This window comes from Demequina sp. NBRC 110055, assembly GCF_002090135.1.
GTDB lineage: Bacteria > Actinomycetota > Actinomycetes > Actinomycetales > Demequinaceae > Demequina.
Genome location: NZ_BBRL01000007.1, coordinates 57,013 through 112,892, shown reverse-complemented (window position 1 = coordinate 112,892; position 55,880 = coordinate 57,013). Strand labels below are relative to the sequence as shown.

Sequence of the window (55,880 nt, the reverse complement as noted above, 5' to 3'; positions counted from 1 at the left end):
CGCCACCGGTCAACGACTCGGCGCAGGCGACCGTCTCTGACCTGGCACGCGCCGCGGCGAGCACCAGGCCCGCGAGGTCGGCCCCGGCGGGCGCGGTGTCAGGCGTCGGCATCGGCCGTACCGTCGCGGTGCGCCCGGTTGGCCGCACGGATGGTGCGCGCGTAGTCGATCCCGGTGACGACTGCCACGACCGCGGCAGCGACCAGCACCCACCATGCGATGGCGTCCCACCACGCCGGAGCGCCCGGCAGCAGGAACATCAGCAGCGAGGTGAGTTGCAGCGTCGTCTTGATCTTGCCCCCACGGGAGGCCGGGATCACCACCTGGGAGGCCACCGCAAGCCGGCCGATGGTCACGCCCACCTCGCGCACGACCAGGATGGCAAGCGGCCACCACGGGATGCCGTCGACGACCACGAGGCACGCCAAGACGCCGAGGACCAGGGCCTTGTCGGCGATCGGGTCGGCAAGCTTGCCGAAGCCCGACACGACCTCCCAGCGCCGTGCGAGATAGCCGTCGAGCCAGTCGGTCGCGGCCGCGAACGCCACGAGCACGAGCGCCCACCAGCGTGCCGGACCGTCGGCCCCGTCGTCGACGACGAGAAGGACTACGGCGATCGGCACGACGAGCAGTCGCAACGCGGTGAGCGCGTTCGGCACGGATCCGGTCACGCGCCCCACCCTAGCCGCAGGCGGCCGACCCCGAGGCCACCGGCCGGCCTGTCATCATGTCCACCATGGCATTACGCGCGACCCACCGGACCGTCCGTGCCCCGTGGACCGTGGCGGCGGCGTTCGCGGCGGGCGTGCTGGCCGCACTCGTGGCGGGCGGCGCCGTGGGCGTCGCCACGGCCGTGCCTGGCGGGTCGTCGCCCGCGACACAGCCAGCCGCGGCATCGGCCACCGTCACCGCTACCCCCACCCCCACTCAAACCGCGACGCCGGAGCCCACCCCCGACCAGCCCGTCACCTTCACCCTCGTCGCCGGAGGCGACGTCCTGCCGCACTCCCCCGTGGTGCGCTCGGCCACCACCGACGCCGGCATCGACTTTGCGCCGCTGATGGAGGGCGTGAGCGCATGGACGTCGGGCGCGGACCTCGCGCTGTGCCACCTCGAGACCCCCGTCGCGCCCGATGGCGTGGCGTCGGGCTATCCGGTCTTTGCCGCGCCCGAGGAGATCGTGCCGAGCCTCACGACGGTGGGCTTCGACGGGTGTTCGACGGCGTCGAATCACTCGGTCGACCGCGGATTCGCGGGACTCGAGGTCACGCTCGACGACCTGGAGGCGGCGGGCCTGGGTTTCGCTGGCACCGCACGCACCGAGGACGAGGCGGCCGTCACCCAGATGTACGAGGTTCGCGGCGTCGATGCCGCCGTGACCGTGGCGAACGTCTCGTATACCTACGGGCTGAACGGCCTGCCCAAGCCCGAGGGCAAGCCATGGTCGGTCAACACCTTCGACGCGAACGCCGCCGACGCCCAGCCGATCATCGACGCCGCCGCCCGCGCACGCGAGCAGGGAGCCGACATCGTGCTCGCATCCGTGCACTGCTGCGTCGAGTACCGCACCGAGCCCACCGAGGCTCAGCGGGCACTCGCCCAGGCGATCGCCGACTCCGGCGAGGTCGACGTCTACATCGGCCACCACGCGCACGTGCCTCAGCCGCTGGAACTGCTAAACGGCGGCCCGTCCGGTGAGGGGATGTGGACGGCCTTTGGGCTGGGCAACTTCCTGTCGAACCAGGGCACGCAGTGCTGCGTGGCGGACACCAATGCTGGGGCACTGCTCAACGCGACCTTCACAGTGCCCGCCGACGGCCCCGTCGAGGTCGACGCGTCGTGGACCGCCATCACCGTCGACCGGCTCGACGGGCACCGCATGTACGTTTTGAGCGACATTGTGGACGACGGCGCGGGAACGATGGACGCCGCCGAGGCCCGCGCGCGTCACGCCCGAGTTGCGGCGGCGCTCGGCGAGTCCGCCCCCGAACTCACCGACGCGCCTGAGCCGCTCGCCGTGAGCGTTGAGCCTCTCGCCAGGACGGCCGATGCCGTGGCGGCGTCCGCGTCGCCGACGGCCTCCTAGCCGTCGGCCCTGGACACGTCCAGCGGCGATGACTCGAACGGGCGCGGGGCGATGAGGCTAGACGTGACGACGGGCACCGCCTCCGTCACGGCCTGCGCGGGCTGCGCGACGCCGAACAGCCAGCCCTGGCCGTAACGCCAGCCACACCGTGCCAGGTACTCGGCCTGCGCCTCGGTCTCGATGCCCTCGGCGATGGTGGCAAGGCCCAACTCGCGTGCGAGGGCCCCCAGCGCGCGCGACACGCGGGCGCCCGCCGGATCCTCGGGGATGCCGGCGACGAACGACATGTCGAGCTTCACGCCGGACACGGGCAGGTCGCGCAGATAGCTCAGCGGCGATACGCCGGTGCCAAAGTCGTCGAGCAGGATCGGCACACCGGCGTTGCGCAGCTCCGTCAGCTCGTGACGGATACGCGTATTGGGCGCCACCAGGGAGGCCTCGGTGAGCTCGACGACGAGCCGCTGCGGGCTCAGATGATGATGGCTGATGGCGGACAGCACCCGGTCGGCGAACTCGGAGTCGCCCAACTGGTCAGCCGACACGTTCAGAGACACCCACGTGTGCTGGCTGGGGCCCTCGGCGAGAAACTTCGCGGCTTGGTCCACGAGCGCGGTCCCCAACTGGGTGGAGACCTGGCGATCCTCGAGGTGGGGCAGGAACGCGCCGGGTGCGAGCAGTCCACGCGTGGGGTGCTGCCAGCGCACGAGCGCCTCGTAGCCGACGATGGTGCGCGTCGCGAGCTCGAGAATGGGCTGGTAGTACAGCACCAGTTCGCCGCGCTCGATCGCCTCTGACATCTCTCCCACGAGTGCCGCGGCCGTGTCGGACGCCGTGTGCATCGACGGCTCGAAGACCTCGGTGCGCGCCTTGCCGGTCTGCTTGGCGCGGTACATCGCGGCATCGGCCGCACTGAGCAGCGTGGGGGCGCCGCCGGCGATGGTGTCCGGGTCGGCCACCGCGATGCCTATCGAGGCGTGCAGTTGCACCTGGTGGCGCTTGAGCGGCAGGGGGCGCTTCAGGCCGTCGTGGATCGCCGTCGCGATGCCGTACATGGTCGTCGAGCAATCCTGGTGCTGGACCACGATGACGAACTCGTCGCCGCCGGTGCGGGCGACGGTGCCGTGCCCGGCCGTCGCGGCCCGCAGGACGCCCGCGACGTGGACCAGCGCGCTGTCTCCTGTGGCGTGACCGAACCGGTCGTTGAGCGCTTTGAAGCCGTCCAGGTCGACGGCGAGGACGCCCACATATTGCTCGGGGTTTGGCTGGTCGAGGACCTCCTGGAGCACTTCCTGCAGGAGCGTGCGGTTGGCGAGGCCCGTGAGCGGGTCATGCATCGCGCGGTGCGCCATAAGCTCGGTGTGCATACGGTCGTCGGTGCTGTCGCGCACCTGGACCACATAGTGGTCGGGTGCACCGCCGGCGTAGCGCACGAGACCGACGTCGAGCACGGCCCAGACGACGTTGCCGTCGGCGCGCACGTAGCGCTTCTCGACGCTGAAGCGGTTCTGGTGGCCCTCGTAGAGGCGCTGAAGTTGGTCGGACTCCGCGTGCAGGTCCTGGGGGTGGCTCAGCGACGTGAACGGGGTACCTCGCAGGGCGGAGACGGTCGAGCCCATCATCTCAGCGAACGCGCGGTTGACCTCCATGAGTCGCCACTCGAGGTCGACAAGCGCCATGCCGACGGGCGCGTTCTCCATCGCCTTGCGGAACTGCGCGTCGGAGCGGCTGATGGCCTCCGCCGCCTCACGCAGGCCCGAGGTGTCCATGATGGTCACCACCGTGACGGGGCCATCGTCGAGGCCCTCGGGGACCACGCGGGCGCGCACCTGCACCCAGCGGATGTCGTCGGCGCCACGGCGACCGGGCACGCCGACGATGCGTGCCTTCGCGTCATCCGTGCCGATCCCGAAGGCCTGGCGCAACATGATGGGATGCACCCGGTCGTCCACCGCGCGCAGGTTCAGTCGCGACAGTGGGCGGCCCACGGCCTCGTCCCGGGAGACGCCGAGGACCGACGCCGCAACATCGGACAAGAGCGCGATCTCGTCGGATTGGGTGACGATCAGGATGCCGTCACGGGTCGAAGACATCACCGCCTCGAAGCGGCGTTGCATGCGCTTCTCGCGGGCGAGCACCTGGTCGCGCGCCTGGCGAGCCTTCGTCGAGCGCCAGAAGAAGAAAAACGTCAGCGCGGCAAGGGTGAGGACAAGCACCGATGCCGTCGCGGCGACGGCCGGCTGTTGAAACAGCTCTACGAGTCCTCCCACGGTGCGTCCTCAGCTTCCTCATCGATCATCTGGCCCCCCACAGGCGCCGAGCTCTCTCCCCGCAGAATAGCGAGGGTACCGGCCAAGTCGTCAGGCCTCACGAGCACGTCGCGCGCCTTCGACCCCTGCGAGGGTCCCACAATCTCCCTGGTCTCCAAAAGGTCCATGAGGCGACCGGCCTTCGCAAACCCCATCTTGAGCTTGCGCTGCAGCATCGAGGTGGAGCCCAGCTGGGTGGTGATGACCAGCTCCGCGGCCGCGATCAGGTCGTCCAGATCGTCACCGATGTCCGCATCGACCACCGCGCTGGTCGCCGCCTGGGTGACGTCGTCGCGGTACTCGGGATCGGCCTGACGCTTGGTGTGCTCGACGGCCGCGTGAATCTCGGTCTCCGACACCCACGAACCCTGCACGCGCATCGGCTTCGACTCACCCATCGGCAAGAACAGCGCGTCGCCCTGGCCGATGAGCTTCTCGGCACCAGGCATGTCGAGCACCACGCGCGAGTCCGCGAGGGAAGACGTCGCGAACGCGAGGCGGCTCGGGACGTTGGCCTTGATGGTTCCCGTGATGATGTCGACCGAGGGGCGCTGGGTCGCGAGCACCAGGTGGATACCCGCGGCACGCGCGAGCTGCGTGATGCGCTGGATCGACTCGTCGACGTCGCGCGGCGCCACCATCATGAGGTCGGCGAGCTCGTCGACGATCACCAGCAGGTACGGGTACGTGGTGAGGGTGCGGTTGGATCCCGGCAGCGGCTTGACCTTGCCCGAGCGCACCGCCTTGTTGAAGTCGTCGACGTGCTTGAAGCCGAACATCGCCAGGTCGTCATAGCGCATGTCCATCTCCTTCACCACCCACTCGAGGGCCTGCGCGGCCTTCTTCGGGTCGGTGATGATCGGAGTGATGAGGTGCGGGATGCCCTCGTAGATCGTGAGCTCGACGCGCTTAGGGTCGACGAGCACCATGCGCACCTCATCGGGCGTGGCGCGCATGAGGATCGACGTGATCATCGAGTTCACGAACGACGACTTACCGGCACCGGTCGCACCCGCGACCAGCAGGTGCGGCATCTTCGCGAGGTTCGCGAGGACGTAGCCGCCCTCGACGTCCTTGCCGATGCCGATCGCCATCGGGTGGTCGTTCTTCTGCGCCGCACCCGAGCGCAGCACGTCACCGAGCGCGACCGTCTCACGATCAACGTTGGGGATCTCGATGCCGATGGCCTTCTTGCCCGGGATCGGCGACAGGATGCGCACGTCTGGGCTGGCCACCGCATACGCGATGTTTTTGGACAGGTTAGTGATGCGCTCGACCTTCACGCCCTGTCCCAGCTCGACCTCGTAGCGGGTGACGGTCGGGCCGCGGGTGAAACCGGTGACCTCGGCATTCACACCAAAGTCCTCGAGGACGGCGGTCAGCGCCTCGACCACACGGTCGTTCGCCGCGGAACGGGCCTTGTGGGGCGCGCCCTGCACTAGCGAGTCCATGCTGGGAAGCACATACGGCTTGGCGTTCTCGAGCACGCCCTGCTCCCCCGCCGGGACGAGCCGGGTGGTAGCGGGTGCGGCGTGGTCCGTGGCCTCCGGGTCTGCGACATCGGTCCCGACGCCGTCCTCGTACGCGTCACCCTCCACGTCGCCAGCGCCATCACCGTAGGGGCCGCCGCCGGGCTCGGTGGCGTAGGGCGAGACGGGTCCGGAGGTCGTGGTGAGCACCTCCGTGGCCTGGGGGTCGGCGGGCACGGCGTCGTAGACGTCGGTCTCGCCGGTCGGGGCGCTGGCCAGCGCCACCGACGTCGCGAACGCACGATCGGCCTCGTACTCGTCGAGGTCGGCCTCCACGGGTTCGTCAGCGCGCCGACCGAGCAGGCTACGCCGCTTCTTGGGCTCCTTGGGTGCCTTGGGTCGCGTGGGCGCCTTCGCGGACGTGCCGCGCTCGAGCGTCCGATGCTCGGGCAGGTCGAGCTCGTCGTCGTCCTCGGCGGGATGGCGGGTGAAGCGCGCACGGATCAGCGCGATGAGTTCGCGCAGCGGCAAACCGATGACGACGAGGATGCCTAGCAACGTCAGGAGGCTCAGCACGACGACGGCGAGCGGGGTCGACACCAGATTGGCCAGCCCGTTGCCCACGATCCACCCGAGGATTCCCCCGGCGTCGCGCAGGCCCTCCCAGCCACCGTTCGGGCTGGGACGTCCCTCCGCGATCGCGATGAGGCCGGTGACGGTCAGCAGAAGGATGAAGGCGCCGAGCGACAGCCGGTGGTTGGCCTGCTCCTCCTGGGGGGCACGAAAGAGCCTGATCGCGGCCGCGATGAGCACGAGCGGCAACAGCACCGCCACGGCGCCGACGGCCCCCGAGACGACGACATGAATGGCCGTGCCGGCCCACGAGGTCATACCGAACCATTCGCGTGCGGCGATCAGGATCGCCGCGATCACCATGAGGATGGCCTGGCCGTCGCGCCGGACCTCGGGGCTCACCTCACGCGCTCCGTGACCGAGCGAACGCACACCGGAGCCGACGGCTCCCGACACTCCCCTGCCCACGGCCGCAACGCCACGCAGCACCGCGGGCGGTTGCTGCTTGGGTGCGGCCTTCGCCGAGCCCTTCGCGGGGGCGCGCTTGGTCGCGGGCTTGCTGCCGGTGCTCGCTGGGCGTGAGGATGCCATGTTCCCGGAGGGTACTCGCGCACGGACCGCGCGGGGTGGTGCCACCCCGCGCGTGTGACGAACCGGTCTACGACTCGATGACGATTGGAATGATCATGGGCCGCCGGCGCAGCTTGGTGCCCACGTAGCGTCCCAGGACGCGGCGCATCACCTGCTGCAACTGGTGGTTGTCGGCCTTGCCGCTCGCGGCGGCCTCCTCGAGCGCACTCTTGATCTTGGGCAGGATCGCGTCGAACACGCTGTCGTCCTCGGCGAGGCCGCGAGCGTGCACCTCGGGGCCAGAGACGACCTTGCCGTTGGTGGAGTCGACCACGGCGAAGACGGACACGAAGCCCTCCTCCGACAGGATGCGGCGATCCTTCAGCTCGGTGTCAGTGATCTCGCCCACCGAGGAGCCGTCGACGTACACGTTGTGGACCTCGACCGCGCCGACGACCTTCGCGACGCCGTCCCTCAGGTCGACCGCGACGCCGTTCTCGGCGAACATGACGTTCTTTTCCGGCACGCCGGTCTTGATCGCAAGCTTGCCGTTGGCCAGCAGGTGACGCACCTCGCCGTGGATGGGCATGACGTTCTTGGGGCGCACGATGTTGTAGCAGTACAGCAGCTCGCCCGCGCTCGCGTGGCCGGAGACGTGCACGCGCGCACTTCCCTGGTGCACCACGGTCGCACCCAGGCGCATCAGCCCGTTGATCACACGGAAGACGGCGTTCTCGTTGCCGGGGATGAGCGAGGAGGCGAGCACGACGAGGTCGCCGGGGCCCACGCGCAGCTTGTGATCGAGGCTCGCGATGCGGCTGAGTGCCGCCATCGGCTCGCCCTGGGAGCCGGTGCACATGTAGACGACCTTGTCGGCCGGCATGTCGTCGGCCTTCTTGGCGTCGATGAGGATGTTGGCAGGCACCTTGAGGTAGCCCATGTCCGCGGCGATGTTCATGTTGCGCACCATCGAGCGGCCCACGAAGGCCACGCGGCGGCCGTGCGCGTGCGCGGCGTTGATGACCTGCTGGACGCGGTGCACGTGGCTCGAGAAGCTCGCGACCACGATGCGGCCGGTGGCATTCGCGAAGGTCTGGTCGAGCACTGGGGTGATCTCGACCTCGGAGGCCGTGAAGCCCGGAGACTCCGCATTGGTGGAGTCCGTCATGAAAAGGTCCACGCCGCGCTCTCCCAGCTTGGCGAAGGCGCGCAGGTCCGTAATGCGGCCGTCGAGCGGCAGCTGGTCCATCTTGAAGTCGCCCGTGCCAAGCACCGTGCCCGCCGAGGTGGTGATGAACACCGCGAGGGCGTCGGGGATGGAGTGGTTCACGGCGACGAATTCGAGGCCGAACTTGCCGAGCTGCTCGCTGCCGCCCTCCTTGACCGCCAGGGTCACGGGCTTGATGCGGTGCTCCTGGAGCTTCGCCTCGATGAACGCGAGCGTCAGCTGCGAGCCGATGATGGGGATGTCCTGACGCAGACGCAGCAGGTACGGCACGGCGCCGATGTGGTCCTCGTGGCCGTGCGTGAGCACGATCGCCTCGATGTCGTCGACGCGGTCCTCGATGTAGCTGAAGTCCGGCAGGATCAGGTCGACGCCGGGCTGGTGGTCTTCGGGGAACAGCACACCGCAGTCGACGATCAGCAGGCGGCCGTCGATCTCGAAGACCGTCATGTTCCGGCCCACCTCGCCGAGCCCGCCGAGCGGGACGATGCGCAGGGTGCCGGGTTCGAGAGCCGGCGGGGCGGATAGTTCGGGGTGGAAGGTCACGTCTCTCCTAGGGGATGGTGACGCCTCCCGCGCGTAGCGCCGAGGCGAGCGAGGCGTACTCGTCGTCGTCCAGCGGCAGCAGCGGCAGGCGCATATGGCGCCCCGGGATGACGCCGAGCAGCTCCATGGCGGCCTTGGCGTTCGCGGCCCCGGGGCCGGTGAAGATGGCGTCGTGCACGGGAAGCAGGTCCTCGTGCAGACGGTCGGCGCCGGCGGTGTCGCCGGCGTCATGAGCGGCGATCATCGCCGCGATGCGCTCACCTGCGACGTGGGCGGACACGGAGACCACTCCCACGGCGCCGGCGCGCAGAAACTCGAGGGTGAGCGGGTCGTCGCCGGAATACCAGGCAAGACCGGTGCGCGCGATGCGGTCCTTGGCGGCCGCCACATTGCCCGTCGCATCCTTGTTGGCCACGATGGTGTCGATGTCCGCGAGCGCGTCGAACGACTCGTCCGTGAGCGCCACCCCGGTGCGCCCGGGAATGTCGTAGAGCATGACAGGAAGGTCGGTCGCGCTGGCGATCGCCGACAGGTGCGCGACGATGCCCTTCTGGGAGGGCTTCGAGTAGTACGGCACCAGGGCGAGGACGCCGTCCACGCCCGCCTCGGCGGCCTGCTCGGCCATCATCACGGCGTGGGCCGTGTCGTTCGACCCGGCGCCGGCGATCAGCGTCGCGCGGTCCCCCACGGCCTCGACCAGGGCGGCGGTCAGCTCCGCCTTCTCCGGCGCGTGCGTCGTGGGCGCCTCGCCCGTCGTGCCGGAGATGACGAGACCGTCAGAGCCATGGTCCAGCAGGTGCTTCGCGAGCGTGACGGCCCCGTCGATATCCAGGGAGCCGTCGTCATGCATCGGCGTCACCATGGCGGTGAGCACCGTCCCGAAGGGGCGCGAGGAGGTCATGGGGCCAAACCTATCGTGTCAACGGCTTGCCACCGGCCGATGCGGTGGCCGGCTTTAGCGCTCGGCTCGCGTCGCCACGGTGAGCAGCAGCGCGCAGTCGGTCACCGCCTCCACGCCGTGGCGCGCCGCTGGCAGCACCATCAGTTCGCCCTCCCCGAGCGCCATCTGTCCCTCCCCGACCGTGAGCGTGATCTCGCCGCGGAGTACCTGCAGGGTCGCCTCGCCTGGGCTGTCGTGGTCGTGCAGCCTGTTGCCGCCCGCGATGGCGATGAGTGTCTGGCGGAGGTCCGAGTGTCGGTCCCCCGTCACCGTCACCGAGGACCGCCCGCTCGAGGCCTCGTAGGCCAGGGCCAAGTGCTCGTCGATGGCCTCACTCAGGTCGGTGACGGTGAACATGGGCCCTCCTTCGGACGCGGTGTGTCTTCCCAGTCAACCCCACCGGAGCCGAGCCCGCGCGGCGACGCCTGCCACCGCATCGGCCCCGGCGTAGTCTGTGGCCATGCCCGCGATCCCCACGCCGTACGAGGACCTGCTGCGCGACGTGCTCGCGACCGGCACGCGCAAGGATGACCGCACCGGGACGGGAACCTTGTCGGTCTTCGGCCGCCAGCTGCGCTACGACCTCTCCCAGGGATTTCCCCTCATCACGACCAAGCGCGTGCATGTGCGCTCCGTGGTGGGCGAACTGCTGTGGTTCCTGCGCGGCGACACCAACGTGCGCTGGCTGCAGGAGCGAGGCATCTCCATCTGGGACGAGTGGGCGGACGACCAGGGCGAACTGGGGCCGGTCTACGGCTACCAGTGGCGATCATGGCCCGCGCCGGATGGCTCGCACGTGGACCAGATCGCGCAGGTGATCGAGTCGATTCGCACCAAGCCCGACTCTCGCCGGCACATCGTGAGCGCGTGGAACCCCGCGCTCGTGGACGCGATGGCGCTGCCGCCGTGCCACGCGATGTTCCAGTTCTACGTCGCGGACGGCAAACTGTCGTGCCAGTTGTACCAGCGCTCCGCTGACCTGTTCCTGGGCGTGCCGTTCAACATCGCGTCGTACGCGCTGCTGACCCACATGATCGCGGCGCAGACGGGGCTCGAGGTGGGCGACTTCGTCTGGACCGGCGGCGACTGCCACATCTACTCCAACCACCTGGAGCAGGTCGAGTTGCAGTTGTCGCGCGAGCCCTACCCGTATCCGACGCTATCGCTGCCGGCAAAGGACTCGCTGTTCGACTACGACATCGACGACGTGGTCATCGAGAACTACCAGCACCACCCGGGCATCAAGGCGCCCGTGGCGGTCTGAGGTCCCGGTGGCGCTGAAGGCGATCTGGGCTCAGGCACGCGACGGCTCCGGGCGGCCCGTTATCGGCGCCGGCGGCGACATGCCGTGGCACCTGCCGGAGGACCTCAAGCGGTTCTCGTCGCTCACGCGCGGCGGCGCGGTCGTGATGGGCCGGCGCACCTGGGAATCCTTCCCCGCGAAGTTCCGGCCGCTGCCGGGACGGGTGAACGTCGTGGTCACGTCGGCGGACTCCCTCGACGGGGCCGATGCCGTGGTCGCCTCGCTCGCGGCGGCTCTCGAGACCGCGGCTCGTCTCACTCCCGATGGCGACGTGTGGGTCATCGGCGGCGGGCGAGTCTACGGCGCGGCGCTCGAGGCGGTCGACGGGCTCGAGGTCACCGAGATCGACCTCGAGGTGGACGGCGACACGTTCGCACCCGCGGTGGATCCCGCGGTGTGGGGCGTCGTCGAGGATTCCGGCTGGCGAGACTCCGCGACGGGGCCGCGCCACCGGTTCGTCACCTACGCGCGCCGAGGGTGACACGCACCTCCTCCAGGAGGCCGCGCGTCAGGTGAAGAGCGTCGTGAGCAGCACGCCTCCGGTGGTGCCGAGGATGAGGGCGACGATCGTCACGCCGGCCACGATGCGGGTGCGGCGCTGCCGCTTGTCGTCTGCCATGGCCGCCATGGTAGCGGCGGGCCACCTGACATGATCGGGACATGAGCCCCGCCTGGACCGTGCCGAATCGGATCGAGACGGAGCGGCTGGTGCTACGGCGCTGGGAGCCGGAGACGGATGTCGACTCCTATCACGCGCTCATGACCGCGAGCGCGGATCACCTGAGCCCATGGATGCCGTGGGCACGCGACGAGCCGCTGAGCCTCAACGAGCACCTGGACTGGCTGCGCCAGTGCGCGCGGTGGGCGGCGGACGGAACCAAGGGTTACCTCGCCCTGCTCTCGCGCGACGACGGCCGGCTCATCGGCTCCGTCGGTCTCCACCCGGCGCGCGAGGAGGAGATCCGCGAGATCGGCTACTGGCTCGCTCCCGCGCACCAAGGCCACGGCTACGTGACGGAGGCGGTCAAGGCACTCACCCGCGTCGCGTTCGAGGACTCGCGGGTCACGCGCGTCGAAATCCTGACCTTGCCCGAGAACGCGGCCGCGATCGCCGTCGCCGGGCGCGCTGGCTTTCGCCGCGAGGGCATCACGCATGACACGCACGCCGGGGTGCCGATGGACCTGTGGGCGCGGACGGCGCCGTGAGCGACTCACGTCCCGCAGGGCCGCCAACCTGGCCGCTAGCTCACCGCATCACCACGGAGCGGCTCGCGATCCGCGCATACGTAGCGTCCGACGTCACAGCACTGCACCGGCTCGTCCTCGCAAACATGGAGCACCTGCGGCCGTTCATTCCGTGGGCCGCGCACGAGCCTCGGAACCTGGACGAGCGAGACCAACTCATCAGCGACTACCGGCGTAGCTTCGCCGTCGGAGAGAACTTTCGTTACGCCATCATTGACGCCGCCACGGGAGAAATGGCTGGCGGGGTCAGCCTTCACACACGGGTGGGGCCGGACGCCCTCGAGGTCGGCTATTGGCTCGGCGCCGACTTTGAGGGGCGAGGGATCGCCAGCGAGGCCGTGACCGCGGTCTCGCGCGCGGCGCTCGACGCCGGTGCCACCAGGGTCGAGATCTGGTGCACGCCGGACAACACTCGTTCCGCCGCCGTGGCCCACAGATGCGGATTCACTTACATGGGCGAGCGCCTCCGCGACGGCCTCGCCTTGTCCGTATGGATACTGGAGCCATGACCGCCAGCTACCGCGTCCCCACCCGGATCGAGACCGAGCGGCTGGTGTTACGCACCTATGTCGAGGCCGATGCCGAGCAGCTCGTCGAGGTCGTCACCCGCAACCTCGAGCATCTGCGCCCGTACATGGAGTGGATCCAGTTCGAGCCTCAGACCGTGGCGGACCGGCGCGAGTGGATCGCCGGCGAGGCCGAGAAGTTCGCCGCGGGTACCGGCTTCACCATGGGGATGTTCGATGCCGACGGTGTCCTGGTGGGCGGCTCGGGATTCCACGTGCGGAGCGACCCGGACGGCCTGGAGATCGGCTATTGGATCGACGCCGCACACGAGGGTAAGGGCCTCGTCACCGAGGCGGCCGCCGCCCTCACACTCGTCGCGCTCGACACCGCGGGCGCCGCGGTCGTGACCATCGGCCACGCGCCCACGAACGCCCGCAGCTCCGCTGTTCCTCGCAGGCTGGGCTACCGTCAGCGCGACCTGGGCGGCAAACAGTGCTTCGACGCGGGCGAGATGGCGCCTGCCGTCGAGTGGGTGGCCGACGCCTCGACACTCACCAGCGAGCCGCTCGCCTCGTGGCCGCGGCCGGTGGTTCCGGCAAGCCCGCGCCCCACGAGTCGCTGAGTGTACGGATCCGCGCGGATCCGTACACGGAATGACTCACAGGAGACGAACGCTGGTGCCAGTCGGGCGCACGGTGGCAGCCCTCACGCCTGCCACAATGCTCGTCATGCCCCGCCTCGACGCCGCTCGCCAACAGGCGCTGTCGGTATCGCTCGCGACGGGCGCGTACGGTCTGAGTTTCGGCGCCCTCTCCGTGGCGGCCGGCCTGGACGTGTGGCAGACCATGGCGCTCAGCCTGCTGCTGTTCTCCGGTGGCTCGCAGTTCGCCTTCATCGGCGTGATTGCGGCGGGCGGCTCCGGCGCCGCGGCCGTCGCGACCTCGACGTTCCTGGGAGTGCGCAACGGCTTCTATGGCATCGCACTCGCGCCCTTCATGCGGCCCATGCGAGCTTTCACGCGGGCAGCCGCGGCCCAGCTCACCATCGATGAATCCACCGCGGTCGCGCTGGCGCAGCCGCCGCATGATGTGCCCGCCCGACGCGCCGCCTTCTGGTGGACCGGCATCGGCGTGTTCGTCGCGTGGAACGCCATCACGCTCCTGGGCGCCGTGCTCGGCTCCGCGATCGGCGACCCGAGCGACTGGGGCCTCGACGCGGCGGCAGCCGCGGCCTTCCTCGGGCTGGTGTGGCCACGCCTGGCGAGCCGACGAGCGCAAGGCGTGGCCGCGGCATCGGCCGTCCTGGCTCTGGTCCTCACTCCCCTTCTGCCCGCGGGCTTGCCGATCCTTGCCGCTGCCCTCGTCGCGATCGCCGCGGGCTGGAATGCGCCGGCGCGGGAGGTGCCCGAGTGAACCCCTACGCCTGGACCTGGGTCGCCATCGCCGCGGCCGCCGCGCTCGCCTTCCTCACCAAGTACGCGGGGCACGTGGTGCCCGAGGCGTGGCTGGAGCACCCCCGCGTGCACCGGGTCGCGGGCTTCGTCACGGTCGGTCTGCTGGCCGCACTCTTTGCGACACAGGCCTTCACGTCCGGCAGTGCGCTCGTGATCGACGCACGCGTGGTCGCCGTCGCAGTCGCGGCGCTGCTGCTGTGGAAGCGCGCGCCTTTCATCGTGGTCGTCGCGGCGGCGGCCTGCGTGGCCGCAGGGCTACGGCTGCTCGGGTGGGGCTGACGCGCCCGTAGGCTTGACCCATGCCCACCGCCGATGTCTCCGCCCGCCCCGCCGTCCCCGGAGACGAGGAGGCCATCGCGGACATCCAGTTGGCCGCGTGGCAAGCCACGTTGGGGGCCGATGCCGTGGCGGGGCTTCCGCGCGACGAGATCCTCGCGCAGTGGGGTGCCGCGATCGAGGCGCCGCCGTCGCGCCAGCATCGCGTATTCGTCGCGACCGACGGCCCGCACGTGGTGGGCTTCGCTGCCCTCGCCCAGGGCGAGATCATCGCGCTCGAGGTCGCCCCGGAGCACCGTCGCTTGGGCCACGGCTCGCGCCTGCTGGCCGCGTGCGTCGACACCCTGCGTATCCACGGCACGTCCCCGGTGCGCGCGTGGGCGATCGAGGGCGACAAGGCGCGCGAGGCATTCCTGACATCCGCGGGGTTTGCCGAGGGCGGCATCCGCCGCGGCATGGATGGACCAGCCGGCGAGATGGCCGAACTGATGTGGCGCGCCGACCTGAGCTAGCGCGTCACACGCTTGCGCGGCGCTCGGCGCGGAACAGGTCGGCGGCGTGGCGGAGCGACTTGCGGGCCATGGAACGGTCCCGGTTGGCGTCGTAGGCCCACGCCACCCTGAACCACGCGCGCCAGTCATCGGGGCTGTGCTCGGCCTCGAGCCGAGCGACCGCGAAGATGGCCTCGGCGGCGTCCTCGGTGAGCCGACCGTTGGGAAGGCGCTCGCCGTCGTGCATCGGGAGGCCACCCTCGGCCTCGAGCACGGTGGCCATGCGCTGCACGGTTGTTCCCAGGCGCCACTCCACGACGACGTACCACAGGCCGATGGCCGGCAACACGAGCAGGGCGAGCCCGAGCACCTTGGCGGCCCAGGCATCGGCCATCACGAAGGCGACCGCATACTGAGCGACGAATGCGAAATACATGGCCAGCAGTACCGTCATCGCGACGGCGGCAAGGAACGCGGGCTGGCGGAACAGACGCATCTACAGGCTCAGGTAGCCGTCGAGTCCGAGCGTGAGGCCCGGGTGACGGTCGATCTCGCGGATGCCGAGCAGCACGCCGGGCATGAACGACGAGCGGTCAAAGCTGTCGTGACGCAGCGTGAACTGCTCGCCGGGGTTGCCCAGCAGAACCTCCTCGTGCGCGGTGAGGCCGCGCAGGCGGACGGCGTGGACGCGAACGCCATCGACGAGGGCGCCGCGCGCACCCGCAGGGTCGTGCTGCGTGGCGTCGGGCGAGGGGCCGATGCCGGCGGCGGCCCGGGAAGCCGCGATACCCGCCGCCGTGTGGTGGGCGGTGCCGGAGGGCGCGTCGAGCTTGTCGGGGTGGTGCATCTCGATCACTTCGACGGACTCAAAGTATGGTGCGGCGGCCGCGGCGAAGCGCATGGCGAGCACCGCACCGAGCGCGAAGTTGGGGGCGATCAGCACGCCGATCTCGGGGCGCTCGCGCAGGTGTTCCTCGACGCGAGCGACCGCGTCCTGCGTCCAGCCCGAGGTACCGACGACGGCGTGCACGCCGGCGTCGATGAGCGCGTGGACGTTGGCCTCGGACGCCTCAGGCACGGTGAAGTCGACTGCCACGCTGGCCTGGGCTCGCGCCGCGTCCGCGACGCTGTCGCTCGCGTCGAGCCGGGCCACGACCTGCATGTCCTCGGCGGCGGTCACCGCCTCGACGACGGTCGATCCCATGCGCCCCGAGGCGCCCAGCACGGCGACGTTGATCATGTCGACGAGCCTACCGGGCGCCTCGGAAGCGATGGTGCGTCGTCAGCCGTTCATGGCCGGCGGTTGGAAGCCGCCACCCGCTCCCCCGCCCGGCGGGGTGAAGCCGTCGGGACGCTCGAACTCACCGGAGTCGTCGGAGCCGGAGTCGAGACCGCCCAGCAGACCGCTGGATTCCTCGGCCTCCTCGTCGTCGGTGAGCGCCGCGGTGAGATCCGCGAGGACCACCTGGGAACCAGACTCGAGCCCGGAGAGGACCTCCGTGTACTCGGTACCGATCGCGCCGGTCTCGATCGTGACCTCGGTGGCCGTGCCGTCCTCCGTCAGAACCTGCACGGTGGCTGCCCCAGCGGCATCCTTCACCGCCGACGTGGGCACCACGAGGACGTCGGTCGAGGCGGCGACCGTGATGACCATGCGGGTCGCTGCGCCGATGCGGATGTCGAAGCCAGGGTCGGGCACAGCGACGCTCACTGCGTAGGACTGCTGGTAGGCATTGCCCGTATTGACGTGGGACACGCTCGCGACGGTGCCCGCGACCACGTCACCGGTGCTCGTGAGGATGAGTTGGGCATCCTGGCCCGCCTCCAGAAGTTGCGCCTCGGTGAGGCTGACGGCGAGGTTGACGACGTAGGAGTTGTCCGCGACCAGCGTGATGACCGCGGCCGAGTCTCCGCCCGTCACGTCGTCACCCGCGGTAAACCCGACCGCGACGACGGTACCGGCCACGGGTGCCGTCAGCGAGGCGTATTCCAGCTGCTGCTGGGCGACCGCCAGATCGGCCTCGGCCGCGGTGATGTCAGCCTTGTCGGCGAGGATATCGGCCGCGGTGGGCACGGCCTGGTCCCCACCGGTGGCGTTCCCCATCGCGGAGCCACCGCTACCGAGGCTCTCTTGGCTGGAAGCGTCGCCACCTTGGCTGGGGCCGCCGCTGCCTTGGCTGGCGCTGCTGCCCTCCTGTCCGGAGGGAACAGCCGCCCCGTCACCGGTGGACGCGTCGCTCGACTCGCCGTTGTCCGGCGCCTGGGGTGAGGCCGAGGATTCGGGCGTCGGAGGTTCCGTGCTGGACGGTTCCGGCGTCGGCAGCGCCGGCGTGGTCGGCTCAGCAGATGCAGACGCCTCGGGTTCCGTCTCGTCGGCGTCGCCGTCGCCACTCGTGGCGGCGCCGGCCAGCGCCTCCTGATAGGCGGCGACCGCCTCGTCGACGGCCGTCGCGACAGCCATCAGCTCGTGTTGTGCGGAGATCGAGTGCTGGGAGGCGGTGAGGGCCGCGTCGGTGGCCTCTTGGCAGGCGGCGAGGGTATCGGCGAGTGCCGTGTCGTCGTCCCCGGCCGCCCCAGTGGCGCCGCTCGCGGAGCCTCCCTCAGAACCGTCGCGTGACTCGTCCGTCGTCGCACCGTCGTCGCCCGCTGAGGTGAAAGCCGCACATACCGCCTGTGCGGTCGAGGAGGCCTGGTCGGCGGCGTCGAGCGCCACCTGCGCGACGTCGTATTGGTCCAGCAGTGCCTGCTGCGCGGTCCGGAGCTCCGCGAGCGCCGTGGCGACCTCGTCGCTCGATCCGGCTGTCGCCTCGGTTGTCGCCACCGTTGACGCGACCGTGTAGGCGACCGTCGTGACGGTGGCGGCGGCCTCGCCCTCGGTGCGGTACGCGACCGACGATGCCGTGCTCGACGAGCCGGCGCTCTGCGCCTCGAGGTCATCCGCGAGTGCCTCCTCGGCATCCGCGAGCGCCTCCTCGGCCGCGGCCACCGCGTCCTCGAGGTCGTCCACCTTAAGCGTCGCGAGCGTGTCGCCCGCCGCGACGGTGTCGCCCTCGGCCACGTCGAGCTCCTCCACGGTGCCGTCAACCTGGAACGTGAGGTCTGAGCGGCTGGCGGACTCGATCGCACCGGTCGTGGTGAGCGTCTGTGTGACGTCACCTGTGGTGGCGGTGGCGGTGCGATAGGTCGCGGACGTCGAGGTAGCGCCGGTCAGCGTGACGCCCGCGACCACCGCACCCACGGCCACGGGCACGACGGCGACGCGCCAGCCCCAGCGGCGCGTCATGGCGGCGACGGCCATCACTCGGTGTCCGTGTCGAGCTGGTCCAGATCGCCGCCCATACCGCCACCGGCGGCACCGCCGCCGAAGCCGCCGCGCCCGCCCAAGCCGGTCGTGCAGCCCTCGGCGGTTGCGGCACTGAGCGCGATCGAGGTCGCGTCGTAGCCTCCCGAGGAGTCCGCTTCACCCATCGCGGTCATGCACAGGCCCACCTCGATGGCCTCGGTGTCGGCCACCTCGGTGCCCGTCACCGTCGCGTCGTCGGCGACACTGACCTCGGTGGGCTCACCGTCCTCGTCGTCGACCGTCAGCGCGCCATCGCTCACGGCGCTCACGGTGCCGGTGACGAGGCCCGCGAACCCCCCGGGCATCTGGCCCTGCGGGGCGGTCCCCTCCTCCGGCGCCTCCATGCCCTCCGGCATCGCGGTCGGCATGTCTGAGGGGATGTCGCCATCCGTGGGGCGCTCCATACCTTCCGGCATGTCACCGGTCGGGCGCTCGCCGCCCATGCCGCCAAATCCGGTCGCGCAGGTGCCGTCCTCGTCGGGCTCGGAGACGGACACGGAGGTCGCCGCGTCATCGTCGCCGAGGAGCACGACCACGCACTGTCCCTCGGCGAAATCGGTCAGCGCGATCTCCACCTCCGTCGTCACGGTCGTGTCATCGGTAAACCGCACCGCGGTCTGGGAGCTGTCGTCCTGCACCTGGGCGGTGCCATCGGCCACGTAGGCGATCTCGCCGCTAACGCCGCCGCGCTGGAAGCCGTTCGCCTGGTCGCTCGCGGGCGGCTCGGGTGCCGCGGAGGTGGCGATGTCAGTCTCGGCCGAGGCGGTGGCTTCGCTCTCGTCCGACGTCGAGCAGCCGGCGAGGAGCACGGCGGTGAGGCCGACGAGGGCGACGGCACGGTGGGCACGGGTGATAGTCATGAGGAGGTCCTCTCGTAGGGCGCGGTTACTGGTCGCGAAGAGCGTCGATGGGAGCAAGGCGGGCGGCGCGGGCGGCCGGGTAGACGCCAAACACGGCGCCGATGCCGACGGCGACGACCACGGACACCACGAGCGCGAGTCCCGAGATGACGATCGTTGAGCCGAGCACGCTGGGCAGCGCGAGCGCGAGGCCGACGCCGATCACCACTCCGATCGCGCCGCCGCTGAGGCCCAAGATCATGGCCTCGATCAGGAATTGGTTGCGAATGGTCGCCGGCGCCGCGCCGAGCGCCTTGCGCAGGCCGATCTCGCGCGTGCGTTCGGTCACCGACACGAGCATGATGTTCATCACGCCGATGCCGCCCACAAGCAGCGCGAGCGCCGCGATACCCGTCAGCAGGATGGTCAGTTGCTCGTAGACGGAGGTTGCCGCGTCGATCAGCGAGTCCTGCACGTCGATCGTGAAGTCGGCGTCCTCGACGGAGGCGATGCCGTGGAGGTTGAGCAGCAGATTCTGGGCTTCTTGGGAGGCAGCGCTCAGCACGTCGGAGGACGCGGCCTTGAGGTAGATGGTTTGCACCGCCTCGCTCGCCCCGGAATCGTCAAGGGTCTCGACCATCGTGGTCATCGGCACCACGGCCAGGTCGTCGAGCGACGTATCGCCGGATGATCCGGCGTCGGCGAGCACGCCGATCACCTCGAAGGCGTCGCCATCAATCACGACGTCCTGGCCGACCACCGCCGTCGATCCGAACAGTTCGTCCGCGGTCTCGGAGCCGAGCACGATGACGTCGGCCGCCGAGGTGACGTCGTCCTCGGTGAAGAAGTCGCCGTACAGGAGTTCGCGCGAGCGCACCTGAGTCCAACTCGTCGAGGTGCCCGTGACCGTGGTGGTCCAGTTGCTCTCGCCATACTCGAGCGAAAGATCGGAGGTCTTCTCCGCGGCAACTCCCACGGCATCGGGCACCGCCACGGTCGAGGCGAGGGCCTCCGCGTCCGTCAGGGTGAGCGTCTGTGCGCTGCCGAAGCCGCCGCGCATGCCCGAGTCGTCGGTGGACGATCCGGGCGACACGATCAGGAGGTCGGAGCCCAGTGACGCGATCTGGTCCGAGACGTCCTTCTGGGTACCCAGACCGAGCCCGACGGTGAGCACCACCGAGGCGATACCGACCACGATGCCGAGCATGGTGAGGAGGGACCGCATCGTGTGGCTGCGGATAGCGCTCCACGAACTGTTGAGGAGATCGGCGGTTCTCATTTGGCGATCCCCACGGAGTCGCCGACGAACTGTCCGTCGGTCACGTTGTAGACCGTCTGCGCCCGCGCGGCCACGTCCGATTCGTGCGTGATGAGCACGATTGTGGAGCCCTCGCTGTGGAGCTCGTCGAGCATCCCCAGGACGTCGGCGGTCGAGCGCGAATCGAGGTTGCCGGTGGGCTCGTCGGCAAGCACGATCGCGGGCTCGGTGACGAGAGCGCGTGCGATGGCGACGCGCTGCTGCTGGCCGCCCGAGAGCTGGCCAGGATGATTTCTCGCCTTGTCGGCGAGGCCCACACGGCCGAGCGCGGCGAGGGCGCGCTCACGGCGCTGCGCGGGGGCGACACCTGCGTAGACGAGCGGAAGCTCCACGTTGCCCACGGCCGTGAGGCTGGGAAGCAGGTGGAACTGCTGGAACACGAAGCCGATGCGCCGGTTGCGTGCGGAGGCGAGCGACTCTTCGTTCATGTGCGACACGTCCTCACCCGCGAGGACGTAGCTGCCCTCGGTCAGCACGTCGAGACAGCCCAGGATGTTCATGAGCGTGGACTTGCCGGACCCCGAGGGTCCCACGATGGCCACGTATTCGCCCGGGTAGATGCGGCAGTCGATGCCGCGCAGGGCCTCGAACTCGATGTCCCCGGTGAGGTAGGTCTTGCGGGCCCCGGTGAGCTCGATCACCGGGGCATCCGGGTCAAGGGTGGCGGCAGAAGGGGAGGTCATGTGACGGTCCTTGTCGTGAGGCGTGGCGGGGCGGGCGGTCACTGGCCGGGCGCCTGACCGGTGGGCATCTCGCCGCCAGGGAACGTCGTCCCCTCGGGAAGCTCGCCGCCACGGAACTGCCCGCCGAAGCCGGCCGCCGCTCCGTCGCCATCCGTCGTGCCTGTCGAGGCCATGACGGTCACCTCGAGTTGCTCGCCCTCGGTCAGGCCGTCGGTGATCTCGGTATAGGCGCCGATGGTCTCGCCCGTGGTCACCTCACGTGTCTCGGTGACGTCGTCCTCGCCCACAACGGTCACGGTGGACACGCCGTCGGTGGTGGTGATCGCGTTGGCGGGGACCGCGAGCACGTCCGTCTCGCGCAGGGTCACGATGCTCGCATCCACCGAGGTGCCCTCGTACAGGCCCTCAACGGTGCCGGTCACGGTGAGCTCGACGGCATAGGTCGCGCTGCCGCCGGTGGTGGTCGGGAGGTTCGCGATGTCCGTGACCACGCCGAAGAACGGGTCCGCGAGGTCGTCCGCCGTGAAGGTCACCTGATCGCCCTCGGCGATGTCGGCGACATCGGCCTCCGAAAGGCTCACGGAGACCGTCCACTGGTCCTGGCCCACGATGGTCACCCCGGAGGCCGCCGTAGCGGTCGTGCTCGCGGCCGTGGCCGTGCCCCCCATGCTGACGTCCGCTCCCCCTGAGCTCGAGCCGGAGGAGACGACGTCCCCGACCTCGTAGGGCTGGCTGGTGATGAGGCCGGAGATGTCGGCGACGAGCTGCGCGTCACTCATCGCGTCCTCGGCGTCGTCGACGCTTGCCTTCAGTACGTCCACCTGGGCTTCGGCAGCCTCGATCTGGGCGTCGGAGGAATCGGAGCCGTCGGCCTCGTCCTCGAGATTCGACAGCGAGGCCTCGGCCTGGGCGAGATCCGCCTCGGCTGCGCGCAGCGATGCGGTGAGCGCCAGGGTGTCGATCTCGGCGATGACGTCACCCACGGCGACCGTGTCGCCCTCGTCGACGTTGACCGCCGTGACCTCGCCCGAGGCCTGGAACGCGAGCGCCGAACTCGTCACCGCGGCGAGGGTACCCTGGGCGTCGACGGTGTCCTCGAGGGTCTGCAGCGCGACCGTGAGGGTCTCGGTTCCGTCGCCTGCCATCGCGCCGCGCCCGATCGCCTCGGTGGTGTCGCTTCCTGCGGGACCCCACAGGGCCATCGCGCCGACGCCGATCCCTGCGCCGGCGACGAGCGTCGCGGCGGGGATCCCCCACGTGCGCAGGCGTGCGCGGGAAAAAGTGAACTGCGGCATGTTCCGTCCTGTCCCTCGTGACGTGCTGTCGCGATGAGGCTATGGACGGTTCCTGGGGAAACGCTGGGAATGGGCTGAGACTTGCGTCTCCCAGGAAAGAAGCGCTTAGCGGGCGGGGCCTACCCTCACCGAGGCGCGCTCACGGGAAGCGAGATCGGCCGCCATGGCGACCACGGCATCGGCCGTCACCGCACGCACCTGGGCCAGGGATTCCTCGATGCTCCACAGCTCTCCGAAGACCAACTCGGCCTTGCCCAGGCGGGACATCCGCGAGTAGGAATCCTCGAGACGCAGCACGGTGGTGCCCGCAATCTGACCCTTCGCGCGCTCGAGCTCCTCGTCGGTGACGCCGGCGGCGAGTTCTTCTAGGCCGGCTGCCAGGAGGCGCTCGACCTCATCGGCCTTGGACGGGTTGCACGCGCCGTACATGCCCCAGATGCCGGCCTCGGCCGAAGGCGCACCAAAGGAGTACACCGAGTAGGCGAGGCCGCGCTTCTCCCGAATCTCCTGGAACAGGCGTGAGGACATGCCGCCGCCCAGGATCGCGTTCATGACGCCCAGCGTGGCGCGGCGTTCATCGGTGGCGCGGAAACCTCGCGAGCCCAGCACGACGTGTGCCTGTTCGAGGTCGCGGGTGATGCGCACCTCGGGGGTCAGGGTCGCGTCCACGGCAGCGCCGGTGTCGCGCCGAGCCACGGGGGCCACCTGGCCGGTCAGATCCCACCCTCCGAGCGCCAGGGCCTCCTGGACCATGCCGCAGACGGTGTCGTGATCGACGTTGCCGGCGGCCGAGACGATGAGGCCTGCGGGCGTGTAGTGCTCGCGGTAGTGCTCGATGACGGCGTCGCGGGTGACCGAGCGGATGATGGCGGGCGTGCCGCCAATGGGCCGGCCCAGCGGGTGACCCGTGAGGACCGCCTCGGTAAACCGCTCGTGCGCCACATCGCCGGGGTCGTCGTCGTTCATCGCGAGCTCTTCGAGGATGACGCCGCGCTCCATCTCGAAGTCCTCCTCGGTAATCGAGGCCGACGTCACCATGTCGAGAATCACGTCGATCGCGGTGGGCAGGTCGCGGTCGATCACCCGCGCGTAGTAGCAGGTGAACTCCTTGCCCGTCATCGCGTTGGACTCCCCGCCCACCCGGTCGAACTCGACGGCGATGTCCTGGGCGGTGCGGCGCGGCGTGCCCTTGAACAGCAGGTGCTCGAGAAAGTGGGTGGAGCCCGCGTGCTCCGGGGTCTCGTCGCGGCTGCCGACCCCGACCCAGGCGCCGACGGTCGCGGAGCGCATCCCGGGGATGTGCTCGGTGAGCACCCTCACCCCTCCTGGCAAGACGGAGCGGCGGATGATCGCCCCCGCATCCTGTTCGACGGTGAGGTGGCTTCCGGTCGTGGCGGCGGCGACGAGGGGCAAGGCGTGAGGCATGGAGCGAGCCTAACGCGGGCGGAGGCGCGGGCGGTGCGGGGGGCCGGGGCCGGGGTGCGCGGCGCGGGCGCGGCAGCACTCCAGCCCGTCACATGTGGATTCGCCGTGCCACAGTGCCGATGTGTGCAGCCCAGCCCGTCATCTGGCCGATTGAAGGGCTGGGCTGCCTACTCGCGGCGCACAGCGCGCGACCCACCACCGACGTGCGGCCACCCGCGGGACGCGGACATGCCATGAGGGCGGCCCCGGCAACCCGGGACCGCCCTCGCGTCAGATCAGGAACGGGCGATTACTCGCCGGCCTCCTCGGTGGAAGCGTCCTCGGACGAGGCCTCCTCGACGACGCCGAGCGACAGCTTGCCGCGCGGGTCGACCTCGGTGATCTCGACCTGGATCTTCTGACCGATGGACAGCACGTCCTCGACGTTCTCGACGCGCTTGCCGCCCACGAGCTTGCGGATCTGCGAGATGTGCAGCAGACCGTCCTTGCCCGGCGACAGCGACACGAACGCGCCGAAGGCGACGGTCTTGACGACCGTGCCCAGGTAGCGCTCGCCGACCTCGGGCACGTGCGGGTTGGCGATCGCGTTGATCGCCGAGCGCGCGGCCTCGGCCGAGGGGCCGTCGACGGCGCCGATGAAGACCGTGCCGTCGTCCTCGATCGAGATGTCGGCGCCCGTGTCGTCCTGGATCTGGTTGATCATCTTGCCCTTGGGGCCAATGACCTCACCGATCTTGTCGACGGGGACCTTCACCGTGATGATGCGGGGAGCGTGGGGGCTCATCTCGTCGGGCTCGGTGATCGCACCGGCCATGACGTCCAGGATGTGGAGGCGGGCCTCCTTGGCCTGGTCGAGCGCGCCGGCGAGCACCGAGGCGGGGATGCCGTCGAGCTTGGTGTCGAGCTGGATGGCGGTCACGAACTCCGAGGTACCGGCGACCTTGAAGTCCATGTCGCCGAAGGCGTCCTCGGCACCCAGGATGTCGGTCAGCGCCGCGTAGCGGGTCTCACCGTCAACCGTGTCGGACACGAGGCCCATGGCGATACCGGCGACGGGGGCCTTCAGCGGCACACCGGCGTTCAGCAGCGCGAGGGTCGAGGCACACACGGAGCCCATCGAGGTCGAGCCGTTGGAGCCCAGCGCCTCGGAGACCTGACGGATCGCGTAGGGGAAGTCCTCACGCGACGGCAGGACGGGCACGAGGGCGCGCTCGGCGAGGGCTCCGTGGCCGATCTCGCGACGCTTCGGGGAGCCCACACGACCGGTCTCGCCCGTGGAGAAGGGCGGGAAGTTGTAGTGGTGCATGTAGCGCTTCTTCGTCTCCGGGTTAAAGGAGTCGATCTGCTGCTCCATCTTGAGCATGTTGAGGGTGGTGATGCCCATGATCTGGGTCTCGCCACGTTCGAAGATCGCGGAGCCGTGCACGCGCGGGATGGGGCCCACCTCGGCCGACAGCGGACGGATGTCGCGCAGGCCACGGCCGTCGATGCGCACGCCGTCCTTGAGGATGCGCTGGCGCACCGTCTTCTTGGTGACGGAACGCACCGCGGCGGAGATCTCCTTCTCGCGCCCCTCGAACTGGGCCCCGAGAGACTCGAGCGCGGAGGCCTTGATCTCGTCGAGGCGGTTCTCGCGGGTCTGCTTGTCGGCGATCTGGAGGGCCTCGGTGAGGTCCGCCTCGGTCGCGGCGGTCACGGCCTCGAGGACATCGTCCTCGTAGTCGAGGAAGCGCGGGAACTCCTGCGTCTCCTTGGCGGCCTCGTTTGCGAGCTGGATCTGCGCCTCGCACAGCGCGCGCAGGAAGGGCTTGGCGGCCTCGAGGCCCTCGGCCACGACGGCCTCCGTGGGGGCGGTCGCACCCTCGGAGATGAGGTTGTAGGCGTCGTCGGTGGCCTCGGCCTCGACCATCATGATGGCGACGTCGTCACCGGCGATGCGGCCGGCCACGACCATGTCGAACACCGCGCGCTGCTTCTCGGAGTAGCGCGGGAACGCGACCCACTGGCCGTCGATGAGCGCGATGCGCACACCGGCGACGGGGCCGGTGAACGGCAGGCCCGACAGCTGGGTCGACGCCGAGGCGGCGTTGATCGCGAGCGTGTCGTAGGCGTCGTCGGGGTTGATCGCGAGGACCGTCACGACGACCTGGACCTCGTTGCGCAGACCCGACACGAAGGTGGGGCGCAGCGGGCGGTCGATGAGACGGCACGTGAGGATGGCGTCGGTCGAGGGGCGGCCCTCGCGACGGAAGAACGAGCCGGGGATCTTGCCGGCGGCGTACGAGCGCTCCTCGACGTCCACCGTCAGGGGGAAGAAGTCGAAGCCGTCGCGGGGGTGCTTGCCGGCGGTGGTCGCCGACAGCAGCATGGTGTCGTTGTCGAGGTAGGCGGCGACGGTACCGGCGGCCTGCTGCGCGAGACGACCCGTCTCGAAGCGCACGGTGCGGGTACCGAACGTGCCGTTGTCGATGACCGCTTCTGCGGCCTTGATCTCAGGACCCTCCATAGGGATGAGTACTCCTTGCCTTGTGGCAGGCATGCGGATATGGCGTGAGCCATCACACTGATCGTCAGTCGAAATGCTCAGAACGGCCCCGCGTCGGGAAGGTTCTGCCCATCACCACCGAGGATCAGCATCCGGCTGGCCTGCCAGGTTGTGTTGGTGGCCCGAGGATCGGGCCGGGTTCATCGTATCAGGGACGGCGTCCGTGACACTGGGTCGGGCCGATGCCGTGGCGGGCTTCGTACGCAGGCCCGCCACCGCATCGGCCCCCGACAAGCGAAAAGCCCGGTCACTCGACCTCCGTGTGGAGGGAGCGACCGGGCCGAGCGCGACCGGGCGAGCCTTAGCGGCGCAGGCCCAGGCGCTCAATCAGCGAGCGGTAACGCTCGATGTCGACGCGCTGAAGGTAGTTCAGCAGGTTGCGACGCTTACCGACGAGCAGCAGCAGGCCACGACGCGAGTGGTGGTCGTGCTTGTGCTCCTTGAGGTGCTCGGTGAGGTCGGTGATGCGCTGGGTCAGCATCGCGACCTGGACCTCGGGCGAACCGGTGTCACCCTCGGTGGTGGCGTACTCGGTCATGATGGACTTCTTGGTGGCGGCGTCCAAAGGCATGGCGCATCTCCTCTTTCGTCTTGTTGCGCGGAGCTCCCGGGCATGTTCTCCGGGGGCACTGGGTTCCGCGGCCGTTTCACGGCGACGATCAAGCATACACGCGCGGACGCCCTCGGCGCGACTTCGATGCGGACGTTTACCCTCGCGGCGCGATGGCCACGCGGGCGATGGTGCCACCCGAGTGTGCAATCGCCTCCACGACGCCGTCGAGGCCTCGCGGCGCGGACACGATGTCCGCCCACGGGCGCAGGGCGTGCGTGGACGCGATGAACGCGACGGCCTGCGCGAGGTGGCGCCCGTGCGGCCGGCCAAGTCCCAGCAAGGATATCCCGTCGCGGCTGAGGCGCTCGAGGTCCACGGTCGCGTCCGGCACCTGCGAGCGCGTGCCGGCCACCACCGCCGTGCCGCCCGCCGCGAGCGAGTCGAGCACGCGCGCGAACGTGTCCGCTCCCCCGGCGGCGTCGATGATGACGTCGCAGGCGGGCACACGGGCGTCGCAGTCGAGTGCCGCGTCGGCGCCAAACCGCAGGGCCCGCCGACGGCGCTTGCCGCGCGGCTCGACGACGGTCGTGGACGCCGCTCCTGCCTCAATGGCCATGGCGAGCGCCGCGAGACCGATCAACCCCGCCCCGAGCACGACCACGCGCCTGCCGGCCAGCGGCCCCGCGCGGTCGATGGCAGCGGCGGCGACGGTCAGCGCGCAGCCGCTGGGGGAGGCAACGGCATCGGGCACCCCCGCGGGCACGACCGCGACGCCCGCCCCGCGTGGCAGCACGAGGTGGCTCGCGAGACTTCCCGACAGGACCCACGCGTCAGTCATGGGTTGATGGCCTAGCTCGCGCGAGTCCGGGCACGCGGCACCCTGCCCCGCCGTGCATGCGCCGCACGTCCCACAGCCGACGTCGCGGCCCCACACCACCCGCATGCCGGGGGCGAGTGAAACGCCGTCGGTGCCGAGGGCCTCCGCGCCGCGCCCGACGCCCACCACGGTCCCCACACCCTCGTGTCCCAGCACGCTGGGCAGCGATCCGAGGCGACGTTCGCGGACCGCGTCTCGCACGCACCCGCATACCGTGGCGAGCCGCACCTCGACGAGCACCTCGCCGGGCTTCAGGCGTGGCACGGGGACCGAGGACACCCCCACGCCGGTGCCGCCCTCCCACAGGGCGATGCGCGCGGTGGCGACGGGGGCGGTCATGGAGGGCACGGGCGCGACCCTCTCGCGCAGCGACCCGCAGCGGCAAGGCGCCGCGGCCCATGGCCGTCGAACGTTCAGCGAAGGTTCACCGAAACGCCACCACGGCGGCCTTGGAGGTAGCGAACGGGTGAACGCCTACTCGCCTGTCGCGACCCGCGCGTAGCGATCGAGGTGCGGTACCTGAGGCTCGGGAAGGACCTCACCCGCCGTCTCGTTCCACGCCTCAAGCCACCTTCCGTCCTCCATCGCGGCCTCTAGCACGTCGTCGATCCACAGTCGGAACGCGTCGTCCTCGAGCGCCACGCCGATGCCGTAGGGCTCCGCAGTGAAGGCGCCGCCGACGATGCGGAACTGCCCGTCGGCATCGGCCGCGTATCCGGCCAAGATCACGTCGTCGGTCGTCACGACGTCCACCTGCCCGGTGCGCAGCGGGTCGATGCAGTCGGAGTAGTCGTCGAACAGGACCAGGCCGGCGTCGGGCGCGACGCGGGCGATCGTGCTGGCCGCGGTCGACCCCTCGACCGAGCAGACCTTCTTGTCGCCGAGGTCGAGCGCGGAGGCGATCTCGGCATCGGAGGTGCGGGTCATGAGCGACTGGCCCGCGACGTAGTACGGCCCCGCGAAGCCCACACGTTCCTTGCGCTCATCCGAGATCGTGTACGTCGCGACGACCATGTCGACCCGCCCGCTGGACAGCAGGTCCTCGCGGTCGCCCGAGGGCGCCTCGACCCAGGTGATGCCGTCCTCGCCGATGCCCAACTCATCCGCGATGATGCGAGCGACCTCGACGTCGAATCCCGTCGGGACGCCGTCCGCACCCATCTCGCCAAACAGCGGCTGGTCGTACTTGATACCGATGGTGATCTCGCCGGAGCTTTCCAGCGCGGCCATGGTGGAGCCCTCGGGAATGCTGCCCGGGGCGGCACAACCCGCAGCAGTCACGACGCCCAGCAGCGTCGCGACGGCCGCGACAGTGCGGCGGTTAGAAGTCCTCAGTGCCATCGTCAGTCCCCTCTGGCCCCTGAGGGTACACGGCGGTCCCAAAATCGCGAAAGGTTTCGCGCAGCGGTGCCGGCCAAGGGTCCGTGATGACGCTACGGGCCTGGTGTTCCGCCCGTGCCATAGCCGGTGTTGGCGGTGAAGCGCGCGGCCTCGGCACCGCCCTCATGCATCGCGTCCTCGCCATCGGGGCGCTTCGGCACGTGGTTCGAGCGGCGCATGCGGCCCTCGATCCAGATGGCCAGACGCGACACGGTGATGTTGATGGCGATGTACATCGCGGCGCCCACGAAGAACAGCGGAATGGTGTAGTCGACGCCGAAGTAGTCGCGCAGCAGCTTCACCTGGCGGAGCAGTTCCTGATAGCCCACGATGTAGCCCAGCGACGAGTCCTTCAGCAGCACCACAATCTGGCTGATGAGGGCCGGGAGCATGATGCGGACGGCCTGGGGCAGTTCGATCATGAGGGTGGTGCGCATGGGCGAGAGGCCGATGCTGAGGCCGGCCTCCCGCTGCCCCTTCGGCAGGGCCGCGAGCCCGGCGCGGAGAATCTCCGCCACCACGGCCATGTTGTAGACGGCGAGACCGAACACCACCGACCACAGCGGCGACCAGCCAAAACCGAGCTTCGCGAGGAACATCAGGAGTAGCACGGGCAGGCCGCGGAAGATCTCGGTCACGATGACGGACGACCAGATGCCCGCGCGCTTGGTCATGCCGCGGCGGGCGACGGCCAACAGCCCGCCCGAGATGAGCGCGATGGGCGCCGCGATGACGGTGGCCAGCAGCGTCGCGCCGAGGCCTCGCACGACCAGCGCCGTCCACACGTCGGCCGCCTCTTGACCCTTGGGCGGGTCCCACAGCACAGCCCAGCGGTCGTCAAACACCCCGTTGTCGTAAAACTGCCATGCCAGGAAGATAAACAGCGCCACGAAGGCGGCCGTAAAGACGATGTTGTAGACGCGGTCCCTGGCCTTCGCCTTAGGGCCGGGGGCGTCGTAGAGGACCGATGCTTCTGCACTCATCGCGCGAACGCCACCTTCTTCTCAACGCGCGAGGCGAGCACCCCGAGCGGGATCGTGATGAGCAGGTACATGAGGCCTACCCCGACGAACAACTCGATGACATCGGCCGGGTGGCGGTTCGCCAGCCGCTGCGAGATCGCGACGAGCTCCGTGAACGCGAAGCCGGCGGCCACCGAGGTGTTCTTGGTCAACGCGATGAGCACCGAGATCAGCGGCGGAATGGCCGAGCGCCACGCCTGCGGGAGAACCACGTGCGTCAGGGACTGCCCGAACGTCATGCCGATCGAGCGTGCCGCCTCGGCTTGGCCCAGCCCCACCGAGTTGATGCCGGACCGCATCGCCTCACACACGAACGCCGAGGTGTACAGCGACAGTGCCACGATCGCAGGCCAGAAGCCGAGTTCGGGGAACACGAGGCCGAACGAGGGCGCGACGAACACCCAGAAGAAGAACATCAGCGTCAGCGGGGTGTTGCGGACGATCTCCACGTACACCGTGCCGAACGTGCGCAGCGGCCCGATGGGGCTCACCCGGAACGTCGCGACCACGACGCCGCCGATGAGCGCGAGGACGCCCGACACGGCCGTGAGCGACACCGTCGCGAGGAACGCTCCCCAGATGGTGCCGAACTCGTCGATGAAGGTGATCATGTCTCCCCTGCGTGTGGTGGGCGTGGCCGATGCCTGCGCCGGCTCAGGGCCGTGGCCCCTCCTCGCGGAGGGGCCACGGCGGCTGGGTCAGTTCTCGTAACGGTCGACGGTGGGAGCGGTCGGCTCCGGCAGCACGGTGCCGGCCGTCTCGTTCCAGGCCTCGAGCCAGCGGCCGTCCTCGAAGATCTCCTCGAGCACGTCGTTGATCCAGGAACGGAACTCGTCGTCGTCGTGCGCCAGGCCGATGCCGTAGGGCTCCTCGGTGAACTGGTCGCCGGCGATCTTGAACTCGCCTTCGGACTCATCGACATATCCCGCGAGGATCACGTTGTCCGTGGTGACCGCGTCCACCTGGCCGTTGCGCAGCGGCTCGAGGCAGTCGGTGTAGGCCGCGAAGAGGCTCAGCTCCGCGTCGGGGTAGTTCTCGGCGATGTTCGCCGCGGGCGTCGAGCCCTCGACCGAACACACGGCCTTGCCCGCGAGGTCGTCGGGGCCCGTGATGTCCTCGTTGTCGGCCATCACCATCAGCGCCTGACCGGCGTTGTAGTACGGACCGGCGAAGGACACCACTTCCTTGCGCTCATCGTTGATCGTGTAAGTCGCCACCACGATGTCGACCGAGCCGTCCTCGATGAACGGCTCGCGGTTGGCAGACACCGTCTCGGTCCACGTGATGTTGTCCTCGGAGATGCCGAGTTCGCCCGCGATGATCTTGCCGATCTCGACGTCGAAGCCCTCGGGGTCGCCGCTGGGGGCGAGCAGTCCGAACAGGGGCTGGTCAAACTTGGTGCCGATGGTGATCTCCCCGGCCTCCGCAAGCGCGGCCATGGTCGAGCCCTCGGGGAAGTCCCCCGCCTCGACCTCGGCGGCCTCGCCGTCGTCCGACGCGCACGCGGTCAGCGCAATCGCCGCGGCGGCACCCAGCGCCGCCACCTTCGTCTTCGTGAACATGCGTTCCTCCCTTGCTACCCGGCCCCGAGGGTCTCCCGGAGCCCCAACGCCACTAGTGCGTCAAGATCTTGGACAGGAAGTCCTTGGCGCGCTCGGAGCGAGGGTTCGTGAAGAACTCCTCGGGCGTCGCCTCTTCCTGGATCAGCCCGTCTGCCATGAACACCACCCGGTTCGCGGCCTTGCGCGCGAAGCCCATCTCGTGAGTCACGACGATCATCGTCATGCCCTCCTTGGCCAGGCTCGTCATGACGTCGAGGACCTCGTTGATCATCTCCGGGTCCAGCGCGGACGTGGGCTCGTCGAAGAGCATGACCTTGGGCTTCATCGCGAGCGAGCGCGCGATGGCGACACGCTGCTGCTGGCCACCCGACAGCTGTGCGGGGAGCTTGTCGGCCTGGTTCGCGACCCCCACGCGCTCCAGGAGTTGCATCGCCTCGGCGCGAGCCTGAGCCTTCGGCACTCCCCGTACCTTGATGGGCCCGAGCGTGACGTTCTCGAGGATCGTCTTGTGCGCAAACAGGTTGAACGACTGAAACACCATGCCCACATCGGCACGCAGCTGCGCGAGCGGCTTGCCCTCATCGGGCAATTCCACGCCATCGATCGCGATGGTGCCCTCGTCGATCGTCTCGAGGCGGTTGATCGCGCGGCACAGCGTCGACTTGCCCGAGCCCGAGGGGCCGATGACGATGACAACCTCGCCGCGATCCACCGTGAGATTGATGTCGTTGAGGACGTGCAGGTCCCCGAAGTGCTTGTTGACGTGGTCGAGGACCACGAGGGGCGTGCCCGTGGCGGCGCCGGGTTGTGCATCCATCTCATGACCATAGCCGTAAGAGGTCATGAATTCCCTGGTTTTAATCGAGTTGTAACACGCCTCGACACCAGGCGACGTCCTCGTCGAGCGCCTCGATGAGCGCCTCGAGCGAGCCGAAGTCAAGCATGGGCCGGCGCCACTGCACCAGGTCGAAGGCGACTTCGGCCCCATACAGGTCGAGCCCGGCGGCATCGATCACGAAGCCCTCGACGCGCAACTCCTCGACGCCGACGGTGTAGTTGTAGCCGATGCTGATAGCGGTGGGCAGGCGCGCGGCCGTCTGGGTGGCGCCCGCACCGCTCCCGGGCGTCAGCACCGTGAGCCATCCTGCGTACACGCCGTGACGAGGGATCATGCCGCCGCTGACCTCGAGGTTTGCGGTGGGAAAACCGATGGTGCGGCCCAGCTTGTCGCCGTCCACCACGGTGCCGCGCAGGCGGTGGGGGCGGCCGAGGACGGCGGCGGCCTCGACGAGTTTGCCGTCGTCGAGCAGCTCGCGCACCCACGTGGACGACCAGCGCCGGCCCGTCTCGGAGATCGCGCACGCGTCGTCGATGACGTGGACCTCGAAGCCATGAGCCTGCCCGAGGTCACGCAGGGTCGTCACGTCGCCCGCGTTGCCACGACCGAACTTGGTGTCCTGGCCCACCACCACCGTCGCGGCGTGCAGGCCCTCCACCAGCCACGTGAGCACGAACTCCTCAGGAGTCTGCTGCGCGAAGTCGAGCGTGTAGGGCACCACGATGGTGGCGTCGAGCCCTGTTGCCGCCATGAAGTCGAGTTTGTCGTCCAGTCCGGTGATGAGCACAGGGGGGTGCTCGGGGTCGTGGACCGCCTTGGGGTGGGGCTCAAACGTCATCGCGATCGCGCGCTCACCCCGCCCGCGGGCGTCGGCCACCATCTGCTCGAGGACCGCCTGATGGCCACGGTGGACACCGTCGAAATTTCCGATGGTGACGGCCGCGGGGCCGAGCTCGGCCGGCACGTCGTCGAGCGAACGCCAGATCTGCATGGCGCCATTGTGCCGGAATTGGGTGGCTCGACCTACCGTGCGTCCAGCATCGTCAGCGCCATGATCGTCGGCTCGAGTGCCTCGACGGCGTGGGGCAGCCGCGTGTCCAGGTGAATGACTCCGCCAGGAATGAGCCGCTCGGTACTACCGTCCGCGGTGATGTCGAGAGCCCCGGAGACCACGCTGATCAGCACCGGCATCGCTGCCGTGTGCTCGGTCAACACCTGCCCCGTGTCGAAGGCAAACATGACGATGCGGACGCCCTCGGCCTTGAGGACCGTGCGTGACACGGTGGCCTCGGGCTGCACGCTGACCAGGCCTGACAGGGACGCGAGCGCGCTCATGTGTCCGGCCGTGGCCGCCGACCCCAGCATGGACGGGCGCGTCGAGGGGGTGTCGATCATGACGTCAGGCTACGAAGTCGTCCGCGCTTCCGGGCGGGACCTTCGTCGCGACGGCGCCGGCCGCTCAGCCGTGTGCCGTGCGGAACACGATCTGCGGCTTGAGCTTGTCGCCCTTGCGCTCGACGATGGCGACCAGGTCGCCGTTGGAGTCGAGCGCGGCAAGGGGGCCGTCATAGGCGAGCTCCGTGTCGGCGTCGAGCCACTGTCCGAAGCCGAGCGTGGCGACCTCGCGGTCGGTGAGCGCCCGCACAGGAAGGATGTCCGCAGCGGCCGCTCCCAGCGGCAGGCGGGGCACCTCTGCCCCGGCGTCCACCATGGCGCCCAACTGGTCGAGCGTCATGGCGTCCTGAACCTCGAGGTCACCCACGCTCGTACGCCTCAGCGCCGTGAGGTGACCGCCCACGCCCAGGGCCGCGCCGAGGTCGCGCGCAAGGGCGCGCACATAGGTGCCCGAGGACACGTCGACGCGCACGTCGAGGTCGATCAGGTCGCCCTCTCGGCGCACCGCGAGGATCTCGAAGTCGTGCACCGTGACGGGACGGGCGGGAAGCGCCACGTCCTCGCCGTCGCGCACCCGCTTGTAGGCGCGCTGGCCGTCGATCTTGATGGCGCTGACGGAACTGGGCACCTGCTGAATGTCGCCGGTCAAGCCGGCCACGGCATCGGCCATCTGGGCGTCGGTGACGCCGCTGGCGTCAGCGGACGCGGTCACGTCGCCCTCGGCGTCGTCGGTCACCGTGGACTGGCCCAGCCGGATGGTGGCCTCGTAGACCTTGTCGTGGCCCACCACGTAGGTGAGCAGCTTGGTGGCCTTGCCGATGCCGATCACGAGCAGGCCCGTGGCCATCGGATCGAGCGTGCCGGCGTGGCCCACCTTGCGGGTGCCCGCGAGCCGGCGCATGCGCCCGACGACGTCGTGCGATGTCCAGCCCGCGGGCTTATCGACCAGCACCAGCCCGGGGGCCGGCTCGGCTTTAGGCGTCGTCGCCATCCTCGTCCTTGCGGCGGTACGGGTCCTCGTCACCCGCGTACGAGGCGTTCTCGCGCAAACGGCGGAGCTCCTCGTCGCGCTGCTGCGCCTCGTGGAGCGCCTTGTCGAGCGTCGCGGCCGTCTCCGGCACGGCGTCGAGGTGGAACTCCAGCGAGGGCGTGAGGCGAATGCCGAGGTCGCGCCCCACGAGGGTGCGCAAGCGGCCCTTCGCCGAGGCGAGGGCGGCGGCCGTGGCCGCGCGCTCCTCGTCCCCGCCGTACACGGTGTAGAACACGGACGCCTGCTGGAGGTCACCGGTGACACGCACATCGGTCACGGTGACGAACCCCAGGCGGGGGTCCTTGATCTCGGTCTCGAGGGCGCGGGCGACCACCTTCTTGATGGTGCCCGCGACCCTCATCGCTCGTGCATTGTCGACCATTAGTCCCTCGGGATCTCGACCATCTCGAACGTCTCGATGATGTCACCGACCTGGATGTCGTTGAACTTGCCCAGGCCGATACCGCACTCGAAGCCCTCACGGACCTCGGTGGCGTCATCCTTGAAGCGACGCAGGGTGTCGATGGTGGGCTCGCCGATGACGACGCCCTCGCGCACCACACGTGCCTTGGCGTTGCGGACAATCTTGCCGCTGCGCACCAGACATCCGGCGATGTTGCCGAACTTCGAGGAACGGAAGATCTCCTGGATCTCCGCCGAGCCGACCTGCTTCTCCTCGAACTCGGGCTTCAGCATGCCCTTGAGCGACGCCTCGACGTCCTCGATGGCACGGTAGATGACCGAGTAGAAGCGCATGTCGACGCCCTCGCGGTCGGCGAGGTCCTGGACCCGCTCGGCCGGACGGACGTTGAAGCCCAGGATGATCGCGTTGTCGACCGTGGCCAGGTTGACATCGTTCTGCGTGACGGCACCCACACCGCGGTGGATGATGCGCAGGTCGACCTCGTCGCCCACATCGATCTGGAGCAGCGCGTCCTCGAGTGCCTCGACGGCACCGGAGACGTCACCCTTGATGATGAGGTTGAGGGTGTCGATCTTGCCCTCTTCGAGCGCCTTGTTGAGGTCCTCGAGCGAGATGCGCTTGCGGCGCTTGGCGAGCTGAGCGGCACGCTCGGCGGCCTCGCGCTTCTCCGCGATCTGACGGGCGGTGCGGTCGTCCTCCGCGACCAGGAACGTGTCGCCTGCGCCGGGCACCGACGTCAGACCGATCACGAGCACCGGGCGTGCCGGCGTGGCCTCGTCGACGGGGTTGTCGTGCTCGTCGAACATCGCACGCACACGGCCGTGGGCCGTGCCGGCGACGATCGAGTCACCCACACGCAGCGTTCCCGAGTTGACCAGCACCGTCGCGACCGCACCGCGGCCCTTGTCCAGGTGCGCCTCGACAGCGACACCACGGGCGTCCTTGTCGGGGTTGGCACGCAGGTCAAGGCCGGCGTCGGCGGTCAGCAGCACCGCCTGGAGCAGGCCGTCGATGTTGAGACCGTCACGGGCCGAGACCTCGACGAACATCGTGTCGCCGCCCCACTCCTCCGAGACCAGGTTGTACTCGGTGAGCTGCTGACGGATCTTGTCGGGGTTCGCGCCTTCCTTGTCGATCTTGTTGATCGCGACCACGATCGGCACGTTGGCGGCCTGAGCGTGGTTGAGCGCCTCGATCGTCTGGGGCATGACGCCGTCATCGGCCGCGACCACGAGGATCGCGATGTCGGTCACCTGGGCGCCACGGGCACGCATGGCGGTGAACGCCTCGTGACCCGGGGTGTCGATGAACGTGATGGCGCGGGTGACGCCCTCGTGCTCGTGGTGAACCTGGTAGGCACCGATGTGCTGGGTGATGCCGCCGGCCTCGCCGGAAATGACGTCTGCCTTGCGGATCGAGTCCAGCAGGCGCGTCTTTCCGTGGTCGACGTGACCCATGACGGTGACGACAGGGGGCCGGGGCTGGAGATCCTCATCGGTCTCCGCCTCGAGCTCGGCCTCAAGGTCGAGCCCGAAGTCCTCGAGCAGCTCCTTGTCCTCCTCCTCGGGCGACACGATCTGGATCTTGTAACCCAGCTCGGCACCGAGGGTCTCGAACGTGTCCTCGTCGAGCGACTGCGTCGCCGTGGCCATCTCGCCCAGGTGGAACAGGACGGTCACGAGCGACGCGGGGTTGACGTCAATGCGCTCGGCAAAGTCCGTCAGGGTCGCACCGCGACGCAGACGGATCAGGGTCGAACCGTCACCGCGAGGAATGTTGACGCCGCCAATGGCGGGAGCCTGCTGCTGCTCGTACTCGGCCCGCTTGGCGCGCTTGCTCTTGCGCGAACGCGCGGGCTTGCCGCCCTGACGACCGAAGGCACCTGCCGTGCCGCCACGACCGCGACCGCCGGGGCCGGGACGGCCTCCGGGACCGCCACCGAAGCCGGGACGCTGAGGACCACCGGCGCCGGGGGCGCCGGGACGTCCACCACGGCCACCCGCGGGGGCGCCGGGACGGGCGAGACCGGGCGTGGCGCGCTGCGGCATCTGGCCGGGCGTGGGGCGAGGGCCACCGCGACCGGGAGCGCCGCCGGGGCCACCCTGGCCGCCGGGAGCACCCGGGCGACCGCCGCCGGGACGGGGCCCAGGACGGTTGGTCTGGAACGGGTTGTTACCGCCGGGACGCGGGCGCGGACGGGGTCCGGCCGAGCGCTCCGAGAACGGGTTGTTGCCGCCCGGTCGGGGGCGGGGCTTGGGCATGTCGGCCGGGGTCGGCGCGCCGGGCTTGGGAGCCGATGCGGCGGGCGCCTCAGCGGCCGGCTTCGCGGCGGGCTTGGGCGCGGGAGCAGCGGCGGGCTTCGCCTCGGGCTGCTCCGGCTCGGCCGGCGCGGCGTCCGCGGGACCGGGCTTGGGACCCGGCTTCGGGCCGGGCTTCGGCGCGGACTTCTTGGCCGGCGCCGATGCTGCGGGGGCCGCCGAATCCTTGGCGCCGCCACCGGGGAAGGCCTCGCGGGCCTTGCGGATGACGGGCGCCTCAAGGGTCGACGACGGTCCCTTGACGTATTCGCCGAGCTCGTTGAGCTTGGCAATCAATTCCTTGCTCGGAACACCGAGCTCCTTCGCGATCTCGTGAACGCGGGGCTTAGCCACAATTCTCCTGTCTCGGTCCGACCGAGGCAGGGTCGAACCATTGTTACGTGCGGGTGCTCATCTCGAGGTACTCATCGGACAGCCATGGGGTTTCATCCCTTGTCTTCAATGGTGGGCTAGAGCGCGGTCCCGTTGCGGTCCGGCACCGTGACGCCGCTCGGGTCTGCTCCGGGTGAGCGCAGGGCTCGTCCGAAGGCCTTCCGACGCATCGCGAGTGCCAGGCAGTCCGAGTGGGGGTGCAGCCACGCTCCCCTGCCCGGCCTGGTGGCGGCCTCGTCGACGATCACGTGATCGCCGTCAAGGACCAGCCGCATGAGGGCCGACCGAGCGTCCTTGCCGCGGCATCCAATGCACGTACGAACCGGCTCGGATGAGCCTGGCACGGGCACCGCGACGTCGGCGGACATATCTTCTCGGCCTTGACAGTCTAGCGCGCCTGGCGAGCGCGCGGTCACTCCCCTGCCGCGTGGCGCGCAGCAGGAGTGTCGGGAGCCTCGTCGGAGCGGATGTCGATACGCCATCCCGTCAGGCGGGCGGCGAGGCGGGCGTTCTGGCCCTCCTTGCCGATCGCGAGCGACAGGTGGAAGTCCGGCACGACCACACGCGCGGCGCGCGCCTCCTCGTCGATCACCTCGACCGACACCACCCGCGAGGGGCTGAGGGCGTTGCCGACAAAGGTGGCGGGGTCCTCGTCCCAGTCGACGATGTCGATCTTCTCGCCGCGCAGCTCGCTCATGACGGCGCGCACGCGCGAGCCCATGGGGCCGATGCACGCGCCCTTCGGGTTGACACCCGGGACGGTGGCACGCACCGCCATCTTGGTGCGGTGGCCCGCCTCGCGTGCGAGCGACATGATCTCGACGGTGCCGTCGGCAATCTCGGGCACCTCCATCTCGAACAGGCGACGCACGAGGTTGGGGTGCGTGCGCGACAGCGTGATGGACGGGCCCTTGTTGCCGCGCGAGACGTCGAGGACGTAGCCGCGGATGCGCTCGCCATGGGGGTACGACTCGGTCGGCACCTGCTCGTGCTGGGGCAGCACGGCCTCGACGTCGCCGATGTCGACGTGCACGGCGCGCGGGTCGGCCGCCTGCTGGATGATGCCCGACACGAGGTGGCCAGCCTTGTCGGCGTAGGTGCCGAGCACCGCGTCATCGCCCACCTGGCGCATGCGCTGCATGATGATCTGGCGGGCCGTCGCGGTCGCGATGCGGCCGAAGTCGTCGGGGGTGTCGTCGAACTCGGGCTGACGCACCACCACGCCGTCCTCGTCCGGCTCCGCGTCTTCACGCGCGAAGATGGCGACGCGGCCGCTGACGCGGTCCACGTGGGCGCGGGCGTCACGGTAGGCACCGGGGGTCTTGTGATACGCGGACAGCAGCGCCTGCTCGATCGCGTCGACGAGGACGTCGAGGGAGATCTCCTTCTCCCGTTCGAGGCCCTTGAGGGCCAGCATGTCGATATCCATGTGTTTCTCCTACTGCTGTCTAGTCGAGACGCTTCAGCTCAACGACGACCTGCCCGCGCTGCACGTCCGCCAGCGCGACCTCGCGGCGCTCACCGTCGACGTCGAGCACCAAGGTGTCCCCGTCGACATCGGTCAGGCGTCCGGTGACGGCGCCCTCGGTGAGCGCGAGCTCGACCAGGCGGGTGCGCGCGCGCAGGAAGTGGCGGCGTTCAGTCAGGGGACGGTCGGTGCCCGGGGTGGAGACCTCGAGGACGTAGGGCGTGGACGGCACATTGGCCTCGTCCAGTGCCGCGCCGATCGCGCGCGAGGCGTCGGCCACGCGGTCCAGGTCGGCCGAGCCGACCTCGGTCTCGGGCAGATCGACCGTCACGACGACACGCGTGCGCTTGCCTGCGGGTGACACCGTCACCGCATCGAGCACGAGACCCGCGGTCTCGGCAGCCGGCCCTGCGAGGTCGGCAATCCTGTCAGAGATGTCCATGGCATCGCCTCCCCACGCGTGCGACACGCGTTCCGTTGCTGAAGTTCGGTCGGAGACATCTTACCCGGGCCGCGTGGGATGATGACGGCCATGACAGCGACCCGCGCCGCCGCCACGGTCGGCCTCGCCGCGGCCATCGCGGTCGCCCTCACCGGCTGCTCCTGGAGACTCGAGACTCCCGAGCCCACCTGGCCCTCACCCGACGCCGTCACCGTGACCCGCGACGCTGCGGCCGAACGCGAGCAGGCCGTGATCGACGCACTATCTCGATCCGACGGCACCGCATCGGACGAGGTGCTTGCCGCCTACGAGGGCGAGGCCGCGCCGGAGCGTTTAGCCGCGTTGGGCGGCGTCTATGTCGCCTACCCCGACGCGACACCGTCGCCGTCGGCGTCGCCCACCACGTCGGCGGCCGATGCCGTGGAGACCGCCCGCGACGGCGCGATCGCCGCGGCGCTGGAGACCTCCGACGACGACCTCGCGTTCATGTTGACCTCCACGGCGCTGTCGCATGGCCTCATGGGCTGGTACGCGTGGTGGGCGGAGACGACCTTCACCGACCCCGAGACCGACGTGGTGGAGCTGCGCCTGTTCTCCTCGGCACCCACCGACACCACCGACGCCGTGCCGGTAGCCACGGCGCTCGACGTCGACACCCTCGCCACCCTGGTCGAGGAACACGACCGCACGCGCTACCTCTACGAGGTACTCGCGGCCAAGGCGAGCGACGAGGAACGCGAGCAGTGGCTCGCGCGGCGCGACCTGCAGGACGCCCGCGCCGAGGCCCTCGCCGCTCTACCCGGCGTCGAGGACCGGCGCGCGCCAATCTACGTCGTCAGCAACGAGGGTCTTGAGGATGCCGACGGGCGCGTCAGCGCCGCCCAGGCAGCCGAGACGGCCCTGGGAGATCGATACGCCGCCCTACTCGACGGCCTCGACGATGCCGAGAAGCCGTGGGTTCTCTCGGCGGCGTTCGACGCCTACGCGCAGGCCGCCGCCTACGCCGAGCCTGGCACCCACGACGCGGTGATCCCGGCACTGCCGGGGATCACCGCGGAGTCCTAGGCCGCGAGCGCCTCGGCGACACGGCGCGAGAGCTCAGCCACGGCATCGGCCACCGGCACATTCTCGCTCGCACCGCTCGCACGAGTCTTGAGCTCGACCTCGCCGTCCGCGAGACCGCGGCCGACGACGAGGATGTAGGGCGCACCGAGCAGTTCGGCGTCCTTGAACTTCACGCCGGGCGAGACCTTGGGGCGGTCGTCGTAGAGCACCTCGACGCCTGCGGCCTCGAGGCCGGCGGCGAGCTCCTGGGCGGCGTCGAACACCGCCTGGTCCTTGCCCGTCGCCACCACCTGCACGTGGAAGGGCGCGACCTGGATGGGCCACACGAGGCCGAGGTCGTCGTGGTTGTTCTCGGCCAGCAGCGCGACGGCACGCGTGACGCCAATGCCATACGAGCCCATCGTGACGACCTGCTGCTTGCCGTTGACGTCGAGCACCTTGAGGTCGAGCGCCGCGGCGTACTTGCGGCCCAGTTGGAAGATGTGACCGATCTCGACGCCGCGTGCGAGCTCGAGCGGACCCGAGCCGTCGGGGGCGGGATCGCCGGCGCGCACGTCGGCGGCCTCGATCACGCCGTCGCCCACGAAGTCGCGACCGGCGACGAGGTCGAAGACGTGCTTGCCGTGGACGTTGGCGCCCGTGATCCAGCGCGTGCCGGGCACCACGCGCGGGTCGAGCAGATACGGAATGGCGGTGTCGTCCTCGGAGTCGAGCTCGACGCCCTCGGGCCGGGCCTGCGGTCCCAGGGCCTCGGGGCCGATGTAGCCCTTGACGAGCTCGGGGTGGGCCTTGAGGTCGTCCTCGTTCGCGGCCTCGACCGTCGCGGGCGACAGGGCCGCCTCGACACGCGTGAGGTCGACGTCACGGTCTCCCGGGACACCGATCACGAGCAGGCCGCGCTCGCCCGCGGGGTTGGTCGCGGCGAGGACCACGTTCTTGAGGGTGTCCGCTGCGGTCCAGGGACGGTCCTCGCGCGGGTGAGCGGCGTTGGCCGCGGCGACGAGAGTCTCGATCGTCGGGGTGTCGGGGGTGTCCTCAACGTGCGCGGCGGGGGCATCGGACCAGTCGATCGCGTCCGGCACGGGCGTCGTGACGGCCTCGACGTTAGCCGAGTAGCCGCCGGGCGAGCGCACGAACGTGTCCTCGCCCACCTCGGTGGGAGACAGGAACTCCTCGGACTTCGAGCCACCCATCGCGCCCGACTGCGCCTGCACGATGACGTACTCGAGGCCCAGGCGCTCGAAGATGCGGATGTAGGCGGCGCGCTGCGCGGCGTACGAGACGTCGAGGCCCTCGTCGTCAATGTCGAACGAGTACGAGTCCTTCATGATGAACTCGCGCCCGCGCAGCAGTCCCGCGCGGGGGCGCGCCTCGTCGCGGTACTTGGTCTGGATTTGGTAGATCGTCAGCGGCAGGTCTTTGTAGCTGCTGTACAGGTCCTTCACCAGGAGCGTGAACATCTCCTCGTGCGTGGGTGCGAGGAGGTAGTCGCCCTGCTTGCGGTCCTTCAGGCGGAACAGGTTGGGACCGTACTCGTCCCACCGTCCGGTTGCCTCGTAGGGCTCGCGCGGCAGCAGCGCGGGGAAGTGCACCTCCTGGCCGCCGGCGGCGTCCATCTCCTCGCGCACGATCTGCTCGACCTTGGCGAGCACCTTGAGGCCCAGCGGCAGCCAGGTATAGATGCCGGGCGCGGCGCGGCGAATGTAGCCGGCGCGGACCAGCAGCTGGTGCGACGCGACCTCGGCGTCGGCGGGGTTCTCGCGCAGCGTGCGCAGGAAGATCGTGGACATGCGAAGCATGGGGTCAAGCCTAGTGGCGGGCGGCCGATGCCGTGGTCGCGCTTCGACCGTCGGCTCGCCTCAGCGGAGGCGTCAGAACATCACGGTCGCGAAGACCCCGACCTCGCGGAACCCGACCGCCCGGTAGGCCGCGAGCGCGGCATCGTTGAAGTCGTTGACGTACAGCGAGACTGTGGGCGCGGTGTGTGCGCGCACCTGGTCGACTACCTCGACGAGGCCCGCGCGCGCCAGCCCGCGTCCGCGCAGGGCCGGATGCACCCAGACGCCCTGCAGTTGGGCGACCTCTCCCCCGAGCGCACCCACCTCCGCCTTGAACACCACCTGGCGCACGCCGTCGACGATGCCCATCTGCAGATACGCCCGGCCGGCACGGATGAGGAAGCGCAGCCGGTCCTCGTAGGCGGCGCGCCCGTGTCGCATGGGGTCGTAGCCCACCTCGCCGATGAACATGTGCACGCATGCGGGCAGCAGCGCGTCGTAGTCCTCGGGGGTCGCGAGTCGGACGGGGTCCAGGTCCACGTCGGCGGCGTCGAGAGGTGCAACCGGCTGCGCAGGGCCGTCGATCCTCATCGACACCTGATGCTCGCGCACCTCGCGAGCGGGCCCCCACCACGGTTCGACCCGCCCCCACAGGTCGAGCATGAGCGCGGCCTCACCGACGAGCGCCGCAGGGCGACTCAGCCGCCCCACCATTGCGGCGGCGAGGTCGGCGTGCAGGTCATCCACGGCATCGGCCTCCCCCACGGACGCCAACGCGACCGACAGGTTCGCGCCGGCCCACACGAGGCCCGCGATCTCGCGGCCGAGTCCCACGCGCCTGCGCACCACCCACAGCCCGCCGGGCACGACGCCGGAGCGCAGCGCCGCATCGAGATGCATGCGTGGCACCACATGGGTCACGGGATCGGCCGCACACAGTTGCGCGAGGGCCGGAAGGTCGCGTCGCTGCGCCGGCGCCAGCGTGTGCTGAGCGCGCCGGAGCAGCGAATCGGTCATGAGGTGGCGACCACCTGGGGCGAGGCGCCCTCGACGGGCTCCATCGACTCGGCGATACGCATGGCCTCCTCGATGAGGGTCTCGACGATCTGCGACTCGGGGACGGTCTTGATGACCTCGCCCTTGACGAAGATCTGACCCTTGCCGTTGCCCGACGCGACGCCCAGGTCGGCCTCGCGGGCCTCGCCGGGGCCGTTCACGACGCAGCCCATGACGGCGACGCGCAGCGGCACCTCCATGCCCTCGAGTCCGGCGGTGACCTTCTCGGCGAGCTCGTACACGTCCACCTGGGCGCGGCCGCACGAGGGGCACGACACAATCTCGAGCTTGCGCTCACGCAGGTTGAGCGACTGCAAAATCTGCAGGCCGACCTTGACCTCCTCGACGGGGGGCGCGGACAGGGACACGCGGATGGTGTCGCCGATGCCCTGGCTGAGCAGCGCACCGAAGGCGGTGGCGGACTTGATGGTGCCCTGGAAGGCGGGGCCCGCCTCGGTCACGCCGAGGTGCAGCGGCCAGTCGCCGCGCTCGCTCAACTGCTTGTACGCCTCGACCATCACGACCGGGTCGTTGTGCTTGACCGAGATCTTGAAGTCGTGGAAGTCGTGCTCCTCGAACAGGCTCGCCTCCCACACGGCCGACTCGACGAGTGCCTCGGGAGTCGCCTTGCCGTACTTCTGCAGTAGGCGCGGGTCGAGCGAACCCGCATTGACGCCGATGCGCAGGCTCGTGCCGTGGTCCTTCGCCGCCTGCGCGATCTCCTTGACCTGGTCGTCGAACTTGCGGATGTTGCCCGGGTTCACACGCACCGCGGCGCAGCCGGCCTCGATCGCGGCGAAGACGTACTTGGGCTGGAAGTGGATGTCCGCGATCACGGGGATCTGCGACTTCTTGGCGATCGCGGGCAGCGCGTCCGCGTCGTCCTGCGTGGGACAGGCCACGCGAACGATGTCACAGCCGGCTGCGGTGAGCTCGGCGATCTGCTGCAAGGTCGCGTTGATGTCGTGCGTCTTGGTGGTCGTCATCGACTGCACCGAGACGGGCGCGTCGCCGCCCACGTAGGTGGTCCCGACCTTGATCTTGCGGGTCTTGCGCCGCGGCGCGAGGACGGGGGCGGGCATGGCGGGCATTCCGAGTCCGATGGTGGTCACAGTCTCATTATCTCCTTGTCGCTTGACGCCCGGCTCACGCCACGGTGACGGGCGCCACGATGTCCGCGTAGATCAGCACCGCTCCCATCACCAGCAGGAACGCGAACATCCCGTACGCGAGCGGCATCATGCGCGCCACGTCGACGGGGGCCGGCGCCGCCAGCCCCCGCACCCGTGCGGCTCCGTTCTTGACGCCTTGCCACAACGCCGAGGCGACGTGGCCGCCGTCGAGCGGAACCAGCGGGATCATGTTGAACACAAACAGGGCCAGATTCAGTCCCCCGAGCAGCATCAACATGTCGCCGATGCGCTGGGCAAACGTGTAGCCGTCGACGTCGGCCGACGCGATCTCGCCCGCCACCTGACCCACGCCGACGACCCCGATCACGGAGTTCGCGTCGCGGTCCTCGTAGCCGAAGGCGGCGCGCGCGGTGTGCCAGAGCTGCTCGGGAAGGGTCGCCACCACGTGAACCGTCTGGCCCAGGTAATCCCACGTGAGGACGGCGCCGGCGGTCACCGGCTGGCGCTGCACCTCGACCTCGGAGTACATGCCCATGTAGCCGACGGTTTCGGTCACGGGCGTGCCGTCCTCGGCGAGCACCGGCTCTCCTGCGTCGTCGACGACGGCGCGCTCACGCACGGCGGGGGTGACGTCGAGCGTCATCGCCTCGCCGTTGCGCACGATATCGACGGGGATGGTCTGTCCGGCCGATGCCGCGATCAGCCCCGTGGCCTGGTCCCAGCTATCGACGGGCTGGCCATCGACGGCGGTGAGGGTGTCGCCGGCCATGAGGCCGGCCTCGGCGGCCGGCGAGGCAGGGTCATCCGCGGCGCACTCCACCGTGCCCTCGGCGGGCACGCACGGCACGACCGAGTCCACCGTGAGCGTCGCGGTGGGGCTGCCGATGAAGAACAGCACACCGGTGAACAGCAGCACGGCGAGCACGAGGTTGACGAGCGGGCCGCCCATCATGACGATCACCTTGCGCCACCACGTGAGGTGGTAGAACGCCCGGTGGTCCTCGCCCGGCTGGATCTCCTCCACCGCGGCCTCGCGGGAGTCCTCGATGAGGCGAGAGGCCCAGCCGGTGCCCCGGACGGGCTTGACGACATCGGCCGGAGGAATCATGCCGACCAGGCGCACGTAGCCGCCTAGCGGGATCGCCTTCACCCCGTACTCGGTCTCCTTGCCACGCCGGGACCAGAGCCGGGGGCCAAAACCGACGAAATACTCGCTGACCCGCACACCGAAGCGCTTGGCGGGGATCATGTGCCCCAGCTCGTGCAGCGCGATCGAGATCAGCAGGCCGACGATGAGCACGACGACGCCGATGACGGTTGCCATATCCCTACCCTAGGCTCAGCGGGCGCCAGCGATGGCGGCGCGCGCTGTCTCGCGCGCCCATCGCTCGGCACCGTCTACGGCCTCCAACGTCAGCTCGCCGGGGGCCTCGTACGCCTCCACAACGCGCCGGACCGTCTCGACGATCCCGAGGAACGGCAGGCGGCCGTCGATGAACGCGGCGACGCACTCCTCGTTGGCGGCGTTGAAGACGGCGGGGTGCAGGGCCGATGCGGCAACGGCCTCGCGAGCGACGCTCACCGCGGGGAAGGCCTGCTCGTCGAGCGGCTCGAAGGTCCACGTGCCGGCCTGGGTCCAGTCCATGGCGGGCGCGGCATCCGGGATGCGCGCGGGCCACGACAGGCCCAGCGCAATGGGCAGGCGCATGTCGGGAGGCGACACCTGGGCCAGCGTGCTGCCGTCGACGAACTCAACCATCGAATGCACGATCGACTGGGCATGCACCACCACGTCGATACGGTCCATGGGGATGTCGAACAATAGGTGCGCCTCGATGACCTCGAGTGCCTTGTTCACCATCGAGGCGGAATTGATGGTGACGACGGCGCCCATGTCCCACGTGGGGTGACGGAGGGCATCGGCCGCGGTGACGTCCGCGAGCGACTCGCGCGAGCGGCCGCGGAACGCGCCACCCGAGGCCGTGACCACGAGTCGTCGCACCTCGTCGGCGCTGCCGCCGCGCAGGCATTGGGCGAGCGCCGAGTGCTCCGAATCGACCGGCACGATCTGATCGGGGCGCTGCCGCGCGGCCTTGACCAGTGCACCGCCGGCGACGAGCGACTCCTTGTTGGCCAGCGCGAGCGTGCTGCCGGCCTCGAGCGCGGCGAGGGTGGGGCGCAGCCCGACCGAACCGGTGATGCCGTTGAGGACGACGTCGGCACCGCGACGCGCGGCTTCCACCACCGCGTCCGCTCCCCCGGCCACCTCGATGCCGGGCAGAGCCTGCGCAACCTCAGCCGCGGCATCGGCCGAGGCCACCGCCACGAACGCGGGACGGACCGCGCGCGCCTGATCGATGACGAGGCCAGGGTCAGACCCGCCCGCCGCGAGGGCGACGACGTCGTAGTCGTCGGCATTGCGGCCGATGACGTCGATCGCCTGCGTGCCGATCGACCCCGTCGAACCCAGGAGGGCGACGGACCGGGTCACTGCGCGCCGAGCAGGATGTCGACAGCGCGGGCGAGGTAGACGTCGACGACGCGCTCCGAGTACGCCTTCTTGCCGCGGCGGCTACCAAACGTGGCGCCGCGCACCTCATCCGGCGTCAACGGCTTGCCCGCATCGAAGAACGCCACCAGGCGGTCGAGAATCATGTCCACGTCGCGGGCGTCGTAACCCTTGTGCATCCCCGACGGGTGAGCGAACCGCTCCCCCTCAGGGCGGCGCAGGCGCGGGTACAGCGCCTGGGCGCGGTCCGCGAGGTCACGCATCCACGCGTCGGGGCCGTGCTCCTTGGCGTAGCGCTCACGAATCCGTGTCGCGAAGGCACTCTCGAGGCGGTCGAGCGCGGAGTCCACGGCGACGGTCGAGTAGCCCCCGTGCTTGAGGTCAAAGCTGGCGCGACGCACGTCGAACGGCGCGAAGGCCTCGGGAATGCCGGGCTGCTCGTAGGCGGCGCGGGCCTTGTCGAAGAACTCGTCGACGTCCTCGCGGTCGTATCCCAGGCGCATCGGCCCCACCTTCGGGAACAGCAGTTCCGCCACTTACGCCTCCTTGATCGCCAGCTGTCCGCAGGCTCCGTCGATGTCGCTGCCTCGAGTATCCCTGATAGTCGTCGGAATTCCGTGCGCACGCAGCCGGCGGACGAACTCTTGCTCGACGGCAGGGTCGGACGCGGTCCACTTGGATCCGGGCGTGGGGTTCAGCGGGATGGGGTTGACGTGCACCCACCCGTCTCCCCTGGCACGCAGCTTCTCACCCAGCAGGTCGGCGCGATGGGCGTGGTCGTTCATGTCGCGGATCAGCGCGTACTCGATGGAGACGCGCCGGCCGGTGGCGTCGAAGTAGCGCCGCGCCGCGTCGAGCGCCTCGTCGACACTCCAGCGGGTGTTGATCGGGACTAGTTCGTTGCGCAGCTCGTCGTCGGGGGCGTGCAGGCTCAGCGCGAGGGTCACGGGGATGCCCTCCTTCGCAAGCTTGTCGATCGCGGGCACCAGGCCCACCGTCGAGACGGTCACGTGACGCGTCGACAGCCCGAAGCCCTCGGGGGCGGGCGCGACAAGGGCGCGCACTGTCGCCATCACGGCCTTGTAGTTGGCAAGCGGCTCGCCCATGCCCATGAAGACCACGTTGGACAGGCGCACGGGGTCGCCGCCCAGGTCGCCGTCGCGCGCGGCCTTGGCGGCGAGGCGCACCTGCTCGATGATTTCCGCGGCCGACAGGTTGCGGGTCAGCCCCATCTGGCCGGTCGCGCAGAACGGGCAGGCCATACCGCAGCCGGCCTGGCTCGTCACGCACAGCGTGGCGCGCTCGGGGTACTTCATCAGCACCGACTCGACCTTGACGTTGTCGTGCAGCGCCCACAGGGTCTTCAGGGTCGCGCCGCCGTCGGCGGCCAGCGACGTGACCTTCTTCATCAGCGGCGGGAAGACCGCCTCCGTGAGGGCACCCTTGGCATCGGCCGGGAGGTCAGTCATGTCGTCGGGGTCGACGGTGAGGTGCGCGTAATAGTGATTCGCGAGCTGCTTGGCGCGGAACGACGGCAGGCCGTGCTCGCGCATCAGCGCCGCACGCTCGTCGTGATTGAGGTCGGCGAAGTGCTGCGGCGGCTTACCCCTGCGGGGTGCGGCCATTTGCAGGACGGGACGGTCGGTCATGTGGCCCCCAGGAAGAAAGCGAGAACCACGTAGCCGGCGGGAGCGGCCACGAGGATGGAATCGAGTCTGTCAAGGATGCCGCCGTGGCCCGGGATGAGGCTCGACATGTCCTTGACTTGCAGGTCGCGCTTGAGCGCGGACTCGGCGAGATCGCCGAGGACGGCCGCGAGGCAGCAGGCGAGCCCCGCGACGGCACCGATCCACCAGCGTCCGTCGTACAGGACAAACGCGGCAACCGTGGCGGCCACGGTACCAAGCAGGAGGCCCCCCGCGAAGCCTTCCCAGGTCTTCTTGGGGCTCACCCGTGGCGACATCTTGTGCTTGCCGAACAGCATCCCCGCGAACAGTCCGCCGGTGTCGTTACCGACGACGGCGAGCACGAGGATGAGGACGCGGGTCCAGCCATTTCCTGCGGTCTCCATAAGGATCAGGAAGCTCGCCAGGAAGGGGATCCACAGCACGGTGAGAATCGATGCCATGGCATCGGCCATCGTGTTCTCGATGCGTTCGTCGGCCACTCGCCAGGCGACGACTCCCGCGCACGCCACCATGAGCGCGACCACGAGGCCCTCGGGACCGCCGAAATACGTGGCCACTCCGAGACCCAACGTCGCGAGCACGGTGGGGACTACTGCGATGCGACGGTCGTGCTGACGCAGCGCGGTGCGCCACTCGAGCACGGCTGCGACGCACACGAGCATCAGCAGCACTGAAAACGCGCGCGCGTCCCACCAGGCGATGCCGAGCGCGAACACGAGGATCGAGACACCGACGATGGTCGCCACGGGCATGTTGCGACCGGCACGGGACACCGGTGCCACCTGCGGGACAGGTGACTCCACGCCCACCGCGGTGGGTGGGTCGACGGGTGCCGGATCCACGGGCGTGCCGGGAGTGTCCTCCCCGGGATCCTCAGCGTCGCCGTGGTCCGGGCGTCGGAAAATACTCATGACAGGGGCCCGCGTGGCCGCCCGAGGTCAGACCTCGAGCAGCTCGCTCTCCTTCGCCGACAGCAGAGCGTCGATCGCGTCCACGTGCTTCTTGGTCATCGCGTCGAGGTCCTTCTCGGCGCGATTGCCCTCGTCCTCGCCGACCTCGCCGTCCTTGACGGCCGCATCGATCTGATCCTTGGCCTTGCGACGCATGTTGCGCACGGTCACACGGGCGTCCTCGGCCTTGGACTTGGCGAGTTTCACGTAGTCGCGGCGCCGCTCCTCGGTCAGCTGCGGCATCACGATGCGCAACACGTTGCCGTCGTCGCTGGGGTTCACTCCCAGGTCCGAGTTGCGCAGCGCCGTCTCGATGTCCTTCTTCGCGGAGGCGTCGTAGGGCGAGATGAGCACCATACGGGCCTCGGGCACCGAGATCGCGGCAATCTGCTGCAGCGGGGTGGGTGCGCCGTAGTAGTCCACGGTGATGTTCGCGAACATCGCGGCGGACGCCTGGCCCGAACGGATGGAGGCGAAGTTGTCCTTGGCCACGGCAATGGCGCGGTCCATGTTCTCCTCGGCCTCGAGGAGGATCTCGTCGATCACGTCTGTCTCCTTGACTGTCGCAGTCGCCGCTCAGGCGGTGACCAGGGTCCCGATTCTCTCACCCAGGAGGGCGCGGGTCACATTTCCAGGGGCGTCGAGCCCGAACACCTGCATGGGCATGCGGTTGTCCATGGCGAGCGAGAAGGCGGCGGCATCCATGACGGCGAGGCGCTTTTGCAGGGCGTCGGCGTAGGTCACGTGCTCGAGCCGCTCGGCATCAGGGTCCTTGCGGGGGTCGGCGGAGTACACCGCGTCCACACCGTTCTTGCCCATCAGCACCTCCGAGCAGCGCGTCTCGAGCGCGCGCTGGAGGGAGACGGTGTCCGTCGAGAAGTACGGCATACCGGCGCCGGCAGCAAAGACCACCACGCGACCCTTTTCCATGTGACGGATGGCTCGCAGCGGCAGGTAAGACTCGGCGACCTGGCCCATGGTGATGGCGGTCTGCACGCGGGTCGTGACGCCGGCCTGCTCGAGGAAGTCCTGGAGGGCGAGGGCGTTCATGACGGTGCCCAGCATGCCCATATAGTCGGCGCGTGAGCGTTCCATGCCTCGCTCCGACAGTTCCGCGCCGCGGAAGAAGTTGCCGCCGCCGACCACGACGGCGACCTGCACGCCCTGACGGACGGCGTCGGCGATCTCCCTGGCGACACGGCTGACGACGTCGGGGTCGAGCCCCAGCTTGCCGCCGCCGAACATCTCGCCGGAGAGCTTCAGCAGAACGCGCCGCTCGCCCGAGGACTTCCCCTTACCCGTCGTCATGTCACTGTCGTCGGGCATGGGGTACCTCCTAGGCGTAGCGGCGCGTTGCTGTGCTGGTGAATCGGTGGGGATTAGGCTCCCACACGGAAGCGAGCGAAGGCCGAAACCTCGCCGCCGGTGTTCTCGATGACCTTAGCGACCGTGGTCTTGGGGTCCTTCGCGAACGCCTGGTCCACCAGGGTGTTCTCCTTGAAGAAGCCGTTCAGGCGGCCCTCCACGATCTTGGGAAGGGCAGCCTCGGGCTTGCCCTCACCCTTCGCGGTCTCCTCGGCCACGCGGCGCTCGTTCTCGACCGTCTCGGCGGGAACGTCGTCGCGCACCAAGTAGATGGGCGAGTACGCGGCGATGTGCATGGCGATGTCGCGGGCGACCTCGCCTGCCTTGGCGTCCGAGCCGACAAGCACGCCGACCTGCGCGGGCAGGTCCTTGTTGGTGCGGTGGAGGTACTCGGTGACAACCGGGGCCTCGATGCGGGCCACGCGGCGCAGCACGATCTTCTCGCCGAGCGTGCCGGCGGCGGCGTCGATGTACGCGCCGACGGTGGTGTCCTCGATCGGGGCCGCAAGAGCGGCCTCGGCGTCGGCGGCACCGGCCGCGGCCACGGCCGCGATCACGTCGTTGGCGAGGGTGATGAACTTGTCGTTCTTCGCCACGAAGTCCGTCTCGGAGTTGAGCTCGAGCAGCGTGCCGACCTGGCCGCCGTCGACGTCGGCGATCGACGCGACGACGAGACCCTCGGAGGCCGAGCGGCCCTCGCGCTTGGCGACGCCCTTGAGTCCCTTGACGCGGAGAATGTCGACGGCCTTGTCCAGGTCGCCGTCCGCCTCGTCGAGGGCCTTCTTGACGTCGAGCATGCCGGCACCGGTGCGCTCACGGAGCGCCTGGATGTCAGCGACGGTGTAGTTCGCCATGTGGGTGGTTCCCTTACTTCTCGTCGGTGGCGACGGCCGCGTCGGCCGTCTCGTCGGCCTTGTCGGCCTTCTCGTCAGCCTTCTCGGCCTTCTCGGCGGGCTCGGCGTCGGTCTTCGCCTCGGCCTTGCCGTCGAGCAGCTCCTGCTCCCACTCGGCCAGCGGCTCGGCGGCGTCGCCCTCGGCGGCAGCCTCGTCGGCCTTCGGGGTGTGGCGGATGCGCAGACCCTCGGCGCAGGCGTCGGCGATCACGCGGGTGAGCAGGCCCACCGCGCGGATGGCGTCGTCGTTACCCGGGATACCGTACGACACCTGGTCGGGGTCGCAGTTCGAGTCGAGGATGCCGACGACGGGGACGCCCAGCTTGCGGGCCTCGTCCACGGCAAGGTGCTCCTTGTTGGTGTCGACAACCCACACGACCGAGGGCACCTTGGCCATGTCGCGGATGCCGCCGAGGACCTTGTCCAGCTTCTCCTTCTCGCGGCGCAGGCCGAGGAGCTCCTTCTTGGTGCGACCGGAACCGGCCACGTCGTCGAAGTCGATCTCTTCAAGCTCCTTGAGGCGCGAGATGCGCTTGCTCACGGTCTGGAAGTTGGTGAGCATGCCGCCCAGCCAGCGCTCGTTCACGTAGGGCATGCCCACGCGAGCGGCCTGCTCGGCGATGGTCTCCTGCGCCTGACGCTTGGTGCCGACGAAGAGCACCGAGCCGCCGTGGGCGACGGTGTCGCGCACGAACTCGTAGGCGGCGTCGATCTTGGCGAGCGACTGCTGCAGGTCGATGATGTAGATGCCGTTGCGCTCGGTGAAGATGAAGCGCTTCATCTTGGGGTTCCAGCGGCTGGTCTGGTGTCCGAAGTGGACGCCCGAGTCCAGCATCTCGCGCATGGTCACGACTGCCATGGCTGTCCTTATCCGCACGCGCGCGGGCGCGTGCCTTGCGTTGTGGCGGGGTCTTCACCCCGCGATTGCGGTTGTCGATGTGTTCCCCGGTGGGGATCCATCCCTGGTGTCAACGCGGTCGGGCACCGGATCGTGAGATCCGGACCTTGCCGTCCCGGCGCGAGCGTCTCGGCGTCAGCCGTGGCGCGCGCGAATGACACGCGACGTCATCCGGGCATGCCGGATGCGAGTCACGATCATACCGGACGGGGCCGGGGTGCGGCGACCCGGCGTGCTCCGCATGCCGCCGTCGTCCCCAGCCCCCGCGGCCCGCAGTCGTATCCACGGATGCTCCGGAGGGGCTGGCGTTCGAAGGGCCGATGCCGTGGCCTGGTTGCTATGAGACCACATCTACCGCTGTGGGCGGCCTGGCTGCTCGCCTCGGGCACACTCGTCGTCACCGCGTTGAGCGCACCCGCCGAAGCCGACTCCCCCGCCAAACCATCCTGGCCGCCGCTGGCCGCACCCGTGCAACCCGTGGCGATGGCCCGCTCGGCCGAACTTCCCGCCAGCCCCTGGCTACCCGGGCACCGCGGCATTGACCTCAGGGCCGCCGTGGGACAGGTGGTGTTCTCTCCCGGCGCCGGCGTGGTCACCTTTGCCGGGGTGGTCGTGGACCGCCCGGTCGTGACCGTCACCCTCGCCGACGGGCGCCGGTCGAGCGTGGAGCCCGTCGAGCCGTCCGTGGAGCCCGGAAGCGCGGTGAGTCGCGGGCAGGCCGTCGGGGTCCTCGCGGACGCCCCGGGGCATTGCCGTCCCGCCGCGTGCGTGCACTGGGGCGTGCGCCACGGCGACACCTACCTCGATCCCCTCGATCTCCTCGTCGGATTTGGACCCGTCCGTCTCCTGAAGGTGTCGTGAGGCACCCCGCCGAGACGCTACGAGAAGGCCCCTGTCTTCATGAGCTTCTCACGCAACTTCTTCACCGCGCCCGAGTGGATCTGGGAGACCCGGGATTCGGTGACGCCGAGGATCTGGCCGATCTGCGCCAGGGTGAGGTTCTCGAAGTAGTACAGGCGCAACACCTGCTGCTCACGGTCGCGCACCGACTGGATGGCCGTCGCCAAGAGCGAGCGGGTCTCGCGCGCCTCGACGGGCGACGACGCCTCCGGCATTGCCAGCGCCACCGCGGTGTCGAGGGCATTCGCCTCTCCCGTCGCGGGAAGCCCGTCGAGCGCGCTGATGTGAGACATCGCCACCTGGGCGCGCACGGTGCGCACCTCGGCGAGCGTCCATCCCAAGTGCGCCGCCACGTCATCGTCTGTCACGGGGCGCTGCAGCCGCTGCTCGAGCGCACGCGACGCCTGTTCGACGGTGCGCGCCTTGGAGCGCACCGAGCGCGGCACCCAGTCCGCGGCCCGCAGCTCATCGATGATGGCGCCGCGCACACGCTGACCGGCATAGGTTTCGAACTTGAACCCGCGCTCAGGCTGGAACTTCTCCACCGCGTCGATGAGGCCGAACATGCCGTAAGAAACGAGGTCGGCGAGCTCGACCTGGTCGGGTAGGCGGCCGATGAGCCGCGTGGCCACCTGAGTCACCAAGGGTGCGTAGTGGGTAATGAGCGCCTCGCGGGCGCCACGCCGGATCTCGCCGTCAGCCGTGGCGAGCGCGCGCCACCACGACGCGACGACGTCGTCGCTCGGTGGACGCATGGCGGTCGTGACGACCGGTTCGGACTGACTCAGCGTCTCAGTCGAATCGGGCATGGTGTGTGTCCCCTCATGCTCGCGGATGCGCAAGCTGATATGTGGCCCGCAGACGCTCTGCGGACACATGTGTGTAGCGCTGCGTGGTGGTGAGGCTCGCATGTCCGAGTACCTCCTGCACCGATCGCAGGTCCGACCCCCCAGTCAGAAGATGTGTGGCGGCGGTATGCCGCAAGGCGTGAGGTGCCACGTCGGAGACCCCGGCACAGCGGCACAGCTCATGAATGGCGTCACGGATCTGGCGTTGGTCGACGCGGTTACCGCGACGACCAAGGAAAAGGGCGGCGTCCGTGTGCTCGCGCACCAGCGCGGGCCTCCCCTGTGTCATCCACGTGGCGAGGGCCTCGGCGGCCGGCACCCCGAAGGGCACCACCCGTTCCTTATTGCCCTTGCCAATCACGCGCACCAGACGCTCGCCCAGGTCGACGTCGGCGAGATTCGCGCCGGCAAGTTCGCCCACGCGCATGCCCGTCGCGTACAGCAGTTCGGCGGCCGCCCAGTCCCGCAGGTGGATGGGGTCGCCGTCGTCGCACCGGGCCTGGGCAATCTCGAGCATGGCCGCGACATCGCTCGGCCCGAGCACCTCGGGCAGTGTCGACGCCGGCCGTGCCGACGCGAGTCGCGCGGCGGGGTCGTCGACCAACGCGCCGGCGATGCGCGCCCAGGCGTAAAACGACCTCACGGCCGCGCCGCGGCGCGCCAGCGTGGTGCGGCTGA

The 55,880-nt window shown here is 69.6% G+C and carries 56 protein-coding genes (2 of these 56 only partly in view); 11 read left to right on the top strand and 45 right to left on the bottom strand.

The annotated features are described in order from the left end of the window. On the bottom strand, window positions 1-112 hold the start of the coding sequence (locus B7K24_RS08680; RefSeq protein ID WP_084129942.1) for a CinA family protein. 392 nt of this gene lie to the left of the window's left edge; the window shows 112 of its 504 coding nt (coding positions 1-112); it begins with the start codon at window positions 110-112; its stop codon lies off the left edge, out of view. Beyond that, window positions 99-671, bottom strand: coding sequence for a CDP-diacylglycerol--glycerol-3-phosphate 3-phosphatidyltransferase (pgsA, locus tag B7K24_RS08675; RefSeq protein WP_200808315.1), 573 nt, complete (start codon window positions 669-671; stop codon window positions 99-101). The genes B7K24_RS08680 and pgsA overlap by 14 nt, the downstream gene beginning before the upstream one ends. Window positions 672-736: 65 nt before the next feature. Between pgsA and B7K24_RS08670 the strand changes: the two genes are divergently transcribed. Next, the gene (locus tag B7K24_RS08670; RefSeq protein ID WP_084130035.1) at window positions 737-2,086 is read left to right on the top strand and encodes a CapA family protein; all 1,350 of its coding nucleotides are present in this window, start codon (window positions 737-739) and stop codon (window positions 2,084-2,086) included. Here B7K24_RS08670 and B7K24_RS08665 read toward each other — a convergent pair. From B7K24_RS08665 to B7K24_RS08645, 5 genes are all read right to left on the bottom strand, one after another. Next, window positions 2,083-4,353, bottom strand: a complete 2,271-nt coding sequence (locus B7K24_RS08665) for a bifunctional diguanylate cyclase/phosphodiesterase (RefSeq protein WP_084129940.1) — start codon at window positions 4,351-4,353, stop codon at window positions 2,083-2,085. The genes B7K24_RS08670 and B7K24_RS08665 overlap by 4 nt on opposite strands. After that, entirely contained in the window at window positions 4,338-7,025 is a 2,688-nt protein-coding gene (locus B7K24_RS08660; RefSeq protein WP_084129939.1) for a DNA translocase FtsK, read from the bottom strand. The genes B7K24_RS08665 and B7K24_RS08660 overlap by 16 nt, the downstream gene beginning before the upstream one ends. 67 nt (window positions 7,026-7,092) lie before the next feature. Beyond that, window positions 7,093-8,775 carry a ribonuclease J gene (locus B7K24_RS08655; protein WP_084129938.1) on the bottom strand — a complete coding sequence of 561 codons (1,683 nt, stop codon included), beginning with the start codon at window positions 8,773-8,775 and terminating at the stop codon, window positions 7,093-7,095. A 7-nt stretch (window positions 8,776-8,782) separates the two neighbouring features. Then, the gene (gene dapA / locus B7K24_RS08650) at window positions 8,783-9,676 is read right to left on the bottom strand and encodes a 4-hydroxy-tetrahydrodipicolinate synthase (RefSeq protein WP_084129937.1); all 894 of its coding nucleotides are present in this window, start codon (window positions 9,674-9,676) and stop codon (window positions 8,783-8,785) included. Window positions 9,677-9,730: 54 nt separating this feature from the next. Further along, a complete protein-coding gene (locus B7K24_RS08645) occupies window positions 9,731-10,072 on the bottom strand; it encodes a cupin domain-containing protein (RefSeq protein WP_084129936.1) in 342 nt (113 codons plus the stop codon). A gap of 103 nt (window positions 10,073-10,175) precedes the next feature. On the opposite strand from B7K24_RS08645, the gene B7K24_RS08640 reads away from it, so the two are divergent. The 8 genes from B7K24_RS08640 to B7K24_RS08605 all read left to right on the top strand — a co-directional run bounded on the left by B7K24_RS08640 (window position 10,176) and on the right by B7K24_RS08605 (window position 15,011). Then, complete coding sequence (locus tag B7K24_RS08640) at window positions 10,176-10,979, top strand: thymidylate synthase (RefSeq protein ID WP_084130034.1); 804 nt, start codon at window positions 10,176-10,178, stop codon at window positions 10,977-10,979. A gap of 7 nt (window positions 10,980-10,986) precedes the next feature. Beyond that, a complete protein-coding gene (locus B7K24_RS08635) occupies window positions 10,987-11,499 on the top strand; it encodes a dihydrofolate reductase (protein WP_084129935.1) in 513 nt (170 codons plus the stop codon). Between the two features lie 179 nt (window positions 11,500-11,678). Beyond that, complete coding sequence (locus tag B7K24_RS08630) at window positions 11,679-12,224, top strand: GNAT family N-acetyltransferase (RefSeq protein ID WP_084129934.1); 546 nt, start codon at window positions 11,679-11,681, stop codon at window positions 12,222-12,224. Continuing rightward, window positions 12,221-12,772: a GNAT family N-acetyltransferase gene (locus B7K24_RS08625; protein ID WP_159449199.1), complete on the top strand. Its 552-nt coding sequence runs from the start codon at window positions 12,221-12,223 to the stop codon at window positions 12,770-12,772. The genes B7K24_RS08630 and B7K24_RS08625 overlap by 4 nt, the downstream gene beginning before the upstream one ends. Beyond that, window positions 12,769-13,392: a GNAT family N-acetyltransferase gene (locus B7K24_RS08620; protein ID WP_159449198.1), complete on the top strand. Its 624-nt coding sequence runs from the start codon at window positions 12,769-12,771 to the stop codon at window positions 13,390-13,392. The genes B7K24_RS08625 and B7K24_RS08620 overlap by 4 nt, the downstream gene beginning before the upstream one ends. Before the next feature lie 106 nt (window positions 13,393-13,498). Continuing rightward, a complete protein-coding gene (locus B7K24_RS08615; RefSeq protein ID WP_159449197.1) occupies window positions 13,499-14,182 on the top strand; it encodes an AzlC family ABC transporter permease in 684 nt (227 codons plus the stop codon). After that, window positions 14,179-14,502, top strand: a complete 324-nt coding sequence (locus tag B7K24_RS08610; protein ID WP_084129930.1) for an AzlD domain-containing protein — start codon at window positions 14,179-14,181, stop codon at window positions 14,500-14,502. Before B7K24_RS08615 ends, B7K24_RS08610 begins: the two co-directional genes overlap by 4 nt. A 20-nt stretch (window positions 14,503-14,522) precedes the next feature. Next, on the top strand, window positions 14,523-15,011 hold the full coding sequence (locus B7K24_RS08605; RefSeq protein ID WP_084129929.1) for a GNAT family N-acetyltransferase: 489 nt from the start codon (window positions 14,523-14,525) through the stop codon (window positions 15,009-15,011). A 4-nt stretch (window positions 15,012-15,015) separates the two neighbouring features. Here the strand turns inward: B7K24_RS08605 and B7K24_RS08600 are convergent, their stop codons facing one another. The 24 genes from B7K24_RS08600 to rimP all read right to left on the bottom strand — a co-directional run bounded on the left by B7K24_RS08600 (window position 15,016) and on the right by rimP (window position 40,119). Next, on the bottom strand, window positions 15,016-15,486 hold the full coding sequence (locus tag B7K24_RS08600; protein ID WP_084129928.1) for a hypothetical protein: 471 nt from the start codon (window positions 15,484-15,486) through the stop codon (window positions 15,016-15,018). Beyond that, window positions 15,487-16,230, bottom strand: a complete 744-nt coding sequence (gene dapB / locus B7K24_RS08595) for a 4-hydroxy-tetrahydrodipicolinate reductase (RefSeq protein WP_084129927.1) — start codon at window positions 16,228-16,230, stop codon at window positions 15,487-15,489. Between the two features lie 42 nt (window positions 16,231-16,272). Beyond that, window positions 16,273-18,288: an efflux RND transporter periplasmic adaptor subunit gene (locus B7K24_RS08590; protein WP_084129926.1), complete on the bottom strand. Its 2,016-nt coding sequence runs from the start codon at window positions 18,286-18,288 to the stop codon at window positions 16,273-16,275. Continuing rightward, the gene (locus B7K24_RS08585; RefSeq protein ID WP_084129925.1) at window positions 18,288-19,193 is read right to left on the bottom strand and encodes a hypothetical protein; all 906 of its coding nucleotides are present in this window, start codon (window positions 19,191-19,193) and stop codon (window positions 18,288-18,290) included. Before B7K24_RS08585 ends, B7K24_RS08590 begins: the two co-directional genes overlap by 1 nt. Window positions 19,194-19,218: 25 nt before the next feature. Further along, window positions 19,219-20,451, bottom strand: coding sequence for an ABC transporter permease (locus B7K24_RS08580; RefSeq protein ID WP_084129924.1), 1,233 nt, complete (start codon window positions 20,449-20,451; stop codon window positions 19,219-19,221). Continuing rightward, the gene (locus B7K24_RS08575; protein ID WP_084130033.1) at window positions 20,448-21,173 is read right to left on the bottom strand and encodes an ABC transporter ATP-binding protein; all 726 of its coding nucleotides are present in this window, start codon (window positions 21,171-21,173) and stop codon (window positions 20,448-20,450) included. Before B7K24_RS08575 ends, B7K24_RS08580 begins: the two co-directional genes overlap by 4 nt. A gap of 38 nt (window positions 21,174-21,211) precedes the next feature. Next, window positions 21,212-22,468: an efflux RND transporter periplasmic adaptor subunit gene (locus tag B7K24_RS08570; RefSeq protein ID WP_084129923.1), complete on the bottom strand. Its 1,257-nt coding sequence runs from the start codon at window positions 22,466-22,468 to the stop codon at window positions 21,212-21,214. Between the two features lie 105 nt (window positions 22,469-22,573). Further along, a complete protein-coding gene (locus B7K24_RS08565; protein ID WP_084129922.1) occupies window positions 22,574-23,893 on the bottom strand; it encodes a pitrilysin family protein in 1,320 nt (439 codons plus the stop codon). Window positions 23,894-24,182: 289 nt separating this feature from the next. Further along, window positions 24,183-26,399 (bottom strand): polyribonucleotide nucleotidyltransferase, encoded by a 2,217-nt coding sequence (locus B7K24_RS08560; RefSeq protein WP_084129921.1) that lies wholly within the window; start codon window positions 26,397-26,399, stop codon window positions 24,183-24,185. Between the two features lie 340 nt (window positions 26,400-26,739). Continuing rightward, complete coding sequence (gene rpsO / locus B7K24_RS08555) at window positions 26,740-27,009, bottom strand: 30S ribosomal protein S15 (protein WP_084129920.1); 270 nt, start codon at window positions 27,007-27,009, stop codon at window positions 26,740-26,742. A 136-nt stretch (window positions 27,010-27,145) separates the two neighbouring features. Then, entirely contained in the window at window positions 27,146-28,207 is a 1,062-nt protein-coding gene (locus B7K24_RS08550) for an alcohol dehydrogenase catalytic domain-containing protein (RefSeq protein ID WP_234986648.1), read from the bottom strand. Between the two features lie 135 nt (window positions 28,208-28,342). Further along, a complete protein-coding gene (locus B7K24_RS08545; RefSeq protein ID WP_084129918.1) occupies window positions 28,343-29,209 on the bottom strand; it encodes a glutamate ABC transporter substrate-binding protein in 867 nt (288 codons plus the stop codon). Between the two features lie 92 nt (window positions 29,210-29,301). Continuing rightward, on the bottom strand, window positions 29,302-30,231 hold the full coding sequence (locus B7K24_RS08540) for an amino acid ABC transporter permease (protein WP_084129917.1): 930 nt from the start codon (window positions 30,229-30,231) through the stop codon (window positions 29,302-29,304). Continuing rightward, window positions 30,228-30,881, bottom strand: a complete 654-nt coding sequence (locus tag B7K24_RS08535) for an amino acid ABC transporter permease (protein WP_084129916.1) — start codon at window positions 30,879-30,881, stop codon at window positions 30,228-30,230. Before B7K24_RS08535 ends, B7K24_RS08540 begins: the two co-directional genes overlap by 4 nt. Window positions 30,882-30,968: 87 nt before the next feature. Beyond that, a complete protein-coding gene (locus tag B7K24_RS08530; RefSeq protein WP_084129915.1) occupies window positions 30,969-31,832 on the bottom strand; it encodes a glutamate ABC transporter substrate-binding protein in 864 nt (287 codons plus the stop codon). A gap of 52 nt (window positions 31,833-31,884) precedes the next feature. Further along, window positions 31,885-32,649, bottom strand: a complete 765-nt coding sequence (locus B7K24_RS08525; RefSeq protein WP_084129914.1) for an amino acid ABC transporter ATP-binding protein — start codon at window positions 32,647-32,649, stop codon at window positions 31,885-31,887. 40 nt (window positions 32,650-32,689) lie between these two features. Further along, window positions 32,690-33,661 carry a bifunctional riboflavin kinase/FAD synthetase gene (locus tag B7K24_RS08520; RefSeq protein ID WP_084129913.1) on the bottom strand — a complete coding sequence of 324 codons (972 nt, stop codon included), beginning with the start codon at window positions 33,659-33,661 and terminating at the stop codon, window positions 32,690-32,692. A gap of 32 nt (window positions 33,662-33,693) precedes the next feature. After that, on the bottom strand, window positions 33,694-34,065 hold the full coding sequence (locus tag B7K24_RS08515) for a cupin domain-containing protein (RefSeq protein WP_234986638.1): 372 nt from the start codon (window positions 34,063-34,065) through the stop codon (window positions 33,694-33,696). A 64-nt stretch (window positions 34,066-34,129) separates the two neighbouring features. After that, window positions 34,130-35,056 carry a tRNA pseudouridine(55) synthase TruB gene (truB, locus tag B7K24_RS08510; RefSeq protein ID WP_084129912.1) on the bottom strand — a complete coding sequence of 309 codons (927 nt, stop codon included), beginning with the start codon at window positions 35,054-35,056 and terminating at the stop codon, window positions 34,130-34,132. Beyond that, a complete protein-coding gene (gene rbfA / locus B7K24_RS08505; RefSeq protein ID WP_084129911.1) occupies window positions 35,040-35,477 on the bottom strand; it encodes a 30S ribosome-binding factor RbfA in 438 nt (145 codons plus the stop codon). The genes truB and rbfA overlap by 17 nt, the downstream gene beginning before the upstream one ends. Continuing rightward, window positions 35,477-38,170 (bottom strand): translation initiation factor IF-2, encoded by a 2,694-nt coding sequence (gene infB, locus B7K24_RS08500; protein WP_084129910.1) that lies wholly within the window; start codon window positions 38,168-38,170, stop codon window positions 35,477-35,479. Before infB ends, rbfA begins: the two co-directional genes overlap by 1 nt. 116 nt (window positions 38,171-38,286) lie before the next feature. Continuing rightward, the gene (locus B7K24_RS08495) at window positions 38,287-38,577 is read right to left on the bottom strand and encodes a YlxR family protein (protein ID WP_084129909.1); all 291 of its coding nucleotides are present in this window, start codon (window positions 38,575-38,577) and stop codon (window positions 38,287-38,289) included. A 44-nt stretch (window positions 38,578-38,621) separates the two neighbouring features. Continuing rightward, window positions 38,622-39,638 (bottom strand): transcription termination factor NusA, encoded by a 1,017-nt coding sequence (gene nusA / locus B7K24_RS08490; RefSeq protein ID WP_084129908.1) that lies wholly within the window; start codon window positions 39,636-39,638, stop codon window positions 38,622-38,624. A 19-nt stretch (window positions 39,639-39,657) separates the two neighbouring features. Next, the gene (rimP, locus tag B7K24_RS08485; protein ID WP_084129907.1) at window positions 39,658-40,119 is read right to left on the bottom strand and encodes a ribosome maturation factor RimP; all 462 of its coding nucleotides are present in this window, start codon (window positions 40,117-40,119) and stop codon (window positions 39,658-39,660) included. A 90-nt stretch (window positions 40,120-40,209) separates the two neighbouring features. Here rimP and B7K24_RS08480 point away from each other — a divergent pair, with 90 nt between their 5' ends. Beyond that, window positions 40,210-41,184: a hypothetical protein gene (locus tag B7K24_RS08480; protein ID WP_084129906.1), complete on the top strand. Its 975-nt coding sequence runs from the start codon at window positions 40,210-40,212 to the stop codon at window positions 41,182-41,184. On the opposite strand, the gene B7K24_RS08475 is transcribed toward B7K24_RS08480, so the two are convergent. From B7K24_RS08475 to rpsB, 12 genes are all read right to left on the bottom strand, one after another. Further along, window positions 41,181-42,974: a proline--tRNA ligase gene (locus B7K24_RS08475; RefSeq protein WP_084130031.1), complete on the bottom strand. Its 1,794-nt coding sequence runs from the start codon at window positions 42,972-42,974 to the stop codon at window positions 41,181-41,183. The two genes, B7K24_RS08480 and B7K24_RS08475, sit on opposite strands and share 4 nt — an antisense overlap. Window positions 42,975-43,055: 81 nt before the next feature. Further along, window positions 43,056-43,979 carry a GNAT family N-acetyltransferase gene (locus B7K24_RS08470; protein ID WP_084129905.1) on the bottom strand — a complete coding sequence of 308 codons (924 nt, stop codon included), beginning with the start codon at window positions 43,977-43,979 and terminating at the stop codon, window positions 43,056-43,058. Further along, window positions 43,976-45,109: a flavodoxin-dependent (E)-4-hydroxy-3-methylbut-2-enyl-diphosphate synthase gene (gene ispG, locus B7K24_RS08465; RefSeq protein WP_084130030.1), complete on the bottom strand. Its 1,134-nt coding sequence runs from the start codon at window positions 45,107-45,109 to the stop codon at window positions 43,976-43,978. The genes B7K24_RS08470 and ispG overlap by 4 nt, the downstream gene beginning before the upstream one ends. A gap of 55 nt (window positions 45,110-45,164) precedes the next feature. Next, complete coding sequence (locus B7K24_RS08460) at window positions 45,165-46,475, bottom strand: RIP metalloprotease (protein WP_084129904.1); 1,311 nt, start codon at window positions 46,473-46,475, stop codon at window positions 45,165-45,167. Between the two features lie 15 nt (window positions 46,476-46,490). Further along, window positions 46,491-47,642 (bottom strand): 1-deoxy-D-xylulose-5-phosphate reductoisomerase, encoded by a 1,152-nt coding sequence (dxr, locus tag B7K24_RS08455; RefSeq protein ID WP_084129903.1) that lies wholly within the window; start codon window positions 47,640-47,642, stop codon window positions 46,491-46,493. Beyond that, window positions 47,639-48,196: a cell division protein DivIVA gene (locus B7K24_RS08450; protein WP_084129902.1), complete on the bottom strand. Its 558-nt coding sequence runs from the start codon at window positions 48,194-48,196 to the stop codon at window positions 47,639-47,641. The genes dxr and B7K24_RS08450 overlap by 4 nt, the downstream gene beginning before the upstream one ends. Further along, window positions 48,197-49,309: a 23S rRNA (adenine(2503)-C(2))-methyltransferase RlmN gene (gene rlmN / locus B7K24_RS08445; RefSeq protein WP_084129901.1), complete on the bottom strand. Its 1,113-nt coding sequence runs from the start codon at window positions 49,307-49,309 to the stop codon at window positions 48,197-48,199. It abuts the gene before it with no gap. Next, complete coding sequence (locus tag B7K24_RS08440; protein WP_084129900.1) at window positions 49,306-50,259, bottom strand: phosphatidate cytidylyltransferase; 954 nt, start codon at window positions 50,257-50,259, stop codon at window positions 49,306-49,308. Before B7K24_RS08440 ends, rlmN begins: the two co-directional genes overlap by 4 nt. A gap of 27 nt (window positions 50,260-50,286) precedes the next feature. Then, window positions 50,287-50,844: a ribosome recycling factor gene (frr, locus tag B7K24_RS08435; protein WP_084129899.1), complete on the bottom strand. Its 558-nt coding sequence runs from the start codon at window positions 50,842-50,844 to the stop codon at window positions 50,287-50,289. Window positions 50,845-50,874: 30 nt separating this feature from the next. Beyond that, the gene (pyrH, locus tag B7K24_RS08430) at window positions 50,875-51,624 is read right to left on the bottom strand and encodes a UMP kinase (RefSeq protein WP_084100216.1); all 750 of its coding nucleotides are present in this window, start codon (window positions 51,622-51,624) and stop codon (window positions 50,875-50,877) included. A gap of 53 nt (window positions 51,625-51,677) precedes the next feature. Beyond that, the gene (gene tsf, locus B7K24_RS08425; RefSeq protein WP_084129898.1) at window positions 51,678-52,517 is read right to left on the bottom strand and encodes a translation elongation factor Ts; all 840 of its coding nucleotides are present in this window, start codon (window positions 52,515-52,517) and stop codon (window positions 51,678-51,680) included. Window positions 52,518-52,530: 13 nt separating this feature from the next. Next, entirely contained in the window at window positions 52,531-53,415 is an 885-nt protein-coding gene (gene rpsB, locus B7K24_RS08420; RefSeq protein ID WP_084129897.1) for a 30S ribosomal protein S2, read from the bottom strand. Between the two features lie 378 nt (window positions 53,416-53,793). Here rpsB and B7K24_RS08415 point away from each other — a divergent pair, with 378 nt between their 5' ends. Then, window positions 53,794-54,315 carry a M23 family metallopeptidase gene (locus B7K24_RS08415; RefSeq protein WP_084129896.1) on the top strand — a complete coding sequence of 174 codons (522 nt, stop codon included), beginning with the start codon at window positions 53,794-53,796 and terminating at the stop codon, window positions 54,313-54,315. 17 nt (window positions 54,316-54,332) lie between these two features. Here the strand turns inward: B7K24_RS08415 and B7K24_RS08410 are convergent, their stop codons facing one another. Together B7K24_RS08410 and B7K24_RS08405 are read right to left on the bottom strand one after the other, a co-directional pair. Continuing rightward, complete coding sequence (locus B7K24_RS08410) at window positions 54,333-55,163, bottom strand: FliA/WhiG family RNA polymerase sigma factor (RefSeq protein ID WP_159449196.1); 831 nt, start codon at window positions 55,161-55,163, stop codon at window positions 54,333-54,335. 13 nt (window positions 55,164-55,176) lie between these two features. Further along, window positions 55,177-55,880: the 3' portion of a tyrosine recombinase XerC gene (locus tag B7K24_RS08405; protein ID WP_084129895.1), read on the bottom strand. Its footprint extends 247 nt past the window's final position; only the last 704 of its 951 coding nucleotides appear in the window; its start codon lies beyond the right edge, outside the window; it ends in the stop codon at window positions 55,177-55,179.

What these genes read in the sequence shown, in the direction of transcription:
- B7K24_RS08540 (WP_084129917.1), bottom strand. Translation starts at nt 30,231, where the DNA reads ATGAGTGCAGAAGCATCGGTCCTCTACGACGCCCCCGGCCCTAAGGCG.
- B7K24_RS08580 (WP_084129924.1), bottom strand. Translation starts at nt 20,451, where the DNA reads ATGAGAACCGCCGATCTCCTCAACAGTTCGTGGAGCGCTATCCGCAGC.
- pyrH (WP_084100216.1), bottom strand. Translation starts at nt 51,624, where the DNA reads ATGCCCGACGACAGTGACATGACGACGGGTAAGGGGAAGTCCTCGGGC.
- B7K24_RS08640 (WP_084130034.1), top strand. Translation starts at nt 10,176, where the DNA reads ATGCCCGCGATCCCCACGCCGTACGAGGACCTGCTGCGCGACGTGCTC.
- B7K24_RS08590 (WP_084129926.1), bottom strand. Translation starts at nt 18,288, where the DNA reads ATGGCCGTCGCCGCCATGACGCGCCGCTGGGGCTGGCGCGTCGCCGTC.
- B7K24_RS08545 (WP_084129918.1), bottom strand. Translation starts at nt 29,209, where the DNA reads ATGGCACTGAGGACTTCTAACCGCCGCACTGTCGCGGCCGTCGCGACG.
- B7K24_RS08475 (WP_084130031.1), bottom strand. Translation starts at nt 42,974, where the DNA reads ATGTCCACGATCTTCCTGCGCACGCTGCGCGAGAACCCCGCCGACGCC.
- truB (WP_084129912.1), bottom strand. Translation starts at nt 35,056, where the DNA reads ATGGCGACGACGCCTAAAGCCGAGCCGGCCCCCGGGCTGGTGCTGGTC.
- B7K24_RS08620 (WP_159449198.1), top strand. Translation starts at nt 12,769, where the DNA reads ATGACCGCCAGCTACCGCGTCCCCACCCGGATCGAGACCGAGCGGCTG.
- rpsO (WP_084129920.1), bottom strand. Translation starts at nt 27,009, where the DNA reads ATGCCTTTGGACGCCGCCACCAAGAAGTCCATCATGACCGAGTACGCC.
- B7K24_RS08460 (WP_084129904.1), bottom strand. Translation starts at nt 46,475, where the DNA reads ATGGCAACCGTCATCGGCGTCGTCGTGCTCATCGTCGGCCTGCTGATC.
- B7K24_RS08615 (WP_159449197.1), top strand. Translation starts at nt 13,499, where the DNA reads ATGCCCCGCCTCGACGCCGCTCGCCAACAGGCGCTGTCGGTATCGCTC.
- nusA (WP_084129908.1), bottom strand. Translation starts at nt 39,638, where the DNA reads ATGGATATCGACATGCTGGCCCTCAAGGGCCTCGAACGGGAGAAGGAG.
- B7K24_RS08535 (WP_084129916.1), bottom strand. Translation starts at nt 30,881, where the DNA reads ATGATCACCTTCATCGACGAGTTCGGCACCATCTGGGGAGCGTTCCTC.
- B7K24_RS08645 (WP_084129936.1), bottom strand. Translation starts at nt 10,072, where the DNA reads ATGTTCACCGTCACCGACCTGAGTGAGGCCATCGACGAGCACTTGGCC.
- B7K24_RS08520 (WP_084129913.1), bottom strand. Translation starts at nt 33,661, where the DNA reads ATGCAGATCTGGCGTTCGCTCGACGACGTGCCGGCCGAGCTCGGCCCC.
- B7K24_RS08515 (WP_234986638.1), bottom strand. Translation starts at nt 34,065, where the DNA reads ATGATCGACACCCCCTCGACGCGCCCGTCCATGCTGGGGTCGGCGGCC.
- B7K24_RS08415 (WP_084129896.1), top strand. Translation starts at nt 53,794, where the DNA reads ATGAGACCACATCTACCGCTGTGGGCGGCCTGGCTGCTCGCCTCGGGC.
- rlmN (WP_084129901.1), bottom strand. Translation starts at nt 49,309, where the DNA reads ATGACCGACCGTCCCGTCCTGCAAATGGCCGCACCCCGCAGGGGTAAG.
- tsf (WP_084129898.1), bottom strand. Translation starts at nt 52,517, where the DNA reads ATGGCGAACTACACCGTCGCTGACATCCAGGCGCTCCGTGAGCGCACC.
- B7K24_RS08585 (WP_084129925.1), bottom strand. Translation starts at nt 19,193, where the DNA reads ATGACTATCACCCGTGCCCACCGTGCCGTCGCCCTCGTCGGCCTCACC.
- B7K24_RS08660 (WP_084129939.1), bottom strand. Translation starts at nt 7,025, where the DNA reads ATGGCATCCTCACGCCCAGCGAGCACCGGCAGCAAGCCCGCGACCAAG.
- B7K24_RS08605 (WP_084129929.1), top strand. Translation starts at nt 14,523, where the DNA reads ATGCCCACCGCCGATGTCTCCGCCCGCCCCGCCGTCCCCGGAGACGAG.
- rpsB (WP_084129897.1), bottom strand. Translation starts at nt 53,415, where the DNA reads ATGGCAGTCGTGACCATGCGCGAGATGCTGGACTCGGGCGTCCACTTC.
- ispG (WP_084130030.1), bottom strand. Translation starts at nt 45,109, where the DNA reads ATGCCCGCCATGCCCGCCCCCGTCCTCGCGCCGCGGCGCAAGACCCGC.
- B7K24_RS08575 (WP_084130033.1), bottom strand. Translation starts at nt 21,173, where the DNA reads ATGACCTCCCCTTCTGCCGCCACCCTTGACCCGGATGCCCCGGTGATC.
- B7K24_RS08570 (WP_084129923.1), bottom strand. Translation starts at nt 22,468, where the DNA reads ATGCCGCAGTTCACTTTTTCCCGCGCACGCCTGCGCACGTGGGGGATC.
- B7K24_RS08440 (WP_084129900.1), bottom strand. Translation starts at nt 50,259, where the DNA reads ATGAGTATTTTCCGACGCCCGGACCACGGCGACGCTGAGGATCCCGGG.
- B7K24_RS08410 (WP_159449196.1), bottom strand. Translation starts at nt 55,163, where the DNA reads ATGCCCGATTCGACTGAGACGCTGAGTCAGTCCGAACCGGTCGTCACG.
- rimP (WP_084129907.1), bottom strand. Translation starts at nt 40,119, where the DNA reads ATGGACATCTCTGACAGGATTGCCGACCTCGCAGGGCCGGCTGCCGAG.
- dapA (WP_084129937.1), bottom strand. Translation starts at nt 9,676, where the DNA reads ATGACCTCCTCGCGCCCCTTCGGGACGGTGCTCACCGCCATGGTGACG.
- B7K24_RS08470 (WP_084129905.1), bottom strand. Translation starts at nt 43,979, where the DNA reads ATGACCGATTCGCTGCTCCGGCGCGCTCAGCACACGCTGGCGCCGGCG.
- B7K24_RS08600 (WP_084129928.1), bottom strand. Translation starts at nt 15,486, where the DNA reads ATGCGTCTGTTCCGCCAGCCCGCGTTCCTTGCCGCCGTCGCGATGACG.
- B7K24_RS08530 (WP_084129915.1), bottom strand. Translation starts at nt 31,832, where the DNA reads ATGTTCACGAAGACGAAGGTGGCGGCGCTGGGTGCCGCCGCGGCGATT.
- dapB (WP_084129927.1), bottom strand. Translation starts at nt 16,230, where the DNA reads ATGATCAACGTCGCCGTGCTGGGCGCCTCGGGGCGCATGGGATCGACC.
- B7K24_RS08550 (WP_234986648.1), bottom strand. Translation starts at nt 28,207, where the DNA reads ATGACCGCCCCCGTCGCCACCGCGCGCATCGCCCTGTGGGAGGGCGGC.
- B7K24_RS08495 (WP_084129909.1), bottom strand. Translation starts at nt 38,577, where the DNA reads ATGTCCGCCGACGTCGCGGTGCCCGTGCCAGGCTCATCCGAGCCGGTT.
- B7K24_RS08670 (WP_084130035.1), top strand. Translation starts at nt 737, where the DNA reads ATGGCATTACGCGCGACCCACCGGACCGTCCGTGCCCCGTGGACCGTG.
- rbfA (WP_084129911.1), bottom strand. Translation starts at nt 35,477, where the DNA reads ATGGTCGACAATGCACGAGCGATGAGGGTCGCGGGCACCATCAAGAAG.
- B7K24_RS08565 (WP_084129922.1), bottom strand. Translation starts at nt 23,893, where the DNA reads ATGCCTCACGCCTTGCCCCTCGTCGCCGCCGCCACGACCGGAAGCCAC.
- B7K24_RS08480 (WP_084129906.1), top strand. Translation starts at nt 40,210, where the DNA reads ATGACAGCGACCCGCGCCGCCGCCACGGTCGGCCTCGCCGCGGCCATC.
- B7K24_RS08630 (WP_084129934.1), top strand. Translation starts at nt 11,679, where the DNA reads ATGAGCCCCGCCTGGACCGTGCCGAATCGGATCGAGACGGAGCGGCTG.
- B7K24_RS08560 (WP_084129921.1), bottom strand. Translation starts at nt 26,399, where the DNA reads ATGGAGGGTCCTGAGATCAAGGCCGCAGAAGCGGTCATCGACAACGGC.
- B7K24_RS08525 (WP_084129914.1), bottom strand. Translation starts at nt 32,649, where the DNA reads ATGGATGCACAACCCGGCGCCGCCACGGGCACGCCCCTCGTGGTCCTC.